The 49,198-nt window shown below is 38.8% G+C and carries 45 protein-coding genes; 21 read left to right on the plus strand and 24 right to left on the minus strand.

Going from position 1 to position 49,198, the window contains the following annotated elements; translation table 11 throughout:
* From LBH98_03410 to LBH98_03445, 8 genes are all read right to left on the minus strand, one after another.
* A partial coding sequence (locus tag LBH98_03410; protein ID MDR0303803.1) for a hypothetical protein occupies nt 1–232 on the minus strand: 232 nt, incomplete at its 3' end.
* Nucleotides 219–896, minus strand: coding sequence for a tRNA (adenosine(37)-N6)-threonylcarbamoyltransferase complex dimerization subunit type 1 TsaB (gene tsaB, locus LBH98_03415; protein MDR0303804.1), 678 nt, complete (start codon nt 894–896; stop codon nt 219–221). The genes tsaB and LBH98_03410, both read right to left, overlap by 14 nt.
* Complete coding sequence (locus LBH98_03420) at nt 877–2,154, minus strand: hypothetical protein (protein ID MDR0303805.1); 1,278 nt, start codon at nt 2,152–2,154, stop codon at nt 877–879. The genes tsaB and LBH98_03420 overlap by 20 nt, the downstream gene beginning before the upstream one ends.
* Before the next feature lie 32 nt (nt 2,155–2,186).
* Nucleotides 2,187–3,200, minus strand: coding sequence for a phosphate acetyltransferase (gene pta, locus LBH98_03425; GenBank protein ID MDR0303806.1), 1,014 nt, complete (start codon nt 3,198–3,200; stop codon nt 2,187–2,189).
* Nucleotides 3,201–3,423: 223 nt separating this feature from the next.
* The gene (locus LBH98_03430; GenBank protein MDR0303807.1) at nt 3,424–4,026 is read right to left on the minus strand and encodes a hypothetical protein; all 603 of its coding nucleotides are present in this window, start codon (nt 4,024–4,026) and stop codon (nt 3,424–3,426) included.
* 99 nt (nt 4,027–4,125) lie between these two features.
* Nucleotides 4,126–5,133, minus strand: coding sequence for a D-glycero-beta-D-manno-heptose-7-phosphate kinase (gene rfaE1, locus LBH98_03435; GenBank protein ID MDR0303808.1), 1,008 nt, complete (start codon nt 5,131–5,133; stop codon nt 4,126–4,128).
* 9 nt (nt 5,134–5,142) lie between these two features.
* A complete protein-coding gene (locus tag LBH98_03440; GenBank protein ID MDR0303809.1) occupies nt 5,143–6,759 on the minus strand; it encodes a T9SS type A sorting domain-containing protein in 1,617 nt (538 codons plus the stop codon).
* Nucleotides 6,760–6,871: 112 nt separating this feature from the next.
* A complete protein-coding gene (locus LBH98_03445; protein ID MDR0303810.1) occupies nt 6,872–9,382 on the minus strand; it encodes a response regulator in 2,511 nt (836 codons plus the stop codon).
* Between the two features lie 265 nt (nt 9,383–9,647).
* Here LBH98_03445 and eno point away from each other — a divergent pair, with 265 nt between their 5' ends.
* Nucleotides 9,648–10,934 (plus strand): phosphopyruvate hydratase, encoded by a 1,287-nt coding sequence (eno, locus tag LBH98_03450; protein MDR0303811.1) that lies wholly within the window; start codon nt 9,648–9,650, stop codon nt 10,932–10,934.
* 135 nt (nt 10,935–11,069) lie between these two features.
* Here eno and LBH98_03455 read toward each other — a convergent pair whose 3' ends face one another.
* From LBH98_03455 to LBH98_03480, 6 genes are read right to left on the minus strand one after another with little or no spacing between them, the layout of a single operon-like run.
* Nucleotides 11,070–11,399 (minus strand): hypothetical protein, encoded by a 330-nt coding sequence (locus LBH98_03455; GenBank protein ID MDR0303812.1) that lies wholly within the window; start codon nt 11,397–11,399, stop codon nt 11,070–11,072.
* Nucleotides 11,396–12,589: a hypothetical protein gene (locus LBH98_03460; GenBank protein MDR0303813.1), complete on the minus strand. Its 1,194-nt coding sequence runs from the start codon at nt 12,587–12,589 to the stop codon at nt 11,396–11,398. Before LBH98_03460 ends, LBH98_03455 begins: the two co-directional genes overlap by 4 nt.
* Before the next feature lie 25 nt (nt 12,590–12,614).
* Nucleotides 12,615–13,784, minus strand: coding sequence for a DUF262 domain-containing protein (locus LBH98_03465; protein MDR0303814.1), 1,170 nt, complete (start codon nt 13,782–13,784; stop codon nt 12,615–12,617).
* The gene (locus LBH98_03470) at nt 13,781–14,983 is read right to left on the minus strand and encodes an adenine-specific methyltransferase EcoRI family protein (protein ID MDR0303815.1); all 1,203 of its coding nucleotides are present in this window, start codon (nt 14,981–14,983) and stop codon (nt 13,781–13,783) included. The genes LBH98_03465 and LBH98_03470 overlap by 4 nt, the downstream gene beginning before the upstream one ends.
* Nucleotides 14,984–14,985: 2 nt before the next feature.
* Nucleotides 14,986–17,787, minus strand: a complete 2,802-nt coding sequence (locus tag LBH98_03475; GenBank protein MDR0303816.1) for a response regulator — start codon at nt 17,785–17,787, stop codon at nt 14,986–14,988.
* A gap of 6 nt (nt 17,788–17,793) precedes the next feature.
* Nucleotides 17,794–18,834, minus strand: coding sequence for a response regulator (locus tag LBH98_03480; protein MDR0303817.1), 1,041 nt, complete (start codon nt 18,832–18,834; stop codon nt 17,794–17,796).
* Between the two features lie 210 nt (nt 18,835–19,044).
* Here LBH98_03480 and flgG point away from each other — a divergent pair, with 210 nt between their 5' ends.
* The 4 genes from flgG to LBH98_03500 all read left to right on the plus strand — a co-directional run bounded on the left by flgG (nt 19,045) and on the right by LBH98_03500 (nt 22,706).
* The gene (gene flgG / locus LBH98_03485; GenBank protein MDR0303818.1) at nt 19,045–19,851 is read left to right on the plus strand and encodes a flagellar basal-body rod protein FlgG; all 807 of its coding nucleotides are present in this window, start codon (nt 19,045–19,047) and stop codon (nt 19,849–19,851) included.
* A gap of 6 nt (nt 19,852–19,857) precedes the next feature.
* Nucleotides 19,858–20,790: a flagellar basal body P-ring formation chaperone FlgA gene (gene flgA / locus LBH98_03490; protein ID MDR0303819.1), complete on the plus strand. Its 933-nt coding sequence runs from the start codon at nt 19,858–19,860 to the stop codon at nt 20,788–20,790.
* A gap of 185 nt (nt 20,791–20,975) precedes the next feature.
* A complete protein-coding gene (locus LBH98_03495; protein ID MDR0303820.1) occupies nt 20,976–21,545 on the plus strand; it encodes a flagellar basal body L-ring protein FlgH in 570 nt (189 codons plus the stop codon).
* A 21-nt stretch (nt 21,546–21,566) separates the two neighbouring features.
* Nucleotides 21,567–22,706: a flagellar basal body P-ring protein FlgI gene (locus LBH98_03500; GenBank protein MDR0303821.1), complete on the plus strand. Its 1,140-nt coding sequence runs from the start codon at nt 21,567–21,569 to the stop codon at nt 22,704–22,706.
* 208 nt (nt 22,707–22,914) lie between these two features.
* On the opposite strand, the gene LBH98_03505 is transcribed toward LBH98_03500, so the two are convergent.
* From LBH98_03505 to LBH98_03515, 3 genes are read right to left on the minus strand one after another with little or no spacing between them, the layout of a single operon-like run.
* Entirely contained in the window at nt 22,915–23,427 is a 513-nt protein-coding gene (locus LBH98_03505; protein MDR0303822.1) for a hypothetical protein, read from the minus strand.
* A gap of 18 nt (nt 23,428–23,445) precedes the next feature.
* Nucleotides 23,446–23,589, minus strand: coding sequence for a hypothetical protein (locus LBH98_03510; protein ID MDR0303823.1), 144 nt, complete (start codon nt 23,587–23,589; stop codon nt 23,446–23,448).
* Between the two features lie 39 nt (nt 23,590–23,628).
* Nucleotides 23,629–24,366 carry a hypothetical protein gene (locus tag LBH98_03515; protein ID MDR0303824.1) on the minus strand — a complete coding sequence of 246 codons (738 nt, stop codon included), beginning with the start codon at nt 24,364–24,366 and terminating at the stop codon, nt 23,629–23,631.
* Nucleotides 24,367–24,841: 475 nt separating this feature from the next.
* Between LBH98_03515 and LBH98_03520 the strand changes: the two genes are divergently transcribed.
* From LBH98_03520 to LBH98_03570, 11 genes are all read left to right on the plus strand, one after another.
* Nucleotides 24,842–25,753, plus strand: coding sequence for an NTP transferase domain-containing protein (locus tag LBH98_03520; protein ID MDR0303825.1), 912 nt, complete (start codon nt 24,842–24,844; stop codon nt 25,751–25,753).
* A gap of 3 nt (nt 25,754–25,756) precedes the next feature.
* Entirely contained in the window at nt 25,757–26,710 is a 954-nt protein-coding gene (locus tag LBH98_03525) for an aminoglycoside phosphotransferase family protein (protein ID MDR0303826.1), read from the plus strand.
* Between the two features lie 60 nt (nt 26,711–26,770).
* Complete coding sequence (gene argC / locus LBH98_03530; protein ID MDR0303827.1) at nt 26,771–27,736, plus strand: N-acetyl-gamma-glutamyl-phosphate reductase; 966 nt, start codon at nt 26,771–26,773, stop codon at nt 27,734–27,736.
* 18 nt (nt 27,737–27,754) lie between these two features.
* A complete protein-coding gene (locus tag LBH98_03535) occupies nt 27,755–28,852 on the plus strand; it encodes a hypothetical protein (protein ID MDR0303828.1) in 1,098 nt (365 codons plus the stop codon).
* Entirely contained in the window at nt 28,836–29,759 is a 924-nt protein-coding gene (locus LBH98_03540; protein MDR0303829.1) for a stage 0 sporulation protein, read from the plus strand. The genes LBH98_03535 and LBH98_03540 overlap by 17 nt, the downstream gene beginning before the upstream one ends.
* A complete protein-coding gene (gene metG, locus LBH98_03545) occupies nt 29,737–31,380 on the plus strand; it encodes a methionine--tRNA ligase (protein MDR0303830.1) in 1,644 nt (547 codons plus the stop codon). The genes LBH98_03540 and metG overlap by 23 nt, the downstream gene beginning before the upstream one ends.
* Nucleotides 31,381–31,493: 113 nt before the next feature.
* On the plus strand, nt 31,494–31,826 hold the full coding sequence (locus LBH98_03550; GenBank protein MDR0303831.1) for a flagellar biosynthesis anti-sigma factor FlgM: 333 nt from the start codon (nt 31,494–31,496) through the stop codon (nt 31,824–31,826).
* Between the two features lie 361 nt (nt 31,827–32,187).
* Nucleotides 32,188–32,733 (plus strand): Fe-S-containing hydro-lyase, encoded by a 546-nt coding sequence (locus LBH98_03555; GenBank protein MDR0303832.1) that lies wholly within the window; start codon nt 32,188–32,190, stop codon nt 32,731–32,733.
* On the plus strand, nt 32,730–34,094 hold the full coding sequence (locus tag LBH98_03560) for a U32 family peptidase (protein MDR0303833.1): 1,365 nt from the start codon (nt 32,730–32,732) through the stop codon (nt 34,092–34,094). The genes LBH98_03555 and LBH98_03560 overlap by 4 nt, the downstream gene beginning before the upstream one ends.
* Nucleotides 34,082–35,413, plus strand: a complete 1,332-nt coding sequence (locus LBH98_03565) for a dihydroorotase (GenBank protein MDR0303834.1) — start codon at nt 34,082–34,084, stop codon at nt 35,411–35,413. Before LBH98_03560 ends, LBH98_03565 begins: the two co-directional genes overlap by 13 nt.
* On the plus strand, nt 35,410–36,270 hold the full coding sequence (locus LBH98_03570) for a glycosyltransferase family 2 protein (protein MDR0303835.1): 861 nt from the start codon (nt 35,410–35,412) through the stop codon (nt 36,268–36,270). Before LBH98_03565 ends, LBH98_03570 begins: the two co-directional genes overlap by 4 nt.
* Before the next feature lie 11 nt (nt 36,271–36,281).
* Here the strand turns inward: LBH98_03570 and LBH98_03575 are convergent, their stop codons facing one another.
* On the minus strand, nt 36,282–39,602 hold the full coding sequence (locus tag LBH98_03575; protein ID MDR0303836.1) for a hypothetical protein: 3,321 nt from the start codon (nt 39,600–39,602) through the stop codon (nt 36,282–36,284).
* Between the two features lie 122 nt (nt 39,603–39,724).
* Nucleotides 39,725–40,909, minus strand: a complete 1,185-nt coding sequence (locus LBH98_03580; GenBank protein ID MDR0303837.1) for an HD domain-containing protein — start codon at nt 40,907–40,909, stop codon at nt 39,725–39,727.
* A gap of 360 nt (nt 40,910–41,269) precedes the next feature.
* Between LBH98_03580 and LBH98_03585 the strand changes: the two genes are divergently transcribed.
* The 3 genes from LBH98_03585 (at nt 41,270) to LBH98_03595 (ending at nt 43,959) form a co-directional block, all read left to right on the plus strand.
* Nucleotides 41,270–41,584, plus strand: coding sequence for a hypothetical protein (locus LBH98_03585; GenBank protein MDR0303838.1), 315 nt, complete (start codon nt 41,270–41,272; stop codon nt 41,582–41,584).
* A complete protein-coding gene (locus tag LBH98_03590; GenBank protein MDR0303839.1) occupies nt 41,563–43,029 on the plus strand; it encodes a PEGA domain-containing protein in 1,467 nt (488 codons plus the stop codon). Before LBH98_03585 ends, LBH98_03590 begins: the two co-directional genes overlap by 22 nt.
* A gap of 117 nt (nt 43,030–43,146) precedes the next feature.
* A complete protein-coding gene (locus LBH98_03595) occupies nt 43,147–43,959 on the plus strand; it encodes a DUF4198 domain-containing protein (GenBank protein ID MDR0303840.1) in 813 nt (270 codons plus the stop codon).
* Between the two features lie 68 nt (nt 43,960–44,027).
* Here the strand turns inward: LBH98_03595 and LBH98_03600 are convergent, their stop codons facing one another.
* Genes LBH98_03600 through LBH98_03615 form a run of 4 tightly spaced genes read right to left on the minus strand, consistent with a single transcriptional unit; the run spans nt 44,028 to nt 47,052 of the window.
* Entirely contained in the window at nt 44,028–45,029 is a 1,002-nt protein-coding gene (locus tag LBH98_03600; protein MDR0303841.1) for an FAD:protein FMN transferase, read from the minus strand.
* Entirely contained in the window at nt 45,026–45,652 is a 627-nt protein-coding gene (locus LBH98_03605; GenBank protein MDR0303842.1) for a trimeric intracellular cation channel family protein, read from the minus strand. Before LBH98_03605 ends, LBH98_03600 begins: the two co-directional genes overlap by 4 nt.
* Nucleotides 45,652–46,485 (minus strand): hypothetical protein, encoded by an 834-nt coding sequence (locus LBH98_03610; GenBank protein MDR0303843.1) that lies wholly within the window; start codon nt 46,483–46,485, stop codon nt 45,652–45,654. The genes LBH98_03605 and LBH98_03610 overlap by 1 nt, the downstream gene beginning before the upstream one ends.
* Nucleotides 46,486–47,052: a hypothetical protein gene (locus LBH98_03615; protein ID MDR0303844.1), complete on the minus strand. Its 567-nt coding sequence runs from the start codon at nt 47,050–47,052 to the stop codon at nt 46,486–46,488.
* A 245-nt stretch (nt 47,053–47,297) separates the two neighbouring features.
* On the opposite strand from LBH98_03615, the gene LBH98_03620 reads away from it, so the two are divergent.
* Nucleotides 47,298–48,587, plus strand: coding sequence for a hypothetical protein (locus LBH98_03620; protein ID MDR0303845.1), 1,290 nt, complete (start codon nt 47,298–47,300; stop codon nt 48,585–48,587).
* A 124-nt stretch (nt 48,588–48,711) separates the two neighbouring features.
* Nucleotides 48,712–48,999, plus strand: a complete 288-nt coding sequence (locus tag LBH98_03625) for a hypothetical protein (GenBank protein ID MDR0303846.1) — start codon at nt 48,712–48,714, stop codon at nt 48,997–48,999.
* 13 nt (nt 49,000–49,012) lie between these two features.
* On the opposite strand, the gene LBH98_03630 is transcribed toward LBH98_03625, so the two are convergent.
* The coding region (locus LBH98_03630) for an IS5/IS1182 family transposase (protein ID MDR0303847.1) at nt 49,013–49,198 on the minus strand (186 nt) is incomplete at its 5' end.

The raw sequence follows: 49,198 nt of genomic DNA on the forward strand, positions 1-49,198 counted from the left end.
TTTTATCGTTTCCTACTCTCGGCGACAGTGAAAAATACCAAGAAGTTTTCTTGGAAAATTCCAAAATCGTATCCGTATCCGCAGACGTAGTATCGGTATCGGCAATTAACGTATCAACCGCTTGCGTATCGACAAAATTTGTATCCAGAACTGAAATTTCTTCTTGTGAAAAAACACTTGCCGCGAACAAAAAAAACATAATTATAGCAGATATTATATTATTTTTGTTCATCTTTTTGTCTTTCGGCGTAAGAAACTTGCATATAATTCGGAAAAACGTCGTCGATTGTCATTAAATTTTCGCTTTCGGCGGCGATTTTTGCGGCAACCTCTCCCCTATTTTTCGCAAGTTTTTCCACTTCAAAAGAATTTTCAAAAAACTGAGGAATTTTTTTCAGCGCACTATCGCTAAATCCCGAAAACGAATAAATAACGTCGTCGGTTTTTTCGCACATTTCAATCGCCGACTCAAACGAAATTCTCTTTTCGTCAAAAATCCGCATAAATCCGTTTTGCATGTTAAATCTCGCAAAAAAAACCTCGTTTCGTCTCGCGTCCAGAAACACGGAAACTTTTTGAATTTTTCCCGAACTTCTTGCGATACATTCAAGCGACGAAACAGATTTGACCTGTACGTCCGAATCGGCAAAAAAACCTTTGGCAAAAGCGATTCCTATACGCAATCCCGTAAAACTTCCCGGTCCGGCGACAATTCCGCAGCGTCGAATATCGCTTGCTTTTATGTTTGCTTTTTTAAGTAAATCTGTAAATATCCCGCTTATTTTATCAACCAAATTTCGTCCCAAATCACCGCAAAATTCAGCCAAGACTTCGGAATTTTCGACAAGCGCAAACGAAACCTCGCTCATTGAAGTATCAATACCCAAAACTATCATTTTTTATCACTTCCAATTTTGAAACGCCGCCTTGTGAGTTTATTTTTTGCTGTGAGCACAAATAAATATCCACATAAAACAAGTCTATTTTATATTTCAAATCGGTCATTTCGACTTGGGTCAATTCTTTTGCAAAAAACTTCCGCGATAAAAACCTATAATCCGAATTTTTAGGATTAACCGAAATCGCTACGTCGTAATCAAAATAATAGAGTTTTTTCTGTCCTAAATCGCCCGTTACAATAACTTTTTTCCCTGTTTTTTCTCTCAAAATTTTGGCGGAAACCACAGCGGTCTCATACGCCATAGGATTATTTTTATCATAAATTATTACAATGGAATCCTTATTAAAACTTGTAAAATCCCGCCCGCTTCCGTTTGAAATCAAACTTATGTCATAATCAAGTTTTTTATACTCGTTTTTATTTTGTAGAATTGAATTTATCGCAGATTTTACCTCAAAATCAAGCGAAGGATTTATAACGGCGCAAACGCTTAATTCGTCAAATTTTATTATATTAAAATTCGGCAGTTTAAGTTTAAGCAAATTTATATCGCTTTTCCTAAAAAGCATCGCAGTCATATTTCTTTTTGCGCCAAGCGTAATTATCGGATCGTTATTTCCTATATTTTCAACGGAAATCGTTTGACAGGCGCCCAAAGAATTTTCTCGGCGATTCATCAAAATTTTGTTCTCATTTTGTGAAATCTCATAAAATTTATTGTACCTTAAAACCAAATTAGGCAAAATATCCGACAAATTAACTATTGGCATTTCAAAACGATATTCAATCGTATTAAAACTTTTTGGAATTATTCCCGAAACAACCTTTTGCGTTCCGTTTGCAACGTCCGAAATTCCAACCAAGTCTCCAAAAATTCCGCGAAGAGACGCAGGGGAATTTCTGGCAAAATCCGACAAGTCACCGGCGGTTTGAATCGAACTTTTTTCGCAATAAACCCTGATTGCCGCCGATTTCAACGAAATTTGCTGTATTTGAAATTCGCAAGCGTCGTCCGTGTCAACCAAACTTACGGATTCAAACGGAATTTGCGTTATTATATTCAACACGGCGGACGAATCAATTGGAAGTTTTATCTCGCTTTCCTGAAATTCACTCGACAAAACGGAAGAAATATCGACTTCAGAATTATAATTATCATAATTTTCTTTGTATTTTTTTTCCGGTAAAACGTCAATATTTTTCTTACCGCAAGAAAATAAAAACAGAAAAAGTATCAGAAATATTTTTCGCATTAAAAAACCCTTTTTGGATGATTTCGTGAAAACTACAGCGATTGACAGACGGTTATCGCCGCAACGCCGAAAATATCGTCCGCTGAACAGCCGCGCGACAAGTCGTTTACAGGTTTTGCAAGTCCTTGCAAAATAGGTCCGTAAGCGTCTGCGCCGGCAAGACGTTGAGTCAATTTATAGCAAATATTTCCCGCGTTCAAATCTGGGAAAATCAATATATTTGCGTCTCCGGCAATCGCACTTTTCGGCGCTTTGCTCTTTGCTACCTCAGGAACAAGCGCCGCGTCCCCCTGTAATTCGCCGTCAACGATAATATCAAGATTTTGAGCGGCGACTTTTTCTTTTGTGAGTGCGGTCGCCTTAATAATTTTCTCCAAAATCTCGTGTTTCGCACTTCCATATGTCGAAAAACTTAGAAACGCTATTTTTGGAGTTTTTCCAACTAGCGAACGATAAGTCGATGCCGTAGCCATCGCGATATCCACCAATTCTTCGGCGTTCGGATCGGGATTTACTCCACAGTCGGCATAAATCAAAACGTTATCTCCGGAAATAGTGGGGGTTTTCAAATCCATAACAAAGCACGAACTTCCGATTTTAATTCCTTTCGCCGTTCCCAAAACCTGAAAAGCGGCGCGAAGCATATCAGGAGTCGAAGCGATGCTTCCGGCAACCAAACCGTCAACAATTTCTTTCTTCGTCATCATATTTCCGAAATATAATCTGTCCGAAAGCGTTTTTTTAGCGTCGCTTTCACTTATCGGCTTTCCTTTCGCCGCGCGCGCTTCGCAATAATCTTTAGTAAATTGTTCAAGCAATTCGCTTTTTACGGGGTCGATAGTTTTGAAATCACGGGACGAAATTCCAGCCTTTTCGCAGGAATTTTTAATTTCCTCGTCCGTTCCCAAAACGATAACTTCTTTTGCCACCCCCTTCGCCAAAATTTTTTGAGCCGCCGAAACCACACGCGGATCATGTCCTTCCGGTAAAACCAACTTTTTGTCCGCCGCTTGCGCTTTTTTTACAAGCAAGTCGATAACCGCCATAATAACTCCTTATTTTTAAGACTTACATATCTATTTCAACAAATATCAATAATCCCCCGCCGTACAAGCCGATTTATGCTTAAATTCAATACAAAAATACTATTTGCTTCCCTTGCCACGCACCGATAAATAATATCTGAACAAAAATTAACCGCAATATAAAAAAACCGACCGCTCAAAAGACAACGGTCGGTTTTTATACTTTTACAAGGTGTCAAACTATTTAGAAATTGATTCCTGCGCCAATCGCAAAATACTCCCACCAACCTTCTCCCCAAAGATTTACTCTTTCGTTAAAATACCAGCGAATGCCGGGTTTTATTCCATAAGCAAACGTTGCTGTCGCACCTGAATTTTTATCTTTACTTAAAGTTGGATGTGTCCATTCTTCTGCAAAACGTTTTATGGTAACGCCTGCCGTCAAAACGACATACGGATCGATAGCGGACAGAGCTTTGAATCCTTTATTCTCTACTGCCGGAATGCCGAACGGATGGAAACCGAAACGGAAAAGAGGAGAAATATGTACAAAATCCTTTTTACATTTAACCCAGGACGATTCGTACCCGTCATTAGTCTTGAAACTGTGATATTCCAAATCATTATAACGTTCTGTATAGAATCCTAATTCTCCCCCAAACGAGAACATGTTATTAATTGCTCCGTGATCAAACGCCGCCAAAAGTCCTGGGCGTACCCCTTGATGTACGTTTAAATAATAAAGATTTAATCCGGCATTTAAAACGTTCGTTCCTTGTTTGAACGCAAGATCGTTTGAAAACGCCATTGCCGATATAACCACAAGCGTTAATAACACTTTTTTCATATAATAAACCCCTTTTTTAAGTTTTTTTGTTTTTCATTAGAAATTGAGCATAAAAAATAATTTTTGCCTGCAATCAAAACTATGTTTTAATGAAATATTCTATTTTTCAATATAATTTGATATATAAGTTATCAATTCTTTGGGTTTTACCGACGCAGTTCCGGTTTGCGCCACAGAAATCCCAGCCGCGCAATTTGCAATGAAAGCCGCCTCAAACAAATTAGCGCCGGCGGCGACCGAGGCGGTAAACGCGCTTATAACGCTATCGCCGGCGCCGGTAACGTCAAAAACATCTTTTGCAGCGGTTTTCAGGTGTATATATTTGTCGTTTTCAAACAACATCATTCCTCTCTCGGAAAGCGTTAAAAGCAGGTTTTTTAAATTATATTTTTGCATAAGATTCCGTCCGAGCGCGACTATCTCGTCACATTTTAAAGGAATACCGCAAAATCTCTCGCCCAACGCCTCACATACCTCTTTATAATTCGGAGTGATAACGTTTGTTTCCGAATAACAAGAAAAATCTTTTTGTTTGGGATCAACCGCCGTAAAAATTCTATTTTTTTTACAAATTTCAAAGATATTGCTTAATACTTCTTTGCATAAAACGCCTTTACCGTAATCGCTGATTATAACAGCGGACATTTGCGGAATAATTTCCGTAAGTTTTTCGTTTAACCGCTTGGCGTCGGTTTCTTCGAGAAATTTATCGGTTTCTTTATCAACTCTGACAACCTGTTGATTATGCGCCATAATTCTCGTTTTTGTCGTTGTCGGACGAGATTCGCTTAAAACAAGCGCTGAAATTTCGCATTTTGCGTTTTTTAACGTTTTACACAAGATTTTTCCATTTTCATCGTTTCCATAAACCGTTCCCAAAAACGGATCCGCGCCTAAAGCCGCGACATTTTGCAATACGTTCGCCGCACCGCCCAAGCGAAACGTTTCACTTTTCATATTAACGACGGGAACCGGCGCTTCGGGTGAAATTCTATAAACGCTTCCCCAAACGTATTTATCAAGCATCGCGTCGCCGACAACTAATATTTTCCTGCCTTTTATCGACGAGATAATTTCTTTTGCACGTCCAAGTGATAATTTTTCCAATTTTATCCTTTATCTGTATGTGGAAATTTTTTGAATTTTTATATTTTTTCCGTAATTTACCCGCACGAAATAAACTCCGTTTTTGTTTTCAAACGGCAATAATTCATTATTTTTTATTCCGTTTTTCTGCAAAATTATTTTTCCGCGAACGTCAAAAACGAAAACATCCGCGGTTTTTACCTCCAAAGGAAACAAAATTCTCAAACGATTACTCACTACCGTAACCGAAAATTCTTTATTTTGCGTAAGTTTTACAGAATTTATAGCGTTAATTTCTCCGCAATGTCTTTTGGACTTTATTTCACCTTTATAGTATTGCGCGATATTTTCTTCACCGCAAACGGTATCATAGTAAATTTCGTCTCCCAATCCGAAACCGCAATCTACTGCATATTCAACAATAACACAAGAATCTTTCGGCGTTCTTCCGCCCGCCGTTCCGTCAAGCCCTATGGGATTTTCCATCCAATCAATCAACTGATTTCCGGTAACAAAACGCACCTGCTGGTACGTCAGCGCCGAATCGATAAATTCTTTCAGTCCGTTTAAACGGTCGGGGTAATTATCGTAATAATTGGAATGAATGCAAAAAGTCATGGGAACGCGATTGCCGTCAATCCGCAATTTGAGGTTATACAGCAAGGTCATAGCCAATTCGTGTCCGGTCCAATATTGTACATGCCACGCATCGTAATCCAATCCGCTCACTTTTTTTCCGTCACGCGATACGCCCATTTCTCCTTTTCCACCGTTTGCAATAAGCGTCCCGTTTTCATTTTTGTTTGCGTCGTAACCGGCGCGGGTTATTCCGTATTTACTCCGCAAACTGTCGGGAATCCAAAATAGCGGATATGCCGGAATTTCCCATTTACCGGCATGCGATTTGAGTCGATTCGGAATTGTTTTCACCGTATCCGATAAATATATCCAACCGTCGGTCGCTCCGTTATCTGCGGTGTATGGAAAAACAAAGCCGTTCGGCGAAATAATATCTTCGCTCATTCCTTCTTCAAGCGAACAATCATAGCGCAAATTAAGAGCGTCCAACGCATCGAAAACATAGTCGCTCACATACAGATACGGAGAACGAACTCCTTTAAAAAGCGAGGAATCAAGAATGACGACAGTATCAAAAACATCGACCCATTTAGAAATTGAGTTATCCCAATATCCGTTATCTTTTATAATTACTTCGGTCATCTTTTTAAGATTTAGTGAAAATTCTGAAATCGCTTGTTCGTCGCTGCCGATAAACGGATGGCCATCTGTATGCAATCCCAATTCGTGTCCTTCGTCATGCGCACGTTTGTGCAGTTGCATCCATTGCGGATTTGAATAACATGTATTGCTGTAAAACGAAAACCTGACGGGTTCACCGTCAAAAGTAGTTTTCCGTCCTGTTCCCGCAGGATTTGCGTAGTCTTTTACCATATCCAAAATCGCCCTCAGTCCCGCCAAATTCATCTGGTCGTCACTTCCGATGAAAATAAACTGCGGAGTATTTTCAAGCGGCAAATCCGCCGGTGGAAGAGTATCGGGAGCAAGGGCCGCTTTTTGCGAAAAAGAAATCGAACAAAACAGAAACAGAAATACAAATACTACCGTGAAAAATATTTTTACTTTCATAAAAGTCCTTAAAGAATATTCTTGCATTAAATAAATTTACAACAAAATAACTATTGCCGCTGAAAATTCTTTCACTGTAAAAACAAAAGAAGTACAAGTTTTTTACAATTTGTCAAAAAGCCGTACAGTTTAATTTTTCCAACTTTTCTTTCGGCAGCCATTTTTCCAAAATAGCGTTTAGTTCAGTCGTATTTATGGGTTTTGACAAAAAATCGCTGAATCCGTTGCTCAAAAACATTTCTTTCGCTCCACAAACAGCGTTTGCTGTTAAAGCGATAATCGGTAAATTCGTGTAATACGGGTTTTCGCTTCCGAACCGTCTTATGCGTTTCGTGGCTTCTACACCGTCCATTTCCGGCATCATATGATCCATTAGCACCAAATCGTAGTGATTGGTTCTCACTGCTTCAATCGCTTCAAATCCGTTAAAACACGAATCGATTTGCATTTTGTATGGCAGCATTAAACCTTCGCAAACTTTCAGGTTCGTACTTATATCATCGACAATCAAAATTCTTGCTTTCGGCGCGATGAATTTCGTCACGGCGTTTCTTACGACGTTGTGAATCAATTTATCCGATACGCCGTTTAAAATGTTGGCGACGGATAAGGAATGAACCGGCATAGTCAATATACTCAAATTTTTATCGGCCACCGGGTTGCCAAATTCCGCCAATACCACTATGCGCGCTTTCGCCCCAAATAGCGATATCGCTTTTTTGACGTCTTCAACAAGTGAAAACGCCGCGAATACGAAAGAATAACCTCCAATCGACAATTTTTCACGCAGTTCTTCGTCATTTTTGACGCGTTGGCAATCTACTCCGAGATTTTTTACCGTCCGAACGGCGAAATCGGCGCATATTTCACAACGTTCGTAAATAAGTACGCTCTTTTCTTTCGGATTTTTAACCATTGCAAAAGGTTCGACGGAACGTATTTTTTGCGGAAGCTTTACAGTAAACACGCTGCCTTTACCGTAAACGCTTTCTACATCAATGCTTCCACCCATCGCTTCTACAAGATTTTTCGCTATTGTTAAACCTAATCCCGTGCCTTCGACTTCTTTGTTATTCGCCAAATCAACCTGAACAAAATCATCAAAAAGTTTTCCGATGTCTTCATGTTTTATACCTATGCCGCTGTCCGCAACAGCTATTGTCAGAAGAATAGCGTCGTCTTGAATAATTTTTTTATCAACGCTAAGCGAAACGAATCCTTCTTTTGTGTATTTTACGGCGTTGTTCAAAATATTCAGCAATATCTGCCTTACTCTGGTTTCGTCGCCAAAAAGAGCGTTGGGAATGCCGCAATCCGTGTTTACCGCAAACTGTAACCCGCGATCCAGCACTCTCATTTTGATAATGCCTATAATATCGTTCAACAGTGACGAAAACAGGTAATCGTTAGGAATTATTTCAAGTTTACCGCTTTCTATTTTTGAAAAGTCCAATATATCGTTTATTATGGCTAAAAGGTTCGCGCTTGCCTGCTTAATTGTGAGAATGTGTTCCTGCGCCGCACTTGGCGTATTTTCGTGAAGCGCAAGTTCCGCCATACCAGTTATAGCGTTCATCGGAGTTCGTATTTCGTGACTCATTTTGGCAAGAAATTTACTTTTGGCTTTAGACGCCATTTCAAGCGACACCATCGTATCTCGTAACGGCTTGATAAGTCCGGCGATAAATACGTTGAATATAACAAATACCAGCGCCATTACCGCCAATACGACAAGAAAAAGCGCCGTTAGCGAGGTTTTGTAGTCGGAAATAGTAATCGGTCTTACAACAGTAACATACCAGTTCAAAACCGGAACGGGACGCACGGCGATCTTTCCTATAGGAGAATTAAACGTCTGCGTTTCACCGTATTTAATGTTTCTGGCGGTATTAAAAATTTCCATGCCGGTCGCATCTAATTTGTCACATATTTTCTCTTTATTTTCAACCAAATCGACATCCTTGGCGCCGGTTATTTCTCCTTCGGAATTAAAAAAGTATAGTTCCGTATCGTTTGTATAATCGCTAAATAAAGAATTAATGAATTCCGACAAACTAATCCCCGTTCCAAGTATTCCGATCGGCTTATGGTCGTCATCGAAAACCGGCGCGTTTATCCAAAGGTTGATTCTTTGCAGTTCGTTGTTATAATTTATGTTGAAATTATATTTCTCTGTTTTATACATGGTCATATTATACCAGTAGTTTTCAGGAAGCGTCGGATCCAATATGTATGATTCCTCGCTGGTATAGAACATTTTATCTTTATCGTTAACCCAGAAAGTCGTGCCGTTTTTATTGGAATTTAGATATGAAGTGATCTCCTCAAAAGCGAATTCTCGTAGTTCCATATTTTCCGGATTAAGAAAGTAGCGTTTTATCAAAGGCGAGGAAGCCATTTTAAGAACGAGCGCAATTTCACCGTTTACGGACGCTTCTAATTTAATCTGCTCTATTTCCAGCATTTGAGATAATTTTTCGTCTAAATTGACGCTTACGATTTGCCTGTGAGAAAATAAAAAAGCCCAACTGCCGACAGCAAAGATAAGTAAATAAAGGACTACGGAAAAAATAACAAATTTAGTCATCAAGGGAATTTTTTCGATGACGTTCAGTTTTATCATTTTTCCTCCTTTTATTGAGACCGCATAATTTTTAGAAAATCTAAAAGACGGCAAATCAAACAATTTATTTTTTCGTCAAATTTGTTCTTTTTGCGTATAAAAATAATGCACGCTCAAATGAAAGTCAAAATATAACTTACCAAGATGTAATATTTACAGCCAAATTATCGTAATTTTTCGTTTCTCTTGAAAAACCGTTGCGAAATAATATATTTTCAACGCAGGTTTTATTGGTATTAATCGTATAAATTAAAAGGAGGTTTTGATGCCTTATATTGAAGAAATCCGCGCCAGAGAAATTTTGGATTCACGCGGAAACCCAACAATCGAAGTGGACGTTCGTCTCGAAAGCGGCGCATTCGGAAGAGCGGCTGTTCCCAGCGGAGCGTCGACGGGTGAAAACGAAGCGCTTGAACTCAGAGACGGCGACAAAAAACGCTATTTGGGCAAAGGGGTACTTAAAGCGGTCGAGAACGTCAACGAAGTTATTTCTCCCGAACTAATCGGGCTTTCCGCTTTAGACCAAAGAGGTATTGACAAAAAAATGCTTGAATTAGACGGCACGAAAACAAAGAGCAAATTAGGCGCTAATGCAATTCTTGGCGTATCTTTGGCGGTTGCGCGCGCGTCGGCGGATTATTTGGATATTCCGCTTTACCGCTACATCGGCGGAACAAACACGTTCACGCTTCCCGTGCCGATGATGAATATTATTAATGGCGGCTCGCACTCTGACGCTCCTATAGCTTTTCAAGAGTTTATGATTCGTCCTGTCGGCGCAAAATCGTTTAAAGAAGGTTTAAGAATGGGCGCGGAAGTTTTTCATAATTTGAAAAAAGTTCTTCACGACAGAAAACTTTCGACGGCTGTCGGCGACGAGGGCGGCTTCGCACCCGCTTTGGACGGAACCGAAGACGCGCTTAATTCAATTATCGAAGCGATTAAGAAGGCGGGATACAAGCCCGGAAGAAAATCCGAAGGCGGCGACGTAGCGATTGCTTTGGATTGTGCGGCAAGTGAATTTTACAAAGACGGCGTTTACGATTACACGAAATTTGAAGGCGATAAAGGTAAAAAACGCAGTTCGCAGGAACAAGCGGAATATTTGGCGAAATTGACCGCCGATTTCCCGATTGATTCTATTGAAGACGGAATGAGTGAAAACGACTGGTCGGGCTGGAAACTTTTAACCGACAAAATCGGTAAAACTACTCAGTTGGTCGGCGACGACTTGTTTGTAACCAATGTAGAATACCTCAAAAAAGGAATTGAAAGCGGTTGTGCGAATTCAATTTTGATTAAAGTGAATCAAATCGGAACGCTTACCGAAACGCTTGACGCAATTGAAATGGCGCACAGAGCCGGTTATACTTCGGTAACTTCGCACAGAAGCGGCGAAACGGAAGACAGCACTATTGCCGACATTGCGGTAGCTACAAACAGCGGACAAATCAAAACCGGTTCGTTGAGTCGTTCCGATAGAATGGCTAAATACAATCAGTTACTTCGTATTGAAGAAGAATTGGGCGATTTGGCCGTTTACGGCAGATAAATTTCGGTTTATCCGGGTATTTTGAAGGCGGACGTGTCCGCCTTTTTTATTTTGTATTTCCGGCATTTCTTCGCTAATTTTTCGACCTTAATTCCGAATTATTTCTTCATTCAGACTTTTGCCGATTTGTCCGCATTATTTTAATCTATGAAAGGAATTATTTAATGGTTCACCAATTACAAATTCATCATCACAGGTAAACATAAAAGTACAAAAACTTTGGAGATTAATTAAAATTTCAATTTCTTCCTTGTTAACTCTTTCGTAAGTAAAATAGAAACTAACATAACCATCCGTAACCGTAAGCGACCCGTTTGAATTGAAAATAAATGTTTCGTTTGTTTTATCACTATACCACGTTCCTACAATACAGTCTGTTACTTCTATCTTTTTTACAATAATATCGCATCCTACAAACATCAGCAGAACGAACAATGCCGATACAATAATCTTAATTTTCTTCATCTTGCATTTCTCCCCGACTTTCTTGTAACCGTATATCCGACACCCACAGAATTTCTGACGCCAAAACCTTCGTCGTACACAACTTTGTCGTCTTTTTCTTTATACGAAACCGGAGATTCGTTTCTGCCAAGCAAAAGTTTATAACTTATGTCAAAGTTTTTTGCCTTGCCGCCCATCAGTTTTACAAAGATACCGACAAAACTCATATTTTTACCGTTTGCCGACTCTAATGTTTTACCGTTTCTTGTGAAATCTACGTTTATAGCGGTATAATATAATCCGGCAGCCGCTCCCAAAGCGATTTTTATTGCGCCGTCACAATTAAAACAATAACCTATGTTTACACCGTCGCCGATGTACAGCGCTCCGCCGCTTAAATCACCGGTAAAATAAAAACCGTTATTAATTATTCCCCATTCGACGCTCGCTCCGATTGCCGTTACGCTGTTGTCCATAAGACCGACGACAAATTCGGGACGAACGGAAAATATCAAATAACGATTGCCGACGCTTGTCTGTCGTTCGACATTAACCAAATCCCCATATACGGCAAAAGTATCGTCCGTTTTTGTATCTTTCTCCGATACGACTTCATCGACGTCTTTTTTATCGTTGTCCGTTTCATGTGTCGTTTGTACTGTCGTCGTATCGGCTGCGGATTGTGCGTCGGTATAAATTTGTATAGAGTTTAAAGCAAGAATTTCCTGCGGCTCGACAAGCCCTTCGTTAAGTCTTACAAGCGTTTCACGAAGTTCTTCAATATTGGCTCTTTCTTTTTTCAATTTGCCGTCGGCCGCTCTCCATAAATCTGTTTCGTTTTTTGCCTGCTGTTCTTTACCGGCGTAATTTGCATTCGCTTCTTCCAAATGCTGCTGCGCGATATCGACGGTTCTTCTTGACGTTTGGCTTTGCGGATTCGCTTTCAAATACGCCAAAGCGTCCTTATATTCCTTTTCGACAGCGGCGACTTCTCTCTTTGCTTTGTTCGCTTCGCTATCCGCCGCATTTTTTTTGCTTCTTGCGCTTGCTTCTCTCGCCGACAAAGTGTTAATCTGTTTTTGCAAAGTATCTATCTGCGCTTGAATAACGGTAACGGCAAGTCGCTTTTCCTTATCCGCAATCTCGTTTATCTGCCCGAACGAAAAAACAGATAGACAAAAGATAAAGAATAAATTCATTTGTGTTTTCATTTGAAACTTATATGTCCGTTTCACCTTATCTATTCCCTTTCGCTTGATTATGCGTGCGGCAAAGCATTTGACAATTTTTAATATCGGTTGCACCGCCCTTGCTCCAAGCGGCAACGTGGTCTGCGTCCATTTCTTTTAATTCCCATATTTTTTCTTTGCTTGAATCGTGTCCCATAGCGCAAAGAGGACAATTTGATATTCCGTTTCCTTTGGATTCAGCGGTTTGTTGTTTGTAAATAGCTTGTTTTATCGCTTCGTCAAAAACTCTAACTTCTAAAAGTTTAGTATCAGTGCAACCGCCTAAAATAAACTCAAATATTCCGCGCCGATTTTTCACATAAACATCACCATATAACTCCTGTACTTTATTTGAAACGTTGGCAGGATTATAACTTTTAGCATGGTACTGTTCATATAACCTTCCCCATTCCAACCCGCACATTTCTTTCTCAACATCGCGAAAAACTGTTGAAATCCAGTCAATTACGGCGTTAAAATAGGTTTTTAGTTCGGTTATATTGTTTTCATTTCTGTGGTCTGCCATATACCACTCTTTTGTTTGATTTTTAGAGGCGGCTACCCAGTTCAAAGCGGTTGACAAAAAATCTTGCCGCAAAACAGAACCTTTAACGTATGCACTCCATTTATGAGTATTAGCATTGCCAGAATTACTAAATTCAGCTTTTGCCAATGTTACAAACTGTCCAGAATAAAGAGCGTTCAGCAATTCCTGTTCATTAAGCGGAACGCCGGCAATATTGATTGTCTTAAACCATTCTTTTATTTCGTCTTCTCCACCCTCACAATGATATACTAAAAGTTTGCTGTCCATTATTAAATTCTGCTTATCCGTAGACAGCGAACTAAATATCTGCATTCTCTCGTTTCCGTCTTTAATTGCAAATTTGCCAGTAATAAATCGTCCTATTGAGGTTATACGTTGTTGTCCGTCAAGCACTTCAAATTGAGTATCAGAAACATTGTTAAAGTAAATCAGTCCAAGCGGATAACCTTTAAGTAGAGACTCAATTACAGCAACATCTTTTTTACCGTCCGCGTAAATGTAATTTCGCTGATATTCGGGTTGTATCGTTAATTTCCCCAAAAGTCCAAAAAGCCCTTTGCCTTCTAATTCGTTATATATAAAACCGTCTATGATCTCGCTGATTTTATACTGTTTTAATATTGTTTTCATTTAGTCACTCTTTTGTGTTTAATGATTATTCTAGCATAAGGCGGAATTAAATATTTACTATTATCGCTCGTATAATATGTTTGACCTTGAGGCTCTACGTCGGTTTCTATCGCCAATACGCAATTTATCGCACCACCGTTAACAATTTTTCCGTCTTTCATGATTTTTTTAGGATTAACGTAATTTTTAATAGGTGTGAAATTTTCACGACTGTTTCCTAATGCTATTATCTCAAACTGTTCGGGACAATATTTTTCAAGAAATGAAATCGGCACGCCCATCGCTCCGTTGTAATCAGACGGAATGGCATCGGTATAAGGAATATCAATAGCGTCATAGTTATCATAAGTATCATATTCTCTCTTGTCTTCAAGTTTCTTTTTTAATCCATTGTTATATCTTAAATTGTCCGCCATTGTCATAAGCGGCAAAGATTGATGCCTACGTCCGTGTTCAAGATTGGACAAAAAAATAGATGCTACATTTTTCATGCCGATACCATCTATAACTTTATCAACGTTGTCAAGATTTTTAGATTCAAACCACATACCGCCACCCCACCCTGTAATTCCAGACCAAATTTTATTTTTTAATATGAACGGAAACACTTCTTTGTAAGTAACACAGTTTTTGTTTGCAATAACAATAAAAGATTTATTAGCCTGCATAATCCACATAAAAAACTCACGGAACAACGAAAACGGGGGATTGGTAACAATAACATCCGCTTCATCACGCAATTTTCTCACTTCATCGCTTCTAAAATCGCCATTACCTTCAAGACGTGTTAATACATTCTTTTTATTTTCAAGAAGCCATTCAATATCCTTTAAATCAAATGAACCATCATTATTATAATCACCCACTTCGGTAATCTCAATTTTATGCGGCGATTTCGTTGTTCTATCCTCTACAGGCTCGTCTGCAAACAATGACAATTGCGTGTTAGCAATCGGCGAACCCGCGTAACAAGTCGCAATCAACTTTTTAAGCCCTAAATCATTAAAACGAAGGGCGAAATACTTAAAAAAATTACTTTCATACGGGTCGTCGCAGGGACACAGGATTGTTTTGCCCTTAAAAACATCAGGGGCATAATCCAAATACGCCTGTACCTCTTTTTCTATGTCAACCCATTGTGTATAAAACTCATCGTTTTTCGCATTTTTGGCTTTTGAAAGTTTACTGTTGTTTGCCATTTTTAACCCCTTTGCACTTTCATTTTATCAATTCGCTCGACTGCGTCGTCAAAATCGCTATGCAAAAATAACGCGTCGCGAATCTCTTCCAAAGCGACACACGTTTCCTTTTTCCATAATTTTTCTTTGAGTAAATCAAGCGTTGCGTAAGCGGCTGTATCGTCGTAATTTTCGCAGGCGGTTTTTACCGTCGAAAGTTGCTCTATTAAATATTCAATATCTTCAGTCGTATCCGTATCCGCTTCGTCGTCGGTTTCGTCTCTTGTCGGACTTAATCTTTCAATCAGGGACAAAAGCGAATCTATGAACTTATTTGAATTGGCGGCGATAAATTCCCTGTCGCCGTTTCTTCCTGCGTTCTCCAACGCAAACGCCGACGCCGACATTTCTTTTTCACCGATGTTAGCCAAAGCGCTTTTCATAGCGTGCGCGGTCGTAGTAAATAATTTTATATCACCGCTTTCCATAGTCTTGCGAAGAGTCGCAATCGCCTTTTCTGCGTCACGGCACACTATTTCAAGCAGTTTCGGATCCATAGACTGTGAAATGTCAGCGGCTGGCGCGGAAGGCTGCGCATTTGCCGATTTATATTTTTTCGCTTCTTCGGGATGTCTGTCACGAACAAACTTATTCAAAACCGTATTCAAATGTCTGACGTCTATCGGCTTTGAAACAAAATCGTCAAAGCCGTTTGAAAGAAACATATCTTCGTTGCCGACTATCGCGTTCGCGGTCAGTGCGACGATAACGCCTTTATACCCTGATTCACGCAATTTTTGCGTCGTTTCTATGCCGTCCATTTCCGGCATCATGTGATCCATAAATATTACGTCGTAAGAACTTCCCGCTTTGACTTTGTCTATCGTTTCAAAACCGCTCAACGCTGTTTCTACCGAAAGTTTATACGGCGACATCAATCCTTTGGCTACGTATAAATTGGAATCTACGTCGTCAACGACAAGCACTTTCCCGTAAGGCATAAGTTCTCGGGAAATTTGCAGATTCGCATATTGTTTTTTACCCGAGAATTTGAAAGAACGCAATTGTTCGACAAGTTCTTTGCCTATAACCGGACAATCGACAGCCTTTTGCTTCAACGTAACCTCAAATGTGCTGCCTTTGCCGTAAACGCTATCGACCTTGATAGTTCCGTCCATCATATTCACAAGGTTTTGGGTAATATTCAAGCCGATTCCGGTTCCTTCCGTCGTTCGATTGGCTGAAGCGTTAAAACGTGTGTATTCCGAAAACAATCTCTTCAAATCTTCCGGCTTCATCCCCTGTCCGGTATCCGCAACCGCAAAGCGCAGCGTTACATCGCCGCCCGATGCGATATGACTTACCGACAATTTAACGCTTCCGCTTGCCGTATATTTTATGGCGTTTGACAAAAGATTATTCAAAACCTGCTTTATTCGCAAATCGTCGCCAAATAATCTTGAAGGCAGGTTTTCATCCACGTCAAGCGTAAACTCTATCTGTTTTGAACCGATTCTCACGATATTAAGTTGAACCGTATCGTTTATCAAACTTGGAGTGTCGTAATCTACCGGATTAAGTTCCAACTTACCCGTTTCGATTTTTGACATGTCCAAAATATCGTTTATTATTCCCAGCAGACTGTTGCCGGAATCGTAAATCTTTCCGAAAGCCGTTGCAACTTCGTCCGTCAAATTGTCGTTCTGCAATTCTATTTGCGCTATGCCTATTATCGCGTTCATCGGCGTGCGGATTTCGTGCGACATTGTCGCCAGAAAGTTGCTTTTCGCCTTTGAAGCCGCTTGAAGAGATATAGTCATTTCCTGCAGCGGTTTAATAAGTTTGGCGACAAATACGTTGGACAGCGTAAGTATAAACGCTATAATCAATACCACCGACAAAAAAAGTATAGTCATAGGCGTTTTGAAATCGTCCAAACTGTTTGGCAAAACCGCAACCGCATACCACTCATACGTTTCCATCGGAATTGAAATTACCGCCACCTGCCCGATTTCTGCTGCAAAAGTCCGCACTTCGCCGGGCAAAAGATTTTTTGCTGTATCCGCAACGCTTTGACCTATATATCCGAGTTCGTCTTTAATACTCTTTTTTTGGGCTATCAAAGAAGCGTCTTTTGCGCCGATGATTTCCTGTTCGGCGTTGAAAAGATAAAAACCCATATTGGCATAACGCTGACTGTAGGCGGAATAAACAGTGTCTATTAATTGCGAAATATCAACTCCGGAGCCGATAACGCCCATAGAAATCTTACGCGTTCTGTCGAATATAGGTGCGTTTATCCAAAGTTTCGCCATATCCAGATTTGAATTATAATTAACGCTGAAATTATACATTTCCTGCTCGTTCAAAGTCTTTTGATACCAGTCGTTTTCGGGAACAATCGGATTAACGAAATAGGCTTGTCTGTCTTCGTAGTGAAACATTTTGTCGGTATCGTTTATCCAGAAAATAGAACCTGCGGTAGCAAAACGATAAGTGTCTATTTCATTCATAGCCGCGTCCTTGTAGGATTTGTCGGCAGGATTTTCAAAGAAACGGCGAATTTGCGGTGAATTTGCCATTTTGAGAACGTCGGCTATTTCCTTGTCGACCAAAACTTTAAGTTTCGTCCGCTCAAGTTCCAAAAGTTTCGTAAGTTCGTTACCTTTGTTTACTCTTATAATATACTGCATCGAAGACAAAAACGCCGCGCTTCCTATTGCGCATATAAACAAAAAAAGCGTAACGGAGAAAATAATATATTTCCCCATAGAACGATGTTTTGGCTGCAAAGAGGTATTGCTGTTTTTTGTTTTTACACTCATTGTTATTTAGTTTCCGGAATACTGACTTCTGAAATTCATAAGTTCTACCCAAAAGTCGTCCGCAACGTTCAAAAACGCTTCTACTATTTTAGGGTCAAAATGCGTTCCGCTGTCTTTATTTATTATCTCCACCGCTTCCTCGTGGGCAAACGCTTTTTTGTACGGGCGCTCTGACACCAGTGCGTCATATACGTCCGCAATAGCCATAATACGTCCTTCAAGCGGAATATTTTCGCCGCTCAGTTTTTCGGGATAACCCGTTCCGTTCCATTTCTCGTGATGTGTATAAGCAAACTGCCGCGCGTGGAATAAAAAGCCGTCGTCCTCGGTTTTGTTTATTATCATATCAATAATCCGCTTTCCTTCGGCGCAGTGGCTTTTTATTATTTCAAACTCTTCATTTGTCAATTTGCCGGGTTTATTGAGAATAATGTCGCTTATGCTTATTTTCCCAACGTCGTGAAGCTGCGCTGAGGGTAATAACAAATCAATATCCCATTTGGATATTTCATCGGCATATACTCCGATGTGAATAAGTTCTTTAAGCAAAATTTCTATATACCGCTGCGTACGCTCAATATGTCCGCCGGTTACTTTGTCTCGACTTTCAACTAAATCCGAAATTACGTTGATTGTCGCGTTATGTATGGAACGCACGTCGCTTTTCGCCTTTTTTATGGTTTTATCCATTTCTATATGCGTTTCAATTCGCTTTATAAGGACGGGAGGGGAAAACGGCTTATTTATAAAATCAAGCGCGCCCATTTCAAAACCGCTTATCTCGGTTTCCGCATCGTTTCTGGCTGTAAGGAAAATTACAGGAACGGTTTTAAGTTTTGCATCCGCTTTTAGCTGTTTCATCGCCTCAAAACCGCTTACTTCAGGCATATCCACATCCAAAAGAATCAAATCGGGAGTAATCTTCTCCAAAAGTTTGAACATCTTGGCGGCAGAGGGCAGAGCAAACGTTTTATACGTCTTGTCCAACGCGGTTTTTGCCGTCATAAGATTGGTGTCGTTGTCATCTACTACAAAAATCGTTTTCATACGCGACCTCTTTATTTACAATATAAAAATACTATTTTGCCGCAAACGATATGGAAAATATTTTCTTTGCTTACTGGTAAAATTTTCACGAATGTTAAGATAAAATTTAACAAAAAATTACAGCAATTATAATTAACTACAATATTTTCCGTCCGAATTTATGATTTGGCACAAATATTGCAAGTTTTTTGTAAAAAACAAGGAGGCAAAATGATCAGATCTATGTACACCGGCGCTACGGGAATGAAAGCGCAGCAATTGATGATGGATAACATATCAAACAATTTATCCAATGTCAATACGAACGCATATAAACGCCAGTCGCTTCAATTTAAGGATTTAATGTATCAAACTTTACGCGAACCAGGAGTGTATAACCCTGAAGGAGGAATCGCTCCCGCAGGAATTGAAATTGGAATGGGCGTTCGCGTCGGGGCGACAACGAGAAGTTTTGCACAAGGCGCAGTTAAAGAAACCGGCAGAGATTACGATGTTGCGATTAATGGCGTAGGCTTTTTTCAAATAGAACTGCCAAACGGCGCTATTGCATACTCAAGAGACGGGCAGTTTCAACGCGCCGGAGACGGAACTTTGACAACAAGCGACGGTTATCGTCTATATCCTGAAATCGTAGTTCCGGAAGGATTCGATACTATTATTGTAACAAACGACGGCTATGTTTCCGCCGTAAAACAAGGAACGGAATCAAATTCCGGAAAACCTGAAAATGTGGATTTGGGACAAATAGAATTAGCCTCATTCATAAATCCGGCGGGCTTACATTCATTGGGAAGCAATTTATATGCAGAAACCGTATCGTCCGGCGCTCCGCTCATTTCACATCCGGGTGATGACGGATTCGGAACTTTATATCAAAAAATGATAGAGGCGTCTAATGTAGAAATCGTTGACGAAATGATAGGTATGATCGCTACGCAAAGAGCGTACGACATCGTATCAAAATCAATAACGGTTTCGGAAGAAATGCTTCAAACGGCAAACAACCTTAAAAGGTAAATTACGATGAAATCGGCGGCGGTAATTTTGTTTTCTACGGCAATATTATTGGCAAAAACGCAGGTGATTCTTTTGGATTCTTCTGCGGTGGAGACCGAATTTATTCGTCTTGGGCAGGTTTCGCAAATTATCGGCGAACACAAGGTGTTGCTTGACACGTTAAGTATAACAACGTCAGCGCCTCCGGGATTTTCGCGATTTTTACTTAAAAGCAACATTATTATTCCGGCGGAAATAAAAAATACGACAACAATTATCGGTGCGGACAGAATTAAAATTCATTCGCTTTCTCAAAAAATACCGTACGAAGATTTAGCGCAAGCCGCAAAAAAACTTTTAGAAAATTTTCTCGTCAACACAGAAACCGTTAAAAGCGAAGTTTTGTTTGAATTTGCAAAGGGTGCGGAATTAAATGTTGCGCTTGGAGATTACGAGGTCGTTTTGGGAAAAATTGATGTTAAACAACTAAGAGGCAGAACGGTTATTCCTCTTGTGGTTGTTCAAAAAAACGGAGAAAAAAAAACACGCATAACGCTAAACGCATTAATTAAAATAGTCGCAAAAGTTTGTGTGGCAAGTAAAGATATGGCTCGATACGAAAAATTTGCGCCGCAAAATTTGGAATACAAAACAGTCGATATTTCTACATTAAACGGAACGCCGCTTTATGAGATGCCTAAAATTGACGAGTACCAAATTATCGGAGCGATTCGTTCCGGAACTATAATTACGGACAAACATATAGCGCCTAGACATATTGTCGAATCAGGAAGCCCTGTAAAAATGGTGTCGGGCGGTTCAATGGTTAAAGTGTATGTTTGGGGACGCGCCAGAAGTTCAGGACGCATAGGCGACATAATCGCCGTAGAAAATATGGAAAGCAATAAAATTGTTAGAGGTAAAATTATTCAGCCGGGTGAAGTTGAAATTATTCGATAAAGAGTGATTTCATCAAAATTTTACAATTAATCTACAATAATAAATTCAGAAATTTATTCCTAAATTTTGCGGCAAAAAATTCTTGATACCTTAACATTTTTTCTGCGAACTATTTATTCTAACACATTGGCACAAAATTTGCAATTGTTTTACATAAACGACCAAATTGTTCGGGGAGGAGCAATATGAAAAATTTATTTGTTTTTTTAATTATCGCCGTTTTAGCGAACTCTGTAAACGCTGCAAGAGTTTATTCTCTTTACACTGACCGCAGGGCGGTACAAGAAGGTGATATTCTCACTGTTTTGATTGTCGAGAATGCCGAAGCGAACGCAAAAAGCAGTACAAATACGAAGAAAAAGAATTCGCTTGGAGCCAGTGCGCAGCCGATTGGAATTAAGGGGCTTAATGTTTTCCCTAACGGAATTTCGGAAGGCGGGAGTTTAAGCGCCGATTACGACGGAAGCGGCGCTACCGCGAGGACGGGAAAGTTTGTCGCAAAAGTTTCGGCGAGAATCGAACAAGTGCTTGACAACGGAAATTTGATTATCAGCGGCAATAAAGTCGTTGAAATCAATGAGGAAAAAGAAATCATAAACATTTCAGGCATTGTTCGCCCCGAAGACATTGAAGGCAACAATACAATTTATTCATACAATATCGCAAATGCGCAAATAACGTATTCCGGCAAAGGCAGCGCGTCTTCCGGACAAAGACCGGGACCGCTTGCACGTTTATTTAATTGGCTGTTCTAAAAGATATTCAAAGGGGAAAAAATGAAAAAAATTACAGCGATTCTCTTTATCGCCGCTTTTTCAATGAGTTTATTTGCGGCGACAAACGTCAGAATTAAAGACGTAGCGAAAATCAACGGCGTGGAAGATTTACAAATTTATGGTTACGGATTAGTTGTGGGACTTGCCGGAACCGGAGACCGAATGAACACGGTATTTACTACACAAACAATGAAAAATATGCTCAAAAATATGGGGATAGAACTACCAGAAAAACAGATTACCATGCGTAACGTCGCCGCCGTCATGGTAACGGGAACGGTAGATCCGTTCAAAAAACGCGGAACAAGAATAGACATTATGGTTTCATCCATAGGAGACGCCCGTTCTTTGGAAGGCGGAACTTTGATATTAACTCCGTTGCAAGGTCCTGACGGAGAAATGTATGCAACCGCGCAAGGCGCGTTATCGACCGGCGGATTCGATATTCGTAATCGCGGCTTAAGTAAAACTACCATGAATCATACGTTAGTGGGAAGAGTTCCGGACGGCGCAATTATTCAAAGAGAATATATTTTTAACGAATTTAACGGCGTAGATTTGGCGCTTTCGCTTGACAAACCGGATTTTACTTCGGCGGTATCGATGGCGACGGCTATTAACGGATATTTTACGCAATTCGGTACAGAAGGGAGAATCGCGCAGGCGATAGACGCTTCAACCGTGACGCTTAATTATAACCTGAGCAGTAGAGCGATAAGTACGGTAGAAAATCCGCTTGGACTTGCAGAGTTTATTTCTATTGTGGAAAACGTAACGTTCGACGTAGCAACTTCGGCAAAAGTTGTAATGAACGAAAGAACGGGAACTATTGTCGCCGGCGGAAACGTCAGAATTTCACAAATAACGCTTACACATGGCGGAATAAAAGTAGAAATTACAAATAAACCGGCAATTATTCAGCCGATGCCGTTTACCTTTGGAAGAACGGCGACAATTCCAAATCCTGAAGTCGTAGTGGAACAAAAAGATATGGATATGGTGGTTTTGGATGAAACCACAACCGCTTCCGACCTTGCTCAGGCGCTTAATTCTTTGGGGGTGGCAAGCAGAGATATAATTTCAATTTTCCAAGCGATTAAAGAAGCGGGCGCACTCCAAGCGCAACTCATAATAATATAGTTAAATCCTCCCCGATTTAACAAAAAATACGGCTGCCGCATTTTTCCTTTTGCGGCAGCCGTATTTTTTTAAGAATTTAGGAAAATTATACACGATCTTCACCGTACACTAAATAATCCATCTCTACAAGCCGAATTTGGCTTAAATCATGTATAAACATGCTTTAAGCCACCAAAAACAGGTAAACTCGAAGATTTACCTTCAATCTCTAATCTTCTATTTTTGTAAACTTGTCAATCCTCAAATCGTCATAACGATTGTCTCTTAAAATCCTGATACCGTCGTGTTCTTTCTCGAAACGCTTCTGATATTCAATATAATCGTTTTCGGAAACGTTTTTCATATTATTGTTTGTAATTTTGCATCCTTTCATAGTCGTGCTGTCAAGCGGACAGTCCAGTTCTTTGAGAATGCGGTTTTCTTTGTCTGTGATAAAACAATATTGTTTCATTACAACATTTACGACTTTCTGCGCCTGTCCGAAAGATATATCTTTATCCAAATTTTTTATCTTTTTTATAGTGTTAAAAATGTCTGCGTTTTTCAAACTTCCATCATCGGCTTTTCCCATAAGAAGCATAATTCCGTTAAAAAGCGCTTCCCTGAACTTCTTTTTCGTTTCTTTTGATATATTTTTACCAAAAGATCTGTCAATTTGCGAGCCTCTGCTGAACTCAATAATAAACAATTTAAGTTCTTTCTCTCTCATTTTGCTAAGCATAAAGATGTTTTCCTTTCTTTAATCTACGTCAGTAACCGACATTTCCGTTTCGTATTTCTCTCCAACAAGCCGCATTCTCTCTTGGCATTCCGCTTGAACACGTTGCCGTTCCGTTTGCATTTCCAAATCTTTCCTTTGAATTTCTTCTTGAAATTCTAACATTTCTTGAAAAGTCTTTTGTGGGTTTCGTTTGATTCTGGGTTACATCTGTATTTCCATATCCCGTTGCCGTATTTCCATATCCTTTTCCTGCCTGTATTTTTGGTATTCCTTTTCTTTCTCGGCAAGCTGTTCATACCCTTCATTACATTCCTCTTGAACGCGTTGAATTCCCGCGGAGTATTCCGCTTGAATGCGTTCTCTTTCTGCTAACATGCGGTTTACTTTATCTATCTTTTGTTGTTGCAGTTCTGCTTCCTGTTTCATTTTTACCGGATAATTCTTGTAATTACCCCATTCCGTTTCAATCTTTGCCATATTCTTTTTATAATCGTTAAGTTTTTCCCTCATTAAAGCGCCTTGCGCACTGGGGTTTGCACGATACATAACTTCAAGTTTTAATTTTAGTTTGTCTAATTCGGCTATTTGCGTGTCAAAATTTTTTAACTTAAATATTGTCGTATATTCGTCAAAGAATACATCCCCATAATTACTTCCTACTGGATATATAAGAACGCTAAGACTGTAAAATTTGTAGTATTTGTCAAATTCTTGACGGTTAACCTTATCACCGTAAAGTTTTGCAATATATTCACCGGACATCACTCCTCCTAACGCTACGATGTCTTCCGTAGAACGAACTTTAATCGACATATCCATCGCCATATCAATCGTTGCATTACTAGTTTGTCCAAACGTTACTCCCGTAACACACATCACCGCTAACATGCTTGCCAATCCCAACCACCTGGCAACTTTTCCAATTGTAAATTTTCTCATAAGAGATCTCCAAAATTATAAAGTATTGCAAAAGCACTATGCTTATCGCCAAAAGTTAATAACTTATGATTACTTGGAAGGAAGACAGCGGTAAAATCAGAAAAGGCTGTTCCGCCCAAAATCATAATTCTACCATAAACAACGATTATATTCCTCTTTAGATGTAAGGATAGGCAGAACAGCCTAGACTATTTGCTCTTACATCGTAAAAAGAAAGTAGAACGGAATACGGAAATTTCCCGACAAACCGTTGTTTATGGTACAAGAAAAATATCAATTTGTACGTTAACGAAACGAGAAAATAATGAGAAAATTCAGTTTTTAGCCTTTCATCAATGTTTATAAGGTATAATCTTAATTTCCAATTTTTTATTTAATTTCTAAACTTGCAATTATTGGTAAAAGTAAAATGTGAATATTTCAATTACGCAAAAAATATTTTAGTCGAAAATTTTAAATAAAAAGGAAACAATTTATGCGCGGACTTGTTCTTTCCGCAGGGTTTGGAAGCAGGCTTAAACCGATTACGGATATTATCCCCAAAGCGCTTGCGCCGGTTTGCGGAATTCCACTCTTTGAAATCGCGCTTCGGCGTCTTCGCAAAAACGCCGTTTACGACTTAGCGGTAAATATACACTATATGAGTGAATTTATGGATATGGCGCTGGATAATTTGCCGTATTATGTGAAAAGATTTTACGAAAAACCGCAAATTTTGGGAACGGGCGGCGCATTATGGAACGCAAAAGACTGGTTTTTTGAAGACAACGTTTTTTGCGTAACAAACGCCGACATAATCCATAATGTAAAAATCAAAAAGTTGTCGCTTGATTTTAAGTCGTCTGGAACGGATATTGCGCTTATCTGCTCAAACGTTTGCGGTGAAAAAGTAATGGGTATAGGAAAAAATAACGAATACGTCGGCAGAGTCGATAATCTTTTCGGTGAAATGCAAAGATCTTCGGCTTTCACGGGAATTGCGTTTTACAGAAGCGCGGTCGCCGAAATTTTCCGCAAAGACGATTTTGACGTAAAAACAATATGGAAAAGAGCGGTTGAATGCGGATTTTCGGTTCAAGTTTGGGATTTTAACGATATTTTGTGGTTTGACACAGGAACTGTAAACGATCTAAAAAACTGCTATTGGGCGATTTTAGACAAAAAAATTCCGTTTTCTTTCCCGCTTGGAATGAAGGTTGATTTTGAAAAAAAGATAGCGTATCCATCAAGTAAAAATTATGAAATTTCTAAAGATTCCCGATATTTGTGGATTGAAAACGTTTTAGCCGAAAAAATAGACGCTTCATATTCGATTTTCTGGGGCGGAAGTAAAATTGAAAATAAAAAATACAAAAACACAATAGTAACGCCTTGGGGTGAGATTTAATCTATGCCGTTTTGTCAATCAATCAAAGAAACAGCCAGAAAATATTTAGAGGGTGAATTTTTGTTTACCCAAATGAGCGGCGCGGGCAGTGCAAGAACTTTTTATAGATTTGAAACGCCAAGAAATAAAAAAGCAGTATTAATTATTTGGGATGGAAAAGACAGTGATTGGGATTATTTTATAGCCTTAAACGAGATACTTGAATTACAAAATTCCATTCCGTCGATTATTGAATTTAAAAGGGAAGAAAATTGGGCTTTTGTTCGCGACTGCGGAAATTTTACACTTAAAAATTTATTTGAAATACATAAAAACAACATTGAAGAAAAAAAGAATTTATTAGACAAAACGGCGCAAAAACTCGCATTTTGGCAAAGCGTAAAAATTCCTCAAACAAATATAATCTCAAAACGAATTTTTGCGATGCCGGATCTGTTGTGGGAATCGGATTATTTTCGCAAACACATATCCCCTATTTTCCCAAACACAAAAGATTTATTTTTCAGCGATAATTTTGAGAAAGAAAGAAACGAAATAGCGGCGCAAATCGATAAGCAGCCGAAATGTCTAATGCATCGCGATTTTCAGTCGGAAAATATTGTTTTCGATGAAAATAACGTTTCATTTGTCGATATTCAGGGAGCAAGATTAGGTCCTCGCTTTTACGACGTTGCATCTTTGCTTTTTGATCCGTATCTGTACCCTATGATTACCCAAGAATTACGTTCTTTTTTTGTGGGAAAATTACAAATCCAAAAAGACAATTCTTTGTTTTTATGTGCGTTGCAACGACTTATGCAAGCAATTGGAGCGTATGGTAATTTATCGCAAAATCAAAACAAACCTCATTACCGCCAATTCATAAAACCCGCCGCAATTCAAGCATTTGATATTTGTAAAACTTTAGACAAATATCAGACACTTTCAAGGATTTTCAAAAAGATTGCCGAAAAGTAACTAAATGGGTTTTGGCAAAAAATATTTTCTATAGAAGAATATACGGCTTTCGGGGGAAAAATGAAAAAAGTTTTTATTGACGGGCATGCGGGAACTACGGGGCTTGTTATTCGTGAGATACTGATAAAACACGGTGAGGTGGAAATTGTAGAAATAGAAGAACAACACCGCAAAAACATCAATAAAAAAAAGGACTTGCTCAAAAACGTAGATCTGGCTGTTTTGTGTCTTCCCGATGACGCGGCAAGAGAAACGGCGAAAGAAATTCCGCAAAATGTAAAAGTTATAGATACCAGTACGGCGCACAGGACGTCTAAAGGCTGGATTTACGGATTCCCAGAATTAAAAAATTCCGACTGTCGTCAGCGCGGCAAAATCGGCAATGCGCTCAGAGTCGCAAATCCCGGTTGTCATGCGACAGGCGCTATTTCTATAATTCGTCCGCTAATTACGGAAAACGTAGTAAACGGCGACTACCCGTTTTTCATCACATCAATTACCGGATATAGCGGCGCCGGGAAAAAAATGATTCAAATATACGAAGAACGTGACAAAAATGACGAATCATGGGTAACTCGTCCGTATTCTTTACAGTTGAAACACAAACATATTCCCGAAATTATCGCGTTTACAATGATAAAAAATTCTCCGATTTTTTATCCGATTTTGGGAGCCTTTAAGCGCGGAATGCTCGTCTCTGTCGGGCTTGAAAACCGTCTTCTCAAAAAAAAAATTACCGCAAAAGACATCCACGATATTTTTGAAAAATACTATGACAATGAAAAATTCATTAAAATTTTGCCTTTTAACGATAATTCGGTTTTAGCAAGTGCGGGAGAAATTGAAAATGCCTACCTGACAGCAACAAACTGCAATAATACGAATAATTTGGAGATTTTGATTTTCGGAAACGACGAACAAACTATAATCTTTGCCCGTTTTGACAATCTTGGAAAAGGTGCAAGCGGTGCGGCGATACAAAATTTAAATATAATGCTCGGATTTGATGAAAAAACAGGGCTTTGAATAAATAAAGAGAAAATGATGACGGCGGAATTTAAGAATACAATCGGGCAACAACGAATAAAAAGCCAAATTATACGCGCCTTACAAAACGAGCGGCAGGGGCACGCTTATCTTTTTTTAGGTGAAGGCGGTGTAGGAAAATTTTCACTGGCATTGGAGTTTGCGCAAATGTACCTTTGCAAATCCGAAAATAAACCCTGCGGCGAATGCGAAAACTGCAAATCAATAAAAAAATACAGCCACCGTAATTTTCAGTACATTTTCCCGTTAAAATTGGATGAAAAGCAACGTAAAATCGATGATTTTACGCAAGACGGATGGGAATATATTTATCAAAAAACTCGTGAAAGAATTGAAGAACCTTATTCGCTTATAACGGACTACTCCGCACCGATTTACGTGAACAGAATACGCGACGCAAACGACATGATTTTCGGCAGAAGAGGAGAAAAAACGGTAACTATCATTGAAGGGATAGACACTTTAAGCGATATTTCGCTTAATACTATGCTAAAAACTATTGAAGAACCGCCTGTCGGAGCGTTAATCATACTTTTGGCAAGATATTCGGTTATTCCCACCATTCGCTCACGCTGCATTGTTTATAGATTTTCTGCACCAAAATCAGACGAAATAAAAACTTGGCTTAAAATCAAAGCCTCGGAAAAATCAGATGAAGAGATTTCGTATATAGCCGAAATTTCGCAAAATCTTCCGGGCGCAGCGTTGATAAAATTATCAGAAAACGGCAAAGAGATACAAAAATTAACCGATACGTTTGCAAAAATTGTTTTTTGTGAAAAAACCGACTTTTCGCGAATGATAAACTTGGAAAAATTTATTCGAGAAAATTTAGAAAGAAATTTTGATTTAGCGCAGCAAATTCTTGTTTATTTTATTTCCCAGATTCGAATAGGTTTTTTGTGCGCTGCAAATTATTCACAGATAAAACCTGAAATCCACATTCCGAATTTCAAAAATTGGCAGCAAGCCAGCTTATGCTCGCAGGCGGTTGACGATTCAATGTTATCGATAAAAAAAAGCAGTCCGCTTTTAATGGTATTGGCTGATTTAACAATAAAACTGATGGAGATATTTGATGAACGAAAAATCTAAATCATACTCTTACGAAGTGTCTTTCAGGGGAAACAAACGAGAAACTTACGTGTCAAAGCAAGAAATGAGGCGCGGCAGCATTGTCATTGTAAGTGTAGAAAAAGGATTTGACTACGGAAAAATATCCATATCCAAAACTATTAGCGAAAAAGAAGCGGAAACGCTTCCAAAAATTCAAAGAGTCGCCACACAGGAAGATATTGAAAGAATTTCACGAAACAGCGAAAAAGAAAAAAATGCGTTTCGACTTTGCAAAGAGAGAATCATAGAACATAAACTTGAAATGAAACTTGTAGAAGTAGAAATGCAATTCGACGGCAGCAAGTTAACGTTTTATTTCACTTCGCCGCAACGAGTGGATTTCAGAGAATTGGTAAAATCGCTTGCGGGAATTTATCATACACGAATCGATTTGCGGCAAATTGGCGCAAGAGACGAAGCGCGGCTTATTTCGGGAATAGGCCCCTGCGGAAGAGTTCAGTGCTGTTCTTCTTGTATGAACGGATTTAAGGAAATAACCGCGCAGCAGGCAAAGGATCAGCAATTATCAATAAATCCGGTAAAAATTTCCGGAAACTGCGGACGATACATTTGTTGTTTAGCGTTTGAAGAAGAATGTTATTTGGACGCTTACACCAAAATCCCGCGCGCCGGAACTTCGTTTACCGCACAAAACGGTAAAAAAGGAGAAGTTGTTTTTGTAGATATTTTTAAAGAGAGAGTTCAGGTAAAATTTCTGGAAAAAATCGCGAACGAAAAACCGTCGGTAAGATATGAATGGTTTAGCGTTGAACAAATAAAAGCCGGAAAATGCGACGAACCGAAACAATCTCAATTCGGCGCACAGTCCAAAAGCGATGAAAAAACAAACGAAAGGAAAGAAAATGAATTTATACCCAAAAAATAGTAAACCTCTGTTAGTAACTATGGGACTTCCGTATGCGAACGGAAGTATTCATCTTGGACATTTAATAGAAGCGGTACAAGCAGACGTTTTTGTGCGGGCAAATAAAATGGCGGGACGAGACACAATTTATATTTGCGCGGACGATACGCACGGAACGCCCATTCAAATAAACGCTATGAAACAAAATACTACGCCCGAAGAATTAATTTCAAAAGCGTGGGACGAGCATACGCGAGATTATGCGACGTACTCAATTGAGTTTGACAAATTTTACACTACGAATTCTGAAGAAAACCGTCTATGGGTCGAAAAAATTTACAACAAACTGCAAAAAAACGGACTTATAGAAAAGAAAACTATACAGCAGTTTTATTGCGAAAACGACAAAAGGTTTTTACCGGACAGATTCGTTAAAGGAACGTGTCCAAAATGCGATGCGCAAAATCAATACGGCGACAACTGCGAAGCTTGCGGAGCAAGTTACAATTCGGAGGATTTAAAAAATCCAAAATGTTCTTTATGTGAAAAAACGCCTATTCTCAAAGACAGCGAGCATTTTTTTGTCAACATGAAGAAAGAAAAAGATTTTCTTGAAAAATATCTCGCAAAAGACGGCGTTATTCAAGACGATATGAAAGTATTCGTAAATAACTGGGCGGGCGATTTGCAGGAAAGATGCATAAGCAGGGACGAACCGTATTTCGGTTTCAAAATTCCCAATACGCAGAACAAATATTTTTATGTTTGGCTTGACGCGCCGATAGGATATATCAGTTCGACACAGAAATATTGTGACGAAAAAGGTATAGATATAAATAAATACTGGAACGAAGAAAGTAACGTGGAAATTGTACATATCATAGGGAAAGATATTGTTTACTTTCACGCTTTGCTTTGGCCCGTGATGCTGAAAAGTGCAAAATTAAAAATGCCTGACAATTTGTTTATCCATGGATTTCTAACGATTGAAGGCGAAAAAATGTCCAAAACGCGCGGAACTTTTATTTTGGCAAAGGATTTTTTGCAAAGAGTTAAACACGACTGTGCGGCTCAATATCTGCGATTTTATTTTGCCGGTAAACTTACTTTAAACGTGAACGATCTGGATTTTTCAATTGACGAACTCGTAAATGCTATAAATTCTACGCTCGTCAATAATATCGGCAATTTTTGTAACCGCACGAGTACGTTCCTTGATAAATTTTTTGAATCGACGATTCCCGACTGTGATTGCGATGAAGAAATTGAACTACAGAGTTTGAAAATTATGGAAAAGATTATTGAATTTTTACTCAAATTAAATTTCCGTTCGGCGCTCGACGAAATACGGATTTTAGGGAGTTTGGCAAATAAATATTTTCAAGACAAAAAGCCTTGGGAATTAGTAAAAAACGATATGGAAGAGGCAAAAAAAGTGATGACGACCTGCACAAACATGATTGCGGTTTTAGGCGTTGCGATAAAGCCTATAGTACCGCAAATTGTACAAATTTTGGAAAGACAGTTCGATGAAATTTTTGATTATGAAAGTGCGAATTTCAAACGCAGAAATAAAAAAATTCTCCATGCTCAAAAATTAGCGTTACCGCTTGAAAAATCAATGTTTGACGGGCTTTACTAAAAAACTTTTGCAGCATATTTTGAGCGAATTTATTAGTGACATTATTAAATATATTAAAGATATAAAAAATTTTACCGATACTTTTAATATCATTATTATGAAAAGATGAAAGGATGGTAATCACGATGTTACTTGAAACAATACAAAACAATGTTACAGGAACAGCGGATTTTCAAAAATATGACGGAGTTTCACACAAAGAAAACGTTAAATCCGAAAAAATTACGGATAAAAAACATGATAATGCATTTATTTCTTCCGAATCAAAAAAAGTAACAGATACATTTTTTGTAGCAAAAACCCTCGTTGCATATTCCGAGTCATCTATCGACATCCGTGAAGAAAAAGTTAATGAAGTACGCGAGAAGATAAACGACGGATATTATAATTCAAAGGAATTTGCGGATAATTTAGCGAATCAATTGATAAAAGATTTGATATTTTAGTTTGGAAATTATATACTTACAAGTTTTTGTGAAAAGGGTAGGACGTAGAAAATACGTTCTACCCCTGTTTTACAGCGATATATTATATAATTAAATTCGGCAAAGAAGGTTAATTTAGGAGTAACGGGATTTTCGTTTGACGACAGCGTAGTAGAAATGCGAAAGAATACGATGTCGAAATAATCCGTCAAGTCGGCGATGCGATAGAAATAGACGATAAGGACTTGAAAGTTTATTGAGATTATTTGTTTAATGAATTTATTTTTGTAAAAGGGTGAGATTTGATTCTCACCCTTTTGTTTGTCTGGAAATATGGTATTTTACTATATAAATTTCGGTATAAAGGGTTTTGGCAATCAATATGGAAATAAAAAAAATAAACGCGATTTTGGATGCAAGCGAAGTCAAAAAATTGTGCGCCGGCGACGAGGTTTTAATTTCGGGAGAAATTTGGACTGCGCGAGATGCGGCTCACAAACGTTTTGTCGAACTTGTAAAGATTGGTGAAAAACTCCCGATAGAGATAAAAAATCGAATTATTTATTTTACAGGACCGACTCCTGCAAAACCCAATGAAATTATAGGCTCGGCAGGCCCAACGACAAGCGGACGAATGGATGTATATTCGCCGATTTTGATTAGAAAGGCAGGGCTTACTGGAATGATTGGAAAGGGAAATCGAAGTAAAGAAGTTGTTGAGGCGATGATGGAATGCGGTGCAGTTTATTTTGCCGCAGTCGGCGGCGCGGCGGCATTAATTTCTAAGACTATAAAAGAAGCGCAAATCGTAGCGTATCCCGAATTAGGCGCAGAAGCGGTAAGAAAATTGCGTGTAGAAAACTTTCCCGTAATCGTGGCTATTGATTCTTTCGGAAAATCGCTATATGAATTAAGAGGCGGAAATTGAGCGCTGAAAAACCAGAATTATTGCTTCCCGCAGGGACTTTGCAAAATTTGAAAACGGCGTTCCTCTACGGAGCGGACGCCGTTTACTGTGGAATGTCCTCGTTTTCACTGCGAAGTAAAAGCGGATTTTCGCCAAACGATGCTACCGAAGGAATAAAAACGGCGCATTCTATCGGGAAAAAGGTATATATCGCTCTTAACTTATACGCTCACAACGAAGATTTAGAGAATATGCCGAAAATAACCGCGTTACTTGGCGACATCAAACCGGACGGAGTAATAGTGTCCGACAGCGGCGTTTTTTCGCTCTTAAAAAAGGAATTGCCGCAAATGCCGATTTGTATTTCGACTCAAGCTAATTTAACAAATTGGGCAGCCGTCGATTTTTGGCGGCGGCAAGGCGCTAACAAGGTTGTTCTTGCACGGGAATGTTCGTTTGAAGAAATAAAATCTATCCGTAAAAAATGCCCTAATATAAAAATTGAAACGTTTATACACGGTGCAATGTGTATGAGTATGTCCGGAAGATGTTTGCTCAGTAATTTTTTGAGCGCAAGGGACGCAAACCGCGGCGAATGCAGTCAATCCTGCAGGTGGAAGTACAAGCTCAATGCAAAATTTCGCGAAGAATTTGATTTTGCGCTTGAGGAAGAAAATCGCGGCGGCGAATTTTTTGAAATAGACGAAATCGGAGAAGGCAGCCATATTTTAAGCAGTAAAGACCTGTGTTTAATGCCGGTTTTGGATAAATATTTGCAAACAGGAATAGATTCTTTCAAAATAGAAGGGCGGCATAAAAACGAATTTTACACGGCAATCGCCGCCAAAGCGTACCGAAACGCTATCGACGATTGGTTTGAAAATCCAAACGTTTGGAATTACGAAAATTATATGCCGATATTAAATTCCGCCGGCAATCGCGGCTTGACGTTGGGTTTTCACAGCGGCGTACTTACTGATTCGGCGCACGATTACGAAACGACAAAATCGCTTGGTGAATTTCGTTTTGCGGGGATTGTTAGAAAATGGGAAGGAGATTATTTTATTTTTGAGGTGCGAAATACGTTGGAGGTCGGTGACGAAATAGAATTTATACTCCCGAATTTAACGGAAATAAAATTTAAACTCAAAAAAATAATTGATGCAAAAAGCGGCGGCGAAATTTCAAAGGTAAGCGCCGGACAAGAATATTGCATAAGAGTGTTTGCGAAAGATTTTGACGGCTTTGAAATTGATGAAGTTAAAAAAAACATTTCGGTTTTCTGCGTTGCAAAAGTTAAGGTAAAAGGACAGAATTCGAGTGAAAAGAAAATCATTGAAAATAGAAAAATATCGTTTGCGGAGGAAATATGCAAAAAATAGGAAATGCGAAAGTTTATTTAAAAAACGAGGCTCCTGACGCTGATTTCGTTTTAAAAAACGTGCGGGTGATAAATCCGCAGGAAAATATTGAAAAAATTTGCGACGTTGCGGTTTGTAAAGGAAAGATTGTCGCTTTGGGTGAAATTCCGTCTAAATTTTCTGAGGCAAGAAAAATAAATTTGGACGGATGCCTTCTGTTACCGGGAATGATCGACTTACATACAAATCTTCGCGAGCCGGGGCGAGAAGACAAAGAAACTATAGAATCAGGAACTTCTGCGGCGGTTGCCGGCGGATTTACCGCAATCGCTTGTATGCCGAATACCGACCCGATTACCGACGCCGAACAAAAGGTCAGATATATAATTCAGCGTAGCGAAAATGCGCCTTGCAGGGTTTATCCGATCGGCGCGGCGACAAAGGAGTTAAAAGGAGAGGAAATTTCTCCGTTTTACGAAATGTTTAACGCGGGTGCGCGTGGAGTTTCCGATGGAACGCATTCAATCGTTAGAAGCGATATCCTGAAAAACGTAATGAATTACGCAAAAATGTTCGACAAGCCTGTTTTTTGTAATTGTCAGGACGTTAATTTGAGCAAAGGGGTGATGAACGAAGGCGAATATTCGACGATTTTGGGGCTTCGCGGCAGTTCCAAAATAGCTGAAGACATAGATGTCTCTCGACATTTGATTACCGCGCAATATACCGGCTGCAAAATACACATAACGCGGGTTTCATCCAAAGGCGCAATAGAAAAAATTCGGGAATATAAAGAAAAAGGCGTAAAAGTCACCGCGGCGACCGCGCCGCACTATTTGTATTATACGGACAAAGACTTGCTTTCTTACGATACAAACTTGAAAGTAAGTCCTCCGATTCGCACGGAAGAAGACCGCGCACAATTGTTAAAAGCGATAAAAGACGGAACGATTGACGCCATAGTAAGCGACCACGCTCCGCACACTTCGGAAGAAAAGAATATAGAATTTGACAACGCTTCGTTCGGAGTCGCAGGGCTTGAAACGCTTGTGGGTGCGGTTTTTACGGAAATTATTCATAAAAAAATTATTTCGCTTATGGATTTTGCAAAAATGATGTGCGTAAACCCATACAAAATTCTAGGACTTCCGACGCCGAAAATCGCGGTCGGAGAAAGAGCCGATTTGACCGTTATTTCTCCAAATACAAGATGGAAAGTCGATACAAAGAATTTCTTTTCAAAATGCGCCAACTCCGCATTTTTAGGAAAGGAATTTACCGGAATGCCGGTAATGACGATTGTTGACGGGAAAATTATGTTTGAAAGGGAATGTTCTTGACAGAGAAGAACGAAAACATTTTAGTGTCGGTGGTTATGGCGTTTCATAACGGAGATAATACCGATGTTGCGAAAATAACAATAGGCAGTATTTTATCGCAGACACACAAAAATTTTGAACTCATTGTGTCGGTTGGAGGCGAAATTAGCGCGGAAAAAAATGAAATGCTGCGCAAATACGTCGAAAAAGACGCGCGGGTCAAGATTTTATTAAGTAAAATCAATACCGGCCCATCGTTTTCCAGAAACAGAGGCATAGAAATCGCGTCCGGGAAATATGTTTCTATTGCCGACAGCGACGATATATTTTTTGAAGACAAAATCGAAAAACAACTAAATAAAATCATCGAAAAAAATTTGGATTTTTTGGGCTGCGGATATTTGGAATTTCGTAATAATTATAAGACGGAAAAAACGACGCAGAGAATTTTGCCGAAAAATTACGAAAACATAAAAAAAACACTTCCGTTTGCAAATCCCATGGCGAATTCGGCGTTATTTATTAAAACCCACATCATAAAGGAATTTTTATACGATGAAAAATTTAGACCGGGTGACGGTGAAGATTACGATTTGACGATTCGTCTTTTGAAAGCGGGAAAATTAGCCGAAAACATCGCACAACCGCTATTTTTTTATAGATTAGGCGGCAATTTTGAAAAAAAGCACGCTAATATAAGATGCTCAATAAGAGATTTGCAGCACAAACTCAAAGCTGCGCCCATTCTGCCGTTTTGGTGGTTTCCCGCGATACTTTTGTCTGCGATTTTGGCATTTATCTTTCGTCTTCTTCCACCTGAAATATTTCGTATGACGAGAAATTTCAGACATGTGTTTTTTGGCGGAAAGAATAGTTAAATCTTAAATAATCATTTCACTCGTCCGCGTAAAATCGACGGCACATAACGATTCCCGTCCGGCTGTTCAATAATTGTCCAATTGTTAAATTCAAATCCTAACGAAAATGTAAAACGGCCGCCTCCTATAGGCGCGTCTCGGCTAATTCCGTAGTCATAACGAAATCCTATTGCAAGCGGGTAGGAATTGAAAGCGAATGTAGAAAGCCGTAATTCCGCGCCGACGTAAAGCAATACGTCGTCGATTGTCTTGTCTTCTATATCACGAATTGAATGTGCAGGCAATACTCCGCCAAAATTGACGGCTCCGTAAAGTTTGTCAAAATAGAAAATCCACCATTTTTTCGCAATCCCTTTAGACGAAGTAAGCGGGAATCTATACGACGAATGCAGTTCTAAAAGTACCTTGTCGCTCGCTACGACAGAATCTTCGTTCATTTTTACAAATGAAGTATCGCCTTTTGAGCCGATAATCTGCTGTGTCTTACTGTGAGCTCGATACGAGTACGAATACCCTGGAATTTTCTGTACAGGATAAAAGAAATCCGGCAGATCTTCTGAAAAAGCAAACGGATTTTTCTCGTAATTAGCCTTGATTTTATCGGCTGTTTTTGGAGTTTCTTTAATTACGGACGCATTTAATTGAATCGCGAAATCCACTTTATCGCTGATTAACCAACTAGGCTTTCCCAAAAAAAGTCCGAGTTTGTATGAATTGAAATTATACGGCTCATTGTTTTCCTTTATTTTCCCATTCTCAATTTTTATGACTTCTTCGTTATTTGCATAATTTCCGTGATTAAAATCGTATTGAAATTGCGCGGTAAAGCCTTTCGGCGACAAAACATTGCTGGACGAATAACGCGGGATATTTCCATAAGACAATAGCGCTCCAACTCTGTACAAATCTGCGGGGTCATACCACAAATAAAGCATATTTTTATCTCCGTCGTAATCATCGATACGAACTTGCAAGCGGTAATTCGTATAATTTGTAAAAGCGCCGACGGTTATGTGATTTGTCGGAAATTTTGTCATAATCGATTTTGATAACAATAATTGAATTTGTGACGGTTGAATCGTATAATCGGTAATCGTAAGCGTATCGTAGCCGTAATAATTATGAATAAAATCGCTTTGAGTCGGAACGTTGCGTTTAAAATACGAAAGCGAAATATCAATAGGGAAAATGTAAGAATCATACATTACGCCGAAATCGTAGGGTACCAGTAAATTCCGAGATTTATCTATAAACGGGGCTGAAATCTGTTTAAAAATATTGTTTGTCAAATAAAAAAGTGTAAGCATATTTCCCTTTTCAAGCCAATAAAGCGGGTCCATAACACCGATAACCGCTCCGTATTTGAAATGTGTAACGCCTTTGTACGGATTATCGTTATCGGCAACTATCGCTTCAGAAAGAATCGTCGGAATTACAATCCATTTACGCGGAAAATGCGAGTAATTTTTTCTGCTTCCCGAAAGCAATTCGCCGCGATATTCGGGAATTTCCCGTTCGTTTATTATAATTCCCGTTTTTTCATCGGGAGGATTGATTTTTGTTTTAAAAATTTTGTAGCCGTCTTGTGAATATCCCGAATAAAGAATTTCACTTTCATCGGCTGAAATATCGGGCGCAAACGCTCCCGAAATTACATTTGTAATTTGCTCGGCTTGACTTCCGTTCATTCGGTAAATGTTGAAAATCCCTGTTCTGTTACTCGAAAAATAAAGCGTTTTTCCGTCTTTTGAAAATCTTGGGTCACGGTCGTCGCAGGAATTATCGGAAATTACGACAAATTTCTTTGACGGAATATTATATATCCCGATTTTTCGGAAATCTTTATCCATAAAACTAACCGCAATATTGTCTCCGTCACTCGACCAATCAAGTGAATACATCGTTTTTATTTTAATATTTTCATCGTTTTTTAACGGATAAACTTCATTAAAATCGGTTCCGTCCGCATTCCCGATTACCAAAAAATGCCTGTCAAAATCATGATGAATTGCGGCAATTTGTTTACCGTCGGGTGAAAACACGGGATTTTGATAATTTTTTGTAAAAGATAACTGTTCATCGCTTTTAACGCTTGCGATTAATGATTTTTTTGTAGTGTCTGTCGGAAGAACATTTTTGTGAATATCATAAACAAATTCGCCGCCTGCATTGTGCGGAAGTTTTGATTTCAGACTTGCCGCCGACATATAAACCGCATTGTTTTCGCCGTCTATAGAATAAAAATTATTGATTTGCGGTGCAAGCATTCTTATTTTATTCGTGTCGTTTGTAAAGTTAGTATCGCTTGTGTCTTTAACTTTGTTATCATAGACCCAAAGTTGCTTGTAAAAGCTTTCACTTTCTCCGTTGCTCAAAAAATAGATTTTTTCGCCGTCATTCGAATATTTCGCCCAATAATTGTCAAAACCTGTTTTTGTAATTTGTTCCGCATTCGTTAATTCACCTAATTCCGCTTTTTGCTCGGAATATTTCTTCTGCAAATGTAATTTCCATTCGTTGTAAAGCTGCTTCCCGGAAATTCCCAAAACCGCTTTTATGGAATTGTCGAAAACCAAACGCCCGAATCGCGACGATTCTCGAATTATCGCCGCAATTTTATCGTCGCCGTACGTTTCGCCGATGTATTTCACTATCGAAAATCCGTGATTATATGTTTTTTCGTAATCGTCGGCTCTTCCTGAAAACACAGAAATTCTATCCCACGACAAAAGCGAATCGCTAAGTGTTAAAGTTCGTAAAATCATGTCGCGGTGGCTATCCCAACTATCGCCTTTATTTTTGGAACTCTCGTATTGCGCTATTCCCTCGAAAAACCACGGCGGAAGAATTTCCGACGGGAAAATATACATGATTTCCGCAGAATTTTTTTCATTGGGATGATTAAAATATCCTAATTGAAAATACGGCATCCAATACGGCATTTTGTATGAATTTGAAATTGAAACGATGTGCGCGTATTCGTGAGCGACAACGTTTTCAAGCCAATTCGCCGTTCCCCGCATGTTCCAGTCCATATCGTTCACCCAAATCGCAATCGTATTTTGCATAGCGAGCGCCCATCCGCCGCTAAACGCAGAATTTGATACCAAAACGTTTGTTTTTTTCGGAAGCGTTATCGCATATTTGTCTTTGTAAATCGGATATAATTTTTCTAAAATTGTCGCGATTTCGTTTGCCGATTTTTCAAAATTTTTGTCGTAAGTTATTACAAAATGCTCTGTTTCAAACGAATTATGTTTGTGAAAGGCTTTGCTTTCGCTTTGCGCAAAAACAAATGAGAAAAAAATTATAATCGGTAAAAAATATTTCATAAAATCTCTTTCGAATCGGCGAATTCCGTCTGAAAATAAAATACTTCCAACATATAAGTGTTTGAATTTTCGGGGAATTTGCGAAAATTACAAAATTAGCGCTTAAATTAAAGGGACGATAATTATCTGAATTTTTCCAAAATTTCAATAAAATCTTTTTCGTGCCTTTTCACAATTTCTATTAAATACGGGTCAAAATGCGAACCGGAATCTTTATACAGAATATCAAACCCTTCGCGTACCGAAAACGCTTTTTTGTAAGGCCGCTCTGTCACCAGCGCATCAAAAACGTCGGCGATACTGGCTACTCTCGCACAAAGCGGAATATCAAAACCGGATAGTCCGCGAGGATAACCGCTTCCGTCCCATTTTTCGTGGTGCCCGTAAGCGATATTATATGCCGTCGCCAATAGTTCGTCTTGCTGATCCATAATACGCACCGCTTCTTCCAACATCTTTGCGCCGTGTATGGTGTGCGTTTTCATAATTTCAAATTCTTCTTTGCTCAAACTTCCAGGTTTAAGTAAAACCGCATCCGTAACGGCAATTTTACCTATATCGTGAAGTTTGACCGTATCAATTATACGAGTTCCTTCGTCTTCGGTTATCAAATAATGTTTTTTCGGTTTTTTAATCAAATCCGAAATTATAATCTCTGAATAAAAAGTAGTTCTATAAAGATGGTTTCCGGTTTCATGGTCGCGTAATTCTCCCGCGCGGGCGAGCAAATTCAACGCTACTTTGTCGCGCTTTTCAGAAAGATGAATGCTCTTACACGCAATATTCAACAAAATAAATATCATAAACGTTATTATCTCATAAAAAACCCACGCAAGCGTTAAAGAAGAACTGTAAATTATTCCGTCTTTGTAATGTAAATGTAAAATATTGCAAAAATAAAGAACAGCCAAAATAGCGCTGCTCACAAGAAAGTACAATAAATAATTCTCCGAATCCAAATAAAATGCAAGCGCTATACTTATGAGTGTCAAAATGTTAAAATAAAGCCCGAATTCTCCATCGATTACGCTTCCAAGCGTTTCGGAAACGAAAAGAACCATTGATACCATAAACGGCTGCCATTTAGCAAATAAGCCGAAAAACTGTACGGTCAAAATAAAAAATGCGCTTATGGAACAAAGCAAAACGCTTGTAAATACTTTTTCGCCGAAATTTTCCGTTACACGGACTTCATAACAGCGATAAACGCCGTAAAGTATAATTGCCGCGACAATCAAAATGTTGATATAGCCGTACCTGCTCTTTTTTACGTTTTTCACAAATAAATTGTAAATATTATAAGTCATTGAAATAAACTCCTTTGATTTAGTTTGAAATTTTTACTGTCTTGTTTAAAGTCAAATCGCCTTTCTTTTATTAAATATTGTTTTTCACATTCGTTATATTTAATTGGATATCGGTAGCGTTGTATTGAATTTGAAACATAGCCGTATAAATTGTTTTTTGCATTAAAACCATCATGATTGGTTTCGTCTCGACTAAAATCATTAGTCGTTAGATGAACAAGCATATAAATTCCGAATTTTTTACTATACCAAGTATTAAGTCGTAAAAATAATATATTTTTGTAACGAAAAATAAAAAATCAAAGCGGCGGCGTTTGAAATTTAATATATTTACAGACAAATTAATGAAAGGATTTATTTATGAAATTCAATAAATCGGCTGTTTTGTGCTTTGCGTTTTTGATTATTTGCTCAATAAGCGCTAAAAAAAATGAAAAAAAAGAAAGTTCTTCGGAAATGACGACATCAATAAAAACTACGTCTGCGCCGCTTAATCCCGATTCGACCGACGAATGTATTCTTATGAAAGAAATTTGCGATGCGGCGGTTGATTTTCAGAGGGAATATAACGCTATGCCCGACGGTGACGAGAAGAAAGAAATGGTTCAAGTTCTTAACGGATATATTCTTCATTGTGAAAAGGCGCGTAAAGATTGTTCAAAAAGCTTAAAATAGCCGTTTTTTTTGCAGTTATAAACGGTTATGCTGGTTTTGTTGAAATTAACAGTTCGCCGTCCGGGGCAAAAATAATAATCAATGACAAAGAAACGGGACTGACAACTCCGAAAGTAGTTGAAATTAAAAGCAGTTCGGCTCAAATAAATGTATCTCTTGAAAATTATAATTTTCGCGAAAGAACAATTTTCGTTCCGGCGCACGATACGGTACGTCTTTCTTTTACACAAATGCAAATTTCGGATACCATATCTATTTTTGGCGACCGTTCGCACGGGATATTGAACTTACCGTCTCCGCCGGACGGCATTCCTTATTTGATTGACGGATATATTGAAAACGACAGCAGAAAAATACTTTTGAACGCAGGCGAACACAACGTTTATTGGAACGGCGGAATAGAATACGAACCGATTGACACTTTCGTAGAGGTTGAAGTCGGTAAAATTGCCAACGTAGATTTTGCTTTTAATTATAGAACCGCTACATTGTTTGTAGAAACCGAACCGGAAGAAGCAAAGATTTTTCTTGACGGTAAATTAGCCGGAGTCGGTATTTTGTTTTGTAATACAAAAGCCGGTAAGCATAATATTTCTATTTCGTATAGAGGGTATCGTACAAATGAGCAGGAGATAACGATACTGCCGGATCGTATGCAGAAATTGAACATAAAATTAGAGCGGCTTTTCGATAACGACGATGTTAATAAATGCCTTGACATATATGGAACATATGAAGATTGTCCAAAAAATAAAAAGATTGACGAACTCAAAAAACTCGGTAAATTTTTAGGCGACTACTTGAATCGTCAGCCGTTTTCAATAGAAGCGTCCGCTATTTCCGTTCAATATAGAACCGCAACCGACAAAAAATTCCGTGACATAGTTTCGCTTTTTAACGACGGGACGTTAATAGGGACGAATTACAGAGGATTTTCATTTTTCAACAAGTTATGGATTGCCAAATCTTTTGTAATAGTATCGGCTGAGTACGGGCAAGGATTCGGTGGAGTCAAGTACAAAAAACCGTACCAAATAGATATAGGGGAAAGTTCGCCGGAGTATAAAAATTGTTATCTTATTTACGATGAATTTTTGGATGTTAATCCGGAATTGTTTTTTAATTCGTATTCTGGGCAAATAGGATTTAGAGCAGGAGACAGGGGCTTGTCGATTGCGATTTTGGTAGGTTATTTGCGTGAGAAAATTACGTTGAACGGAATTTCAAAAAAGATTGCCGACGATCGTTATGAATACTTGTCGATTGAAAAACGAAACGACACTTGGATCACAAGTTTAAGGGCGGTAATCGCTCCTAAAGCGGTGGTTTTCTGTCCTTCTATATATGCGGAATTATCGCTTACTCCGGTAAGCGGTTACGATGTCAGCGGCTGGGTATCTTTGAGAACGGGAGTTATTATCCCTTGGTGGTATTCAAAACAATAAAAAAGTAGTATTTTTCTCGACGTTTACAAAAGTGTCCGAAATTTAATTTTTCTATTGCGTTTTAAGAAATAATTATATTAATTTGCTAAAATGGAAATTTTATTTAAGGAGAGTTTTATGAAAAAATTTTTGTTTACGGTTTTGTTTTTTTCCGCTGCGATATATGCGCATTTTGAGGTTCTTTATACAGTAAAAACCGAGATTGAAAGCGGAAACGAGGTGAAAATTTCATCGTTTTTTACTCATCCGTATGACGGAGAACCGATTTTAAAGCGCGGAATGGACGAAAACGGGAACGTTTTGGGCGTCAAGGAAATTTTTGTCGTCCATAAAGGTAAAAAAACCGATTTATCGTCATCGGTAAAGGCGGTTCAGTGGGCGACAAAATCAAGCAAAGCGTCGGGTAGCGAAATCGTTTTGTCGGGGAATGATTTCAAATCGGCAGGCGACTACGGCGTAGTTATCGTTCCGCATCCGTATTGGGAAGAACAGGAAGGTTTATATATTCAGCAGATAACGAAATTGTTTGTCAACAAAGGCGGGTTTGATACCGATTGGCAAAACAGAATCGCCGACGGATATACCGAAATCATTCCGCTCAGTAATCCTTACAACGTCACTGTCGGACAAATTTTTCGTGCAAAAGTCGTAGATAACGAAGGAAATCTCGTGCCGAATTCGGTGGTAGAAATTGAATTGCTGAATTATCCGGTAAATCAGGCTAAGTATTTTTACGGCGGCAAGACTATTACCGTTAACGACAAAAAAGGAACGAACACGGTAGTTACCGACGATAACGGCGTTTTTGCGTTTGTTCCGCAAGCGGCGGGTTTTTGGGGATTTGCGGCGCTTTCCGCCGGAAGCGACAAAGAGTTTAACGGTAAAGAATTGGAACAAGATCCGATAATTTGGATTCAGGTGGAAGACTGATATAAATATTTGGGAATTATATACATGTGCATATTGCACAACTATAATTCCCAAATAATTTGCGGACGTTATTTCTTAGACCTTTTTTCTGTAAAAAAATCGGTTTCAAACAAATTCTCTAACGAGTCGATAAGCAATATCTCATATCCTTCAAATTCTTTGATCTTTATCAAAATACTGTCGGCAGGCATAGCGAAAAGTCCTGTAGTCAAAATATCCGAGACTAAGGAACTTTCTCCCGTAACAGACAAAGAAATATTTTTAGAAGCCGGATATCCGGTTTTCGTATCAAAGATATGATGAACTTTTGCTCCGGATCTCGCAATTCTAAACCGTTCATAATCACCGCTTGTGTTTATAGCTTTTGAATTGAGCGCTATAGTTTTTAAAACTTCTCCGCCCCGAGGGTTTTTTATTCCCACGATTATCTGAGCGCCGCCGACTTTACTTCCGGAAACAAAAATGTCGCCGCCGATATTGACAATAAAATTACGAAATTCATAATTCAGTAAAGTATCTTTAATCTTATCAATAGCAAAACCTTTAGCGACGGCGCCTAAGTCGATTTTTATTTCAGGATTTTCAAAAACTACTCGTTTAGGATTTTCAAGCAACGATATTTTTGTGTAATCGACATTACGTAAAACTTGTGACAATGTGTCTGAAATACTGCTGTCTTTTGGGTCGGGAAGAAAAGAATTTTGCGAATTTATATCCCAAAAATCTTTCAACGGTTTGATTGAAATATCAAAATATCCGTCTAATTTCTCAGAATAAAAATTCGCGGTTTTTATCATATAAAACAAATCGTCTGAAATTTCAAGAGTATCCGTTTGACGATTATTACATTTTGAGATTTCCGAATCTTCGTTTGACGGAGAAAATTTATATTCCCAGTCGTCCATAAAATTTTCTATTTTTTTAAACATTTCTTCGTTTTTGATTTGTGCGTTTTTATTTGAGAAAAATGTAATTTCAACAAGCGTATCCATTTTCAGAAACATTTTTTTTTGTACATTTTTGGAGCAGGAAAGCGCCAAAACAGATAGAAATAAAATTGCAATTCTCATTTGCCGCCTATCTTTTGCGGAAGTTGCAAATGAGTCGCCATCGCCCAAAAACGAAGTCCGCTCGCAACAATTGTCGCCGACAAAATTTGCCCGTATTCGTTAAAGCCGGCTTTTTTAGCCAAAAGCATAAAAATTACTCCTATAATTGAAGCGGTCGCGTAAAAATCACGTCTGAGAACTAACGGAATTTCACGAACTAAAACGTCCCGAATTATTCCTCCGCCGCATGACGTAATCATTCCCATCATAATAATTCCGACAACACCGAAACCTGCCGAAATCGCCTTTGCGGCGCCGATTGCCGAGAAAATACCAAGCCCTATCGCATCAAAAATCTGAACAACGCTCCATTGCTTTTCGGAACGCCTTGCAATGCTTTCCGCTCTTGACAGAACAACGATTGAGCCTGTAATACAGATAATCAAGTAAAGTTCGTTTTGAAAACATGCAGGAGGAGTTTGACCTATCAAAACATCTCTCACGATTCCGCCGAATACGCCGGTAACAATAGCCAAAACCGTAACGCCCAAAATATCCAAATTGTGTCTTACCCCGCGAACCGCTCCGGAAACGGCAAACGCCAAAGTCCCCGCAATATCCAAAATCCACAAAAACATTTCCATTATCGGCTACTCCTGCGAATACCTTTCGCGTCCATAGTTATTTTACCGAATTTCATAAGATTTCCAGCCAATTTTTTGAAACTTTTTTTGCTTGTTCCAAACATGTCAAAAATTTCTTTAGGAGACGAACTGTCGTTTATCGGAAGAAATCCTCCCGCATTCTCAAGTTTCTCTAATACCGCATTATAAAATTCGACTCTTACGTTTCCCATCGGCGCAAAAGTTAAAGTAATTTTCCCATCATTGCGAATTTCTCTGATATAGGCGATAAATTTATCGCCTATATCAGGAAGTTTTCTAAATTCCGAAATTTGAATCATTGCCGGACATTCGTCGTCCATAATAACCATAACGCCAAAATCTTTAATTTCATAAACCATGCAATCAACTTTTTTCCCGTGCGGATAATTCTGAGCGTCCGGCTTTTTAAAAAATGGACGAAGGCGCGGAGTTGCAATCATCCTTTGAGATTTGTCGTCAAAAAGAATCCGCACTATCACACTTTCGCCAACTTTCAGCGCACCCAGCATCTGCCCGTGCGGAACAAGTAAATCTTTTGAAATTCCCCAATCTAAAAACGCACCGAATTTATTTACGTCTTTAACTTTCAAATGTGCAAATTGATTAACAACCGCTTTTGGGGTTTCTGTCGTAGCGACAGGTCTGTCAAGCGAATCGCAGTAAACGAAAACTTTTATTTTGTCACCGACGTCTAAGTTTTGCAGAAAATACGTCCCCGGAAAAAACACTTCCCGTCCCTCGTCATCTCCCAGATACGCACCATTGGCAACGATTCTTTCGACCTCAAGTTCGTTAAAATTTCCTATCTCCACTCACTCTCCGTCTTTTTTGAATTTTTGCGCCTCGCCTTTGAGTATTGGAATTTGTTCGCCTCGAAACCCAAGCAGTGAAATCTCAGCCTTAGCAAATTTGTCGCACTTACTTTTCATCTCAAAAGGCGCGCTTGTTTGATAATATTTTTCACCGCCTCGCGTATATTCGACCGATTCGTAATATTTTCCGTCGGGAACATAAAACTTTACAGTGTCGCCGCAAACTCCGCTTTTTTCTCCAAGTAGTTTTTCATCGCCGTCCGACAACACTTCCCGCAATTTAACTCTTGCGTCGTCGCTTGTCGTCACAATAAAAATTATTTCGTTTTTATTTTTAACGATCAAATTATCCCCCAAAATAAATTCCCGTATTCCGGAAATATCTTGCCCGTCATAAAGTTTTATTGATTTCTTAAAAATTGAGATGGTTTCATTCCCGTTTTTAAGCGTTAAACTTCCTTTGTTTTCACAAATCAGATCGCCTGAAACGTAAGTTCCGTCCTTAAGCGTAAATTCAATCGCAAACACACAAAGCGGAATTAAGGTTAAAATTAGAAATTTTTTCAATTTTTGCATCCTTTCCTATAATTTCTTTGTAAAAATAATTTCTGCACGTTTAATATTAAAAGAATTTAATCTGAAATAATAAAAGAAAAATTCATTAAAATTATCTTAACTTAATAGATATAGACTTTCTACAAATGATATATAGTATTTTGTGAGAAAGAGATGAAAAATATATATAAACAATAATTTTTTTATGATTAACTTAAATTGAACCGTTTAGTAATTTCACGAATAAAAGAGAAAAAATGCAGAAAAAAGAATCTCCGATAAATGTAATTTTCCTGTTTATGGCGGTAGTTTCGGTCGCCGTAGCGGGATTTAACGGGAAAATGCCGGAATTAAACACCGCTATTTTCGAATCTGCGAAGGGCGCGGTAGCGTTGGCGATCGGATTAATAGGACCGATGGCGTTATGGTTAGGCGTTATGTTTTTGCTTGAAAAAGCGGGACTTTTGAGCGTTGTCGCACTAAAATTGCAGCCTGTTTTAAGCAAACTTTTTCCATCAATTCCGGCAAACCATCCTGCGATGTCCGCTATAATAATGAATTTGTCGGCGAATATGCTCGGACTTGGAAGCGCGGCGACTCCGATGGGTATAAAAGCAATGCAGGAATTGGAAAAATTAACTCCAGAAAAAGGTACCGCCACCGACGATATGATTTTGTTTTTGGCGATAAACACAAGCAGCGTAACTATTCTTCCATTAGGCGTAATAACGGTTCGAGCAAGCGCCGGAGTTCAAAATCCCGCTTCTATAATTTTGCCGACGCTTTTGGCGACGATTTGCTCGACGACCGTCGCGATTATTTGTACTAAATTTCTTGCGAAACGGAATCCTATGCCGTCCGTCGTCCCGCTGGAAGAATTGAAAAGAATTGAAAATATAGAAAAATCCGCCGAAAAGCCGCAACTTTCGCCTGCGTTTGTAATTTTGTCCTCGGCGATTCTCATTTCTATAGCGTTTTCGATATACAAACACGTAATAACGCAAGGGTTGACGTTAAACAAGGATTTGGTTTCGTCTGCGGCATCGTATCTTGTTCCGCTTTTACTGGCGGTATTTATACTTTACGGGAAACTTCATCAAAAACCTGTTTATGAAACAATCTGCGAAGGAGCCAAAGGCGGTTTTGAAACGGTAATTCGTATAATTCCATATATGGTCACGGTTTTTGTCGCGATAGGAATGCTTAGGGCGAGCGGAACTTTAGATATGATAAACTGGGTATTGTCGCCTGTTTTGTCGCTTGTAGGAATGCCGGCGGAAGCGTTGTCGGTCGGACTTATGCGTCCGCTTTCCGGGACAGGGTCTTTTGCCGTAATGGCGGAAATAGTACAAAAACAACCCAACACATTTCTTGCCGATTTGGTTTCCGTAATGCAGGGTTCGACGGATACTACCTTTTATGTTTTGGCGGTATATTTCGGCGCCGCCGGAATTGTAAGGACGCGATACGCCGTTCCTGCGGCGCTGTCGAGCGACGTTGCCGGAATTACGGCTTCACTGTTTTTTTCGAGACTGTTTCTTGGCTGAGACCGCATTATCCGATAAAGGCGATATTATGACAAACATTCCCGCCGTATTGGTGAACCAAGTAAACCTCCAAAATCAGATACACCAAGATTGAAAAAGAAATCAGAAAACATATAGGGAACTTATGAAATTTGATAATATTGATAAACTTTTATCAGAAGCAAAAGAAAAATCGCGCAAAAGACTTTTGTTTGATTTTTCTTTTGGTAAAATAGTATTAAAATGCCTTTTATTGGTTGATAATAGAGTTTTAATGATGTCAATTAAAACGCAACCCATCGGACATAGTATAAGTTTTAATGAAAATGATTTTATATCAGCTTTTTTACCGTCAGAGTTCTATAATTCAGTAAAATATGAAATAAAAAACACATATAATAATTATGAAGCAAATTCAATACTGATACAATAGACCTCTTGCGAAATCAATAATTATTTTCATAATTGCATATTCCCGCTATTAAATTAAACCTTAGTTTAAATCTTTTTCTCCTGTTTCTGTATTTTTCAGATATTACCTTAAATCTTTTGATAAAACCGATAGCGTGTTCGTTTTTTACACGTTTACTTGAAATTTGCCTATTATGCTCTTTTTCCGCAGACGTTAAAGG

The sequence above is a fragment of the Chitinispirillales bacterium genome (assembly GCA_031254455.1).
Classification (GTDB): domain Bacteria; phylum Fibrobacterota; class Chitinivibrionia; order Chitinivibrionales; family Chitinivibrionaceae; genus WRFX01.

What these genes read in the sequence shown, in the direction of transcription:
- LBH98_03420 (MDR0303805.1), bottom strand. Translation starts at nt 2,154, where the DNA reads ATGCGAAAAATATTTCTGATACTTTTTCTGTTTTTATTTTCTTGCGGT.
- flgG (MDR0303818.1), top strand. Translation starts at nt 19,045, where the DNA reads ATGATCAGATCTATGTACACCGGCGCTACGGGAATGAAAGCGCAGCAA.
- LBH98_03595 (MDR0303840.1), top strand. Translation starts at nt 43,147, where the DNA reads ATGAAAAAATTTTTGTTTACGGTTTTGTTTTTTTCCGCTGCGATATAT.
- metG (MDR0303830.1), top strand. Translation starts at nt 29,737, where the DNA reads ATGAATTTATACCCAAAAAATAGTAAACCTCTGTTAGTAACTATGGGA.
- LBH98_03480 (MDR0303817.1), bottom strand. Translation starts at nt 18,834, where the DNA reads ATGAAAACGATTTTTGTAGTAGATGACAACGACACCAATCTTATGACG.
- LBH98_03605 (MDR0303842.1), bottom strand. Translation starts at nt 45,652, where the DNA reads ATGGAAATGTTTTTGTGGATTTTGGATATTGCGGGGACTTTGGCGTTT.
- LBH98_03620 (MDR0303845.1), top strand. Translation starts at nt 47,298, where the DNA reads ATGCAGAAAAAAGAATCTCCGATAAATGTAATTTTCCTGTTTATGGCG.
- LBH98_03460 (MDR0303813.1), bottom strand. Translation starts at nt 12,589, where the DNA reads ATGAAAACACAAATGAATTTATTCTTTATCTTTTGTCTATCTGTTTTT.
- LBH98_03495 (MDR0303820.1), top strand. Translation starts at nt 20,976, where the DNA reads ATGAAAAATTTATTTGTTTTTTTAATTATCGCCGTTTTAGCGAACTCT.
- LBH98_03515 (MDR0303824.1), bottom strand. Translation starts at nt 24,366, where the DNA reads ATGAGAAAATTTACAATTGGAAAAGTTGCCAGGTGGTTGGGATTGGCA.
- LBH98_03540 (MDR0303829.1), top strand. Translation starts at nt 28,836, where the DNA reads ATGAACGAAAAATCTAAATCATACTCTTACGAAGTGTCTTTCAGGGGA.
- LBH98_03520 (MDR0303825.1), top strand. Translation starts at nt 24,842, where the DNA reads ATGCGCGGACTTGTTCTTTCCGCAGGGTTTGGAAGCAGGCTTAAACCG.
- LBH98_03575 (MDR0303836.1), bottom strand. Translation starts at nt 39,602, where the DNA reads ATGAAATATTTTTTACCGATTATAATTTTTTTCTCATTTGTTTTTGCG.
- LBH98_03470 (MDR0303815.1), bottom strand. Translation starts at nt 14,983, where the DNA reads ATGGCAAACAACAGTAAACTTTCAAAAGCCAAAAATGCGAAAAACGAT.
- LBH98_03535 (MDR0303828.1), top strand. Translation starts at nt 27,755, where the DNA reads ATGACGGCGGAATTTAAGAATACAATCGGGCAACAACGAATAAAAAGC.
- LBH98_03625 (MDR0303846.1), top strand. Translation starts at nt 48,712, where the DNA reads ATGAAATTTGATAATATTGATAAACTTTTATCAGAAGCAAAAGAAAAA.
- LBH98_03440 (MDR0303809.1), bottom strand. Translation starts at nt 6,759, where the DNA reads ATGAAAGTAAAAATATTTTTCACGGTAGTATTTGTATTTCTGTTTCTG.
- flgA (MDR0303819.1), top strand. Translation starts at nt 19,858, where the DNA reads ATGAAATCGGCGGCGGTAATTTTGTTTTCTACGGCAATATTATTGGCA.
- LBH98_03550 (MDR0303831.1), top strand. Translation starts at nt 31,494, where the DNA reads ATGGTAATCACGATGTTACTTGAAACAATACAAAACAATGTTACAGGA.
- LBH98_03500 (MDR0303821.1), top strand. Translation starts at nt 21,567, where the DNA reads ATGAAAAAAATTACAGCGATTCTCTTTATCGCCGCTTTTTCAATGAGT.
- eno (MDR0303811.1), top strand. Translation starts at nt 9,648, where the DNA reads ATGCCTTATATTGAAGAAATCCGCGCCAGAGAAATTTTGGATTCACGC.
- LBH98_03585 (MDR0303838.1), top strand. Translation starts at nt 41,270, where the DNA reads ATGAAATTCAATAAATCGGCTGTTTTGTGCTTTGCGTTTTTGATTATT.
- LBH98_03525 (MDR0303826.1), top strand. Translation starts at nt 25,757, where the DNA reads ATGCCGTTTTGTCAATCAATCAAAGAAACAGCCAGAAAATATTTAGAG.
- LBH98_03430 (MDR0303807.1), bottom strand. Translation starts at nt 4,026, where the DNA reads ATGAAAAAAGTGTTATTAACGCTTGTGGTTATATCGGCAATGGCGTTT.
- argC (MDR0303827.1), top strand. Translation starts at nt 26,771, where the DNA reads ATGAAAAAAGTTTTTATTGACGGGCATGCGGGAACTACGGGGCTTGTT.
- LBH98_03455 (MDR0303812.1), bottom strand. Translation starts at nt 11,399, where the DNA reads ATGAAGAAAATTAAGATTATTGTATCGGCATTGTTCGTTCTGCTGATG.
- LBH98_03555 (MDR0303832.1), top strand. Translation starts at nt 32,188, where the DNA reads ATGGAAATAAAAAAAATAAACGCGATTTTGGATGCAAGCGAAGTCAAA.
- LBH98_03510 (MDR0303823.1), bottom strand. Translation starts at nt 23,589, where the DNA reads ATGTTAGAATTTCAAGAAGAAATTCAAAGGAAAGATTTGGAAATGCAA.
- tsaB (MDR0303804.1), bottom strand. Translation starts at nt 896, where the DNA reads ATGATAGTTTTGGGTATTGATACTTCAATGAGCGAGGTTTCGTTTGCG.
- LBH98_03505 (MDR0303822.1), bottom strand. Translation starts at nt 23,427, where the DNA reads ATGCTTAGCAAAATGAGAGAGAAAGAACTTAAATTGTTTATTATTGAG.
- LBH98_03580 (MDR0303837.1), bottom strand. Translation starts at nt 40,909, where the DNA reads ATGACTTATAATATTTACAATTTATTTGTGAAAAACGTAAAAAAGAGC.
- LBH98_03445 (MDR0303810.1), bottom strand. Translation starts at nt 9,382, where the DNA reads ATGATAAAACTGAACGTCATCGAAAAAATTCCCTTGATGACTAAATTT.
- LBH98_03565 (MDR0303834.1), top strand. Translation starts at nt 34,082, where the DNA reads ATGCAAAAAATAGGAAATGCGAAAGTTTATTTAAAAAACGAGGCTCCT.
- LBH98_03465 (MDR0303814.1), bottom strand. Translation starts at nt 13,784, where the DNA reads ATGAAAACAATATTAAAACAGTATAAAATCAGCGAGATCATAGACGGT.
- LBH98_03600 (MDR0303841.1), bottom strand. Translation starts at nt 45,029, where the DNA reads ATGAGAATTGCAATTTTATTTCTATCTGTTTTGGCGCTTTCCTGCTCC.
- LBH98_03475 (MDR0303816.1), bottom strand. Translation starts at nt 17,787, where the DNA reads ATGAGTGTAAAAACAAAAAACAGCAATACCTCTTTGCAGCCAAAACAT.
- pta (MDR0303806.1), bottom strand. Translation starts at nt 3,200, where the DNA reads ATGGCGGTTATCGACTTGCTTGTAAAAAAAGCGCAAGCGGCGGACAAA.